The organism is Moraxella sp. CTOTU47618, from assembly GCF_032017425.1.
Lineage (GTDB): Bacteria > Pseudomonadota > Gammaproteobacteria > Pseudomonadales > Moraxellaceae > Faucicola > Faucicola tetraodonis.
The window spans coordinates 1-57,671 of record NZ_DALZPW010000011.1; the positions used below are offsets into that span (position 1 = coordinate 1).

The 57,671-nt window shown below is 43.8% G+C and carries 54 protein-coding genes and 1 pseudogene (1 of these 55 running past the window's edge); 28 read left to right on the forward strand and 27 right to left on the reverse strand.

The features are described 5' to 3' along the window. Positions 1–207 precede the first annotated feature (207 nt). Positions 208–858, reverse strand: a complete 651-nt coding sequence (locus RTS09_RS08890; RefSeq protein ID WP_099833422.1) for an OmpA family protein — start codon at positions 856–858, stop codon at positions 208–210. A 554-nt stretch (positions 859–1,412) separates the two neighbouring features. Here RTS09_RS08890 and RTS09_RS08895 point away from each other — a divergent pair. From RTS09_RS08895 to minE, 5 genes are all read left to right on the forward strand, one after another. Further along, positions 1,413–2,381 carry an acyltransferase gene (locus RTS09_RS08895; RefSeq protein WP_312536244.1) on the forward strand — a complete coding sequence of 323 codons (969 nt, stop codon included), beginning with the start codon at positions 1,413–1,415 and terminating at the stop codon, positions 2,379–2,381. A 134-nt stretch (positions 2,382–2,515) separates the two neighbouring features. Further along, the gene (locus RTS09_RS08900) at positions 2,516–3,577 is read left to right on the forward strand and encodes a hypothetical protein (protein ID WP_312536247.1); all 1,062 of its coding nucleotides are present in this window, start codon (positions 2,516–2,518) and stop codon (positions 3,575–3,577) included. Positions 3,578–3,756: 179 nt separating this feature from the next. Further along, positions 3,757–4,761 (forward strand): septum site-determining protein MinC, encoded by a 1,005-nt coding sequence (gene minC / locus RTS09_RS08905; RefSeq protein ID WP_312383739.1) that lies wholly within the window; start codon positions 3,757–3,759, stop codon positions 4,759–4,761. 255 nt (positions 4,762–5,016) lie between these two features. After that, positions 5,017–5,829: a septum site-determining protein MinD gene (minD, locus tag RTS09_RS08910; protein WP_036592750.1), complete on the forward strand. Its 813-nt coding sequence runs from the start codon at positions 5,017–5,019 to the stop codon at positions 5,827–5,829. 3 nt (positions 5,830–5,832) lie between these two features. After that, positions 5,833–6,108, forward strand: coding sequence for a cell division topological specificity factor MinE (gene minE / locus RTS09_RS08915; protein WP_007115412.1), 276 nt, complete (start codon positions 5,833–5,835; stop codon positions 6,106–6,108). Between the two features lie 88 nt (positions 6,109–6,196). Here the strand turns inward: minE and RTS09_RS08920 are convergent, their stop codons facing one another. The 8 genes and pseudogenes from RTS09_RS08920 to pilG form a co-directional block, all read right to left on the reverse strand. Further along, entirely contained in the window at positions 6,197–6,754 is a 558-nt protein-coding gene (locus RTS09_RS08920) for a cytochrome b (RefSeq protein WP_062332532.1), read from the reverse strand. Positions 6,755–6,858: 104 nt separating this feature from the next. Continuing rightward, positions 6,859–7,422, reverse strand: a complete 564-nt coding sequence (locus RTS09_RS08925; protein WP_065254125.1) for a hypothetical protein — start codon at positions 7,420–7,422, stop codon at positions 6,859–6,861. Between the two features lie 56 nt (positions 7,423–7,478). Continuing rightward, the gene (locus RTS09_RS08930) at positions 7,479–8,429 is read right to left on the reverse strand and encodes a chemotaxis protein CheB (protein WP_282850408.1); all 951 of its coding nucleotides are present in this window, start codon (positions 8,427–8,429) and stop codon (positions 7,479–7,481) included. 42 nt (positions 8,430–8,471) lie between these two features. Next, on the reverse strand, positions 8,472–15,137 hold the full coding sequence (locus tag RTS09_RS08935) for an Hpt domain-containing protein (RefSeq protein ID WP_312536251.1): 6,666 nt from the start codon (positions 15,135–15,137) through the stop codon (positions 8,472–8,474). 573 nt (positions 15,138–15,710) lie between these two features. After that, a pseudogene (locus RTS09_RS08940) lies at positions 15,711–16,745 on the reverse strand (methyl-accepting chemotaxis protein); the annotation flags it as partial. 419 nt (positions 16,746–17,164) lie between these two features. Then, complete coding sequence (locus tag RTS09_RS08945; protein ID WP_076775058.1) at positions 17,165–17,701, reverse strand: chemotaxis protein CheW; 537 nt, start codon at positions 17,699–17,701, stop codon at positions 17,165–17,167. Positions 17,702–17,706: 5 nt separating this feature from the next. Next, positions 17,707–18,069 carry a response regulator gene (locus RTS09_RS08950; RefSeq protein WP_312536254.1) on the reverse strand — a complete coding sequence of 121 codons (363 nt, stop codon included), beginning with the start codon at positions 18,067–18,069 and terminating at the stop codon, positions 17,707–17,709. A gap of 246 nt (positions 18,070–18,315) precedes the next feature. Then, the gene (pilG, locus tag RTS09_RS08955) at positions 18,316–18,702 is read right to left on the reverse strand and encodes a twitching motility response regulator PilG (RefSeq protein WP_007115403.1); all 387 of its coding nucleotides are present in this window, start codon (positions 18,700–18,702) and stop codon (positions 18,316–18,318) included. 489 nt (positions 18,703–19,191) lie between these two features. Between pilG and RTS09_RS08960 the strand changes: the two genes are divergently transcribed. The 7 genes from RTS09_RS08960 to RTS09_RS08990 all read left to right on the forward strand — a co-directional run bounded on the left by RTS09_RS08960 (position 19,192) and on the right by RTS09_RS08990 (position 29,317). Then, complete coding sequence (locus tag RTS09_RS08960) at positions 19,192–20,412, forward strand: efflux RND transporter periplasmic adaptor subunit (RefSeq protein WP_284034534.1); 1,221 nt, start codon at positions 19,192–19,194, stop codon at positions 20,410–20,412. 79 nt (positions 20,413–20,491) lie between these two features. After that, positions 20,492–23,674 (forward strand): efflux RND transporter permease subunit, encoded by a 3,183-nt coding sequence (locus RTS09_RS08965; RefSeq protein WP_312536257.1) that lies wholly within the window; start codon positions 20,492–20,494, stop codon positions 23,672–23,674. Positions 23,675–23,954: 280 nt separating this feature from the next. Continuing rightward, entirely contained in the window at positions 23,955–24,692 is a 738-nt protein-coding gene (locus RTS09_RS08970; protein WP_312536260.1) for a response regulator transcription factor, read from the forward strand. Positions 24,693–24,861: 169 nt separating this feature from the next. Continuing rightward, positions 24,862–26,514, forward strand: a complete 1,653-nt coding sequence (locus tag RTS09_RS08975; protein WP_312536262.1) for a sensor histidine kinase — start codon at positions 24,862–24,864, stop codon at positions 26,512–26,514. 168 nt (positions 26,515–26,682) lie between these two features. Continuing rightward, complete coding sequence (locus tag RTS09_RS08980; RefSeq protein WP_239741432.1) at positions 26,683–27,420, forward strand: methionine ABC transporter ATP-binding protein; 738 nt, start codon at positions 26,683–26,685, stop codon at positions 27,418–27,420. Between the two features lie 67 nt (positions 27,421–27,487). Beyond that, on the forward strand, positions 27,488–28,177 hold the full coding sequence (locus RTS09_RS08985) for a methionine ABC transporter permease (RefSeq protein WP_007115396.1): 690 nt from the start codon (positions 27,488–27,490) through the stop codon (positions 28,175–28,177). 162 nt (positions 28,178–28,339) lie between these two features. Continuing rightward, positions 28,340–29,317: a MetQ/NlpA family ABC transporter substrate-binding protein gene (locus RTS09_RS08990; RefSeq protein ID WP_312536267.1), complete on the forward strand. Its 978-nt coding sequence runs from the start codon at positions 28,340–28,342 to the stop codon at positions 29,315–29,317. Between the two features lie 149 nt (positions 29,318–29,466). Here the strand turns inward: RTS09_RS08990 and RTS09_RS08995 are convergent, their stop codons facing one another. The 6 genes from RTS09_RS08995 to rpmI form a co-directional block, all read right to left on the reverse strand. Next, complete coding sequence (locus tag RTS09_RS08995; protein ID WP_409418386.1) at positions 29,467–29,784, reverse strand: integration host factor subunit alpha; 318 nt, start codon at positions 29,782–29,784, stop codon at positions 29,467–29,469. 123 nt (positions 29,785–29,907) lie between these two features. Continuing rightward, a complete protein-coding gene (pheT, locus tag RTS09_RS09000; RefSeq protein WP_312536269.1) occupies positions 29,908–32,322 on the reverse strand; it encodes a phenylalanine--tRNA ligase subunit beta in 2,415 nt (804 codons plus the stop codon). Between the two features lie 104 nt (positions 32,323–32,426). Next, complete coding sequence (locus RTS09_RS09005; protein ID WP_312536271.1) at positions 32,427–32,891, reverse strand: hypothetical protein; 465 nt, start codon at positions 32,889–32,891, stop codon at positions 32,427–32,429. A 30-nt stretch (positions 32,892–32,921) separates the two neighbouring features. Continuing rightward, positions 32,922–33,992 (reverse strand): phenylalanine--tRNA ligase subunit alpha, encoded by a 1,071-nt coding sequence (pheS, locus tag RTS09_RS09010; RefSeq protein ID WP_312536274.1) that lies wholly within the window; start codon positions 33,990–33,992, stop codon positions 32,922–32,924. A gap of 114 nt (positions 33,993–34,106) precedes the next feature. After that, a complete protein-coding gene (gene rplT / locus RTS09_RS09015; RefSeq protein ID WP_007117209.1) occupies positions 34,107–34,466 on the reverse strand; it encodes a 50S ribosomal protein L20 in 360 nt (119 codons plus the stop codon). Positions 34,467–34,514: 48 nt separating this feature from the next. Then, the gene (gene rpmI / locus RTS09_RS09020; protein ID WP_036604595.1) at positions 34,515–34,709 is read right to left on the reverse strand and encodes a 50S ribosomal protein L35; all 195 of its coding nucleotides are present in this window, start codon (positions 34,707–34,709) and stop codon (positions 34,515–34,517) included. A gap of 498 nt (positions 34,710–35,207) precedes the next feature. Here rpmI and RTS09_RS09025 point away from each other — a divergent pair, with 498 nt between their 5' ends. From RTS09_RS09025 to RTS09_RS09055, 7 genes are all read left to right on the forward strand, one after another. After that, positions 35,208–35,651, forward strand: a complete 444-nt coding sequence (locus RTS09_RS09025) for an acyl-CoA thioesterase (protein WP_312536277.1) — start codon at positions 35,208–35,210, stop codon at positions 35,649–35,651. An 87-nt stretch (positions 35,652–35,738) separates the two neighbouring features. After that, positions 35,739–36,596, forward strand: coding sequence for a bifunctional phosphoribosyl-AMP cyclohydrolase/phosphoribosyl-ATP diphosphatase HisIE (gene hisIE, locus RTS09_RS09030; RefSeq protein ID WP_312536279.1), 858 nt, complete (start codon positions 35,739–35,741; stop codon positions 36,594–36,596). Positions 36,597–36,798: 202 nt separating this feature from the next. Then, positions 36,799–37,029 (forward strand): Sec-independent protein translocase subunit TatA, encoded by a 231-nt coding sequence (gene tatA / locus RTS09_RS09035; protein ID WP_007117213.1) that lies wholly within the window; start codon positions 36,799–36,801, stop codon positions 37,027–37,029. 54 nt (positions 37,030–37,083) lie between these two features. After that, positions 37,084–37,830, forward strand: a complete 747-nt coding sequence (gene tatB, locus RTS09_RS09040; RefSeq protein WP_312536281.1) for a Sec-independent protein translocase protein TatB — start codon at positions 37,084–37,086, stop codon at positions 37,828–37,830. Between the two features lie 92 nt (positions 37,831–37,922). After that, the gene (gene tatC / locus RTS09_RS09045) at positions 37,923–38,648 is read left to right on the forward strand and encodes a twin-arginine translocase subunit TatC (RefSeq protein ID WP_312536390.1); all 726 of its coding nucleotides are present in this window, start codon (positions 37,923–37,925) and stop codon (positions 38,646–38,648) included. A gap of 168 nt (positions 38,649–38,816) precedes the next feature. Further along, the gene (locus tag RTS09_RS09050) at positions 38,817–40,331 is read left to right on the forward strand and encodes a UvrD-helicase domain-containing protein (RefSeq protein WP_312536283.1); all 1,515 of its coding nucleotides are present in this window, start codon (positions 38,817–38,819) and stop codon (positions 40,329–40,331) included. Continuing rightward, positions 40,324–41,337, forward strand: a complete 1,014-nt coding sequence (locus RTS09_RS09055; protein WP_312536286.1) for a tRNA dihydrouridine synthase — start codon at positions 40,324–40,326, stop codon at positions 41,335–41,337. The genes RTS09_RS09050 and RTS09_RS09055 overlap by 8 nt, the downstream gene beginning before the upstream one ends. 4 nt (positions 41,338–41,341) lie before the next feature. On the opposite strand, the gene RTS09_RS09060 is transcribed toward RTS09_RS09055, so the two are convergent. Both RTS09_RS09060 and RTS09_RS09065 read right to left on the reverse strand, forming a co-directional pair. Then, positions 41,342–41,764: an MAPEG family protein gene (locus RTS09_RS09060; protein WP_007117218.1), complete on the reverse strand. Its 423-nt coding sequence runs from the start codon at positions 41,762–41,764 to the stop codon at positions 41,342–41,344. A gap of 11 nt (positions 41,765–41,775) precedes the next feature. Beyond that, the gene (locus RTS09_RS09065; protein WP_312536289.1) at positions 41,776–42,222 is read right to left on the reverse strand and encodes an OsmC family protein; all 447 of its coding nucleotides are present in this window, start codon (positions 42,220–42,222) and stop codon (positions 41,776–41,778) included. A gap of 344 nt (positions 42,223–42,566) precedes the next feature. Between RTS09_RS09065 and RTS09_RS09070 the strand changes: the two genes are divergently transcribed. After that, a complete protein-coding gene (locus RTS09_RS09070) occupies positions 42,567–43,085 on the forward strand; it encodes an RNA pyrophosphohydrolase (protein ID WP_036596083.1) in 519 nt (172 codons plus the stop codon). Between the two features lie 143 nt (positions 43,086–43,228). On the opposite strand, the gene RTS09_RS09075 is transcribed toward RTS09_RS09070, so the two are convergent. From RTS09_RS09075 to RTS09_RS09090, 4 genes are all read right to left on the reverse strand, one after another. Further along, entirely contained in the window at positions 43,229–43,489 is a 261-nt protein-coding gene (locus RTS09_RS09075) for a type B 50S ribosomal protein L31 (RefSeq protein ID WP_007117222.1), read from the reverse strand. Positions 43,490–43,658: 169 nt separating this feature from the next. Next, positions 43,659–45,455, reverse strand: a complete 1,797-nt coding sequence (locus RTS09_RS09080) for a M61 family metallopeptidase (RefSeq protein WP_312536292.1) — start codon at positions 45,453–45,455, stop codon at positions 43,659–43,661. 170 nt (positions 45,456–45,625) lie between these two features. Further along, complete coding sequence (locus tag RTS09_RS09085) at positions 45,626–46,342, reverse strand: M48 family metallopeptidase (RefSeq protein WP_312536295.1); 717 nt, start codon at positions 46,340–46,342, stop codon at positions 45,626–45,628. 12 nt (positions 46,343–46,354) lie between these two features. Continuing rightward, the gene (locus RTS09_RS09090; protein WP_312116584.1) at positions 46,355–46,978 is read right to left on the reverse strand and encodes a PH domain-containing protein; all 624 of its coding nucleotides are present in this window, start codon (positions 46,976–46,978) and stop codon (positions 46,355–46,357) included. A gap of 173 nt (positions 46,979–47,151) precedes the next feature. Here RTS09_RS09090 and RTS09_RS09095 point away from each other — a divergent pair, with 173 nt between their 5' ends. Further along, entirely contained in the window at positions 47,152–47,406 is a 255-nt protein-coding gene (locus tag RTS09_RS09095) for a hypothetical protein (RefSeq protein ID WP_188875149.1), read from the forward strand. 170 nt (positions 47,407–47,576) lie between these two features. On the opposite strand, the gene hemH is transcribed toward RTS09_RS09095, so the two are convergent. Together hemH and RTS09_RS09105 are read right to left on the reverse strand one after the other, a co-directional pair. Beyond that, the gene (gene hemH / locus RTS09_RS09100) at positions 47,577–48,596 is read right to left on the reverse strand and encodes a ferrochelatase (RefSeq protein WP_312536300.1); all 1,020 of its coding nucleotides are present in this window, start codon (positions 48,594–48,596) and stop codon (positions 47,577–47,579) included. A gap of 82 nt (positions 48,597–48,678) precedes the next feature. Continuing rightward, on the reverse strand, positions 48,679–49,098 hold the full coding sequence (locus tag RTS09_RS09105) for a hypothetical protein (protein ID WP_312536303.1): 420 nt from the start codon (positions 49,096–49,098) through the stop codon (positions 48,679–48,681). Positions 49,099–49,273: 175 nt separating this feature from the next. Between RTS09_RS09105 and metX the strand changes: the two genes are divergently transcribed. The 4 genes from metX (at position 49,274) to RTS09_RS09125 (ending at position 53,389) form a co-directional block, all read left to right on the forward strand. Beyond that, positions 49,274–50,440: a homoserine O-succinyltransferase MetX gene (metX, locus tag RTS09_RS09110; RefSeq protein WP_312536393.1), complete on the forward strand. Its 1,167-nt coding sequence runs from the start codon at positions 49,274–49,276 to the stop codon at positions 50,438–50,440. 45 nt (positions 50,441–50,485) lie between these two features. Then, complete coding sequence (metW, locus tag RTS09_RS09115) at positions 50,486–51,094, forward strand: methionine biosynthesis protein MetW (protein ID WP_312536306.1); 609 nt, start codon at positions 50,486–50,488, stop codon at positions 51,092–51,094. Between the two features lie 359 nt (positions 51,095–51,453). After that, positions 51,454–52,035 (forward strand): tetratricopeptide repeat protein, encoded by a 582-nt coding sequence (locus tag RTS09_RS09120; protein WP_062332625.1) that lies wholly within the window; start codon positions 51,454–51,456, stop codon positions 52,033–52,035. A 247-nt stretch (positions 52,036–52,282) separates the two neighbouring features. Continuing rightward, entirely contained in the window at positions 52,283–53,389 is a 1,107-nt protein-coding gene (locus RTS09_RS09125) for an RNA-guided endonuclease InsQ/TnpB family protein (protein ID WP_312536309.1), read from the forward strand. A gap of 102 nt (positions 53,390–53,491) precedes the next feature. Here the strand turns inward: RTS09_RS09125 and RTS09_RS09130 are convergent, their stop codons facing one another. Together RTS09_RS09130 and RTS09_RS09135 are read right to left on the reverse strand one after the other, a co-directional pair. Beyond that, positions 53,492–54,301, reverse strand: a complete 810-nt coding sequence (locus tag RTS09_RS09130) for a DNA-methyltransferase (RefSeq protein WP_312536311.1) — start codon at positions 54,299–54,301, stop codon at positions 53,492–53,494. After that, positions 54,298–54,513 carry a hypothetical protein gene (locus RTS09_RS09135; RefSeq protein WP_060994456.1) on the reverse strand — a complete coding sequence of 72 codons (216 nt, stop codon included), beginning with the start codon at positions 54,511–54,513 and terminating at the stop codon, positions 54,298–54,300. Before RTS09_RS09135 ends, RTS09_RS09130 begins: the two co-directional genes overlap by 4 nt. A gap of 66 nt (positions 54,514–54,579) precedes the next feature. Between RTS09_RS09135 and RTS09_RS09140 the strand changes: the two genes are divergently transcribed. Together RTS09_RS09140 and RTS09_RS09145 are read left to right on the forward strand one after the other, a co-directional pair. Beyond that, entirely contained in the window at positions 54,580–54,792 is a 213-nt protein-coding gene (locus RTS09_RS09140; protein ID WP_007117238.1) for a helix-turn-helix domain-containing protein, read from the forward strand. An 8-nt stretch (positions 54,793–54,800) separates the two neighbouring features. Further along, the gene (locus RTS09_RS09145; protein WP_007117239.1) at positions 54,801–55,325 is read left to right on the forward strand and encodes a hypothetical protein; all 525 of its coding nucleotides are present in this window, start codon (positions 54,801–54,803) and stop codon (positions 55,323–55,325) included. Here the strand turns inward: RTS09_RS09145 and RTS09_RS09150 are convergent. Further along, complete coding sequence (locus RTS09_RS09150) at positions 55,299–56,201, reverse strand: type II restriction endonuclease (protein WP_007117240.1); 903 nt, start codon at positions 56,199–56,201, stop codon at positions 55,299–55,301. The two genes, RTS09_RS09145 and RTS09_RS09150, sit on opposite strands and share 27 nt — an antisense overlap. 2 nt (positions 56,202–56,203) lie before the next feature. Beyond that, positions 56,204–57,094: a DNA adenine methylase gene (locus tag RTS09_RS09155; RefSeq protein WP_050324937.1), complete on the reverse strand. Its 891-nt coding sequence runs from the start codon at positions 57,092–57,094 to the stop codon at positions 56,204–56,206. A gap of 129 nt (positions 57,095–57,223) precedes the next feature. On the opposite strand from RTS09_RS09155, the gene ispE reads away from it, so the two are divergent. Then, positions 57,224–57,671: the beginning of a 4-(cytidine 5'-diphospho)-2-C-methyl-D-erythritol kinase gene (gene ispE, locus RTS09_RS09160; RefSeq protein ID WP_076775009.1), read on the forward strand. The gene runs 458 nt beyond the window's last position; only the first 448 of its 906 coding nucleotides appear in the window; the start codon lies at positions 57,224–57,226; its stop codon lies beyond the right edge, outside the window.

Genomic DNA, 57,671 nt, shown 5'->3' on the forward strand with positions numbered 1-57,671 from the left:
AGTTGCCTTATATCCACCGCCTGAAGTCGGTGGTTTTACGGCAACAGAGGATAAAGCCGATATAGTACCTTTTTTATTTTTTGAACCGATAACAAGCACCTAAAATAAAAAGTTCCTTAAACAAAAAGCACCTTATAAAAGGTGCTTTTTTTATCAATTCGCGGATGAAAATATCAGCTAGCTTGACTTGATTAGTTAACTGACTGATTAGTTAACTGACTGGGGTGCAAGAATAGTCATCTCTACACGGCGGTTTGGTTCATAGCTTGAGCCAAATTGTGTTGTCGCACCGCGACCAATAGCGCTGATACGGTTACCAGAGATGCCACGATTGACTAAGTAATTAGCGACTGCTGATGCACGGCGTTGTGATAACTCTTGGTTTCTATTTGCATCACCTTCCACTGAGGCGTAACCATTTACTTGAATGTTAGTTTGGTTATAGTCACGTAGTGTGGTAGCTACTTTGTCTAACGTATTATAGAAGTTAGGTAGAATAGTAGAATCACCAACGCGGAAAGTTATCGCTTCTGGGATAGACAAGTTAATGTTATTAGTCACTGGGTCACGCGTTACCGTCACGCCAGAACCTGCGGTTTCTGCACGAAGTTTTGCTTCTTGTTGCTGCATGTAGTAACCCACGCCTGCACCTAGTACACCACCGATTGCCGCATCACGACCGGTTTTTTCACCGCCCGTTGCTTTTGAAATACCCGCGCCTGCGGCTGCCCCTAATAGACCCCCCATAAGCGCTTTATTGTCGGTAATGCCTGTTGTTGTCGTACCAGTTGGCGTTGTTGCACAACCTGTTAAGATAACACCTGATGCTAAAGTAGCTGCTAATAATTTAGTACGCATGAGTAATCTCCTTTGAATTCCTCTAGTTATAATTACTTAGTTATAATTGTCACGCACCAACTTGTTGTTTTTATCTCATTTGCCAGATAAACCTGACAACACTCAGTTGCTTTGTGATTGAGCTCATTATGCAATAAACTTTTCCTTTATATGTAATGATTTGTCTTAAGGATGTTGTAGGATGGCATAATTTGTTACAAAATATTTTCAAGTATTCATTATCTATATTATTTATTTTTATATATTAAATGCTTCGTGATTTTGTTGAAAACTATGCTGCATAGTCAACCTATCATCTACAGATTATTCAATAACTTGTTAATTTTTAATAAAAATTTTTGACAATTAACTTTACTGGGGTGTATAGCACAGCACCAATAAACCTGCAAGATTTGTGCTTGCCAGTGTATAAAAATTTATTAGTGAACATTTTTGACGTTTGCTAAACTAACACTTATTTTTACAATTAACGAAGCCAAATTAATGAAGCCAAGTATTTTTTCTTATGTCTCATTCAAATAAGCTTTTTTGAATAAGCTTTGTGGGAGCCAAATATGACAAATAACAATAAACCATCATTGCTCAAAAACACGTTCAACAAACTGCGTAAAACATCATTACCTTTGGCGCAAAACGCCAGCTTAGCGGTGGCGGCAGGCACCATTACCGGCAATTCAGTGCTGTTTAGTCTACCGCTTTGGGCGATGGGCGCGGTAAAAACATTAACGGGTCATACATTGGCAGATAAATCCGTGTTAAAAATAGCCAATCACTGGATCAATACCAACAATCGTTTGATTGACAACATCCTGCCCGATATTGATTTTCGCGTCAACCTGCCTGATGACTTATCGGTCGATGGCAAATATATTTTGCTGAGTAATCACCAATCTTGGGTCGATACCACTGTCATTCAATATATCAGTGAAAACCGACTGCCATTAACGCGATTTTTTGCCAAATACGAGCTACTGTATATCCCAATTGTGGGACAAGCGTTTTATTTTTTAGACTTTCCGATGATGAAACGCTACTCGAAGGCAGCGATTGCTAAAAATCCAGCGCTAGAAGACCGCGATATCATCGAAGCCAAACGCGCTTGTCAAAACTTACTCGACAAGCCTTTTACCTTACTTAACTTTATCGAAGGCACGCGGTTTACCCAAAAAAAACATGACTTGCAACAATCACCGTATCAACATTTGCTAAAACCCAAAGCGGGCGGCATTGCGCTTGCATTGGGTGCGTTAGGTGACGATTTAGACGCGGTGCTCGACATGACGATTGTGTATCCTGACGGTGTTCCTACCTATCAAGATTTATGGAAAGGTAATATCAAACGCATCGGGGTGGATATTCAAAAAATTGCATTGCCAGATGACTTGCTGCAGCGGCTCATGGATGGCAAATACCAACAGGATGAACAAACCAAAATAGATATGTACCGTTGGCTTGATGGCTTGTGGCAGCAAAAAGACCAACGTATCCAAGCCATGCTCGATGATTTTACCCGTCATCCCTAACGGCACATGACTAGTAACATATCACTAGTGACCCTACTAGTTAAAATCTCAGGTAAGCCATGCAAGGTATGACTTGCCTGCCTTGTCCTCACTCACATTTTTTGCGGTATTGACCCCATTTTGAGCACTTTTTTATGCCAACTGCTAATTTAGACCCAAAGCCCAATCCAATGCCAAGCTCGAATATTAGCCAACCGCTCGCTGCCCACCCTGCCAAACCCAGTCGTTGGCAGTTAGCCTACGATACCATCATGATGGTTGCCATCGTGTTGGACTTGCTGCTCATGGGGTTTGACGCTTTGATGCTAAGTAGCTTTATGGCAAAAATAGCAAATTGGCTAGGGTTTTTTGACAGTATCATCACTTATCAGCAAGGATGGCACGAGCCAATCAAAGTAGCTGGGGGTCTGTTTACCATCTTTTTGGTAGCAGAGCTTGTGGTTCGCTGGTTGATTGCCATCGTCCAAAAACGCCATTACCGCTGGTTTTTCTTTCCATTCGTGCATTGGTATGAAGTGTTGGGCTGTGCACCGCAGCTGCGCGCATTGCGACTGCTGCGCGTTGGCGTGATTGGTTATCGTCTGCATGAACTGGGCTACAAAGTTTTGCCCGCCAGTTGGCTTGCCACGATCAAATTTTATTACCAAATGATTATGGAAGAGATTTCTGATCGGGTGATTTTAACTGCGATTGACAATATCCGCACCGAAATAAGCAACACCGATGGGCATTTGGTCAAAAACATCATCGACAAGCATCGGGATGACATCCAAAAGGTCATTGTCGATGTGCTGCAGCAAGAGGCCACACCGTTATTACAATCCACGCCCGCCCATCCTGCCATCTTTGCCAAACCATTGGCAGAACAAGTGGGCATCGCTATTCAGCAAGCGCTAACCGCTACGCCCGAGCTGCACCGCATATTACGATTGATACCGATTGCTGGTAATCTGATAGAAAACCAAATGCACAGCATCGGGCAACACATTGGAGAAAATCTGACATTAAGCTTGACTACGAACCTTACCAAACCGCAAACGCTCACGCTGATGTATGAAGAAATCGCCAAAAGCTTGGTGCAAATTGACGTCACTAGCCCTGCGCTAGAAAAATTAGTTAGCGATATTATTGATGATAGTTTGACGTCACTTGCCAACCAAGTTCGCATTCAACAATGGAAGCACCAAATACGCTGATTGAATCCACCGATCTGGCGCCGATAACCGCTATTCAACGCTTTTTTTATCGCCCTATTATGGCTTTGGTTGCCAAACAATAAATAGCGCGGTGAATGGTTGTTGTTTTAAATAATACTTGCTAATATGCGGTATGAATCGATTTTGATGTATAAAAAGTTATTATAAAAAGGTTTTTCATGACACAGCCCGCTGCCCTTGACTTGACCCAAGATAGTTCCTCACAAAACTTACAAAGCGTATCTAACCTATCAGAGCAGGATTCACCGCAAAGTCAGCAGCTAGCCAACCCATTACCCACCGACCCTGTAGCCACTAGCGTGAAACTTACGGGCAGACTACTGAACTTTACCCGCCTACATATTGAAGGCAATGATATCAAAGTAATTTTGACAAAGATTGCACAAAAGCTAGGCCGTCAACGTCAGTCTAACTTACCGGTGATTGTCAGTTGTCAACAGCCATTAAATTTAGCGCAGCTTTGGGGCGGCTTATGGGTGCTAGGGTTACAGCCGATTGGGTTGGTCACAGGCGCCAATGATACCCAAGCCAATGAGCTTCGCATTGCCATTTTTCCAACGGATGGGCAGCGTATTGACGGCAAAGCACCAAAAAATTTGGCGACGGGTAGTGAGCAAAAATCAAACAGCACAGCCAATACTCCATCCTCTCAGCACGTTGCGCAGTCCCCTAACCAATCACCCGCATCCGACAGTCAAGCGACTCAGCGACAAAGCCAAACCGCCAGTGATATCGTAACCAATAAAACCGCAAGCAATGAGACCACAAGTAATGATACTGGAGCTGCACCTGAAAAATTTGTCGCCTCACCGCATCACCAATCGCAGCTTGAAGGCGATTTGGTGCATAATCAAATGTTGCGCTCAGGTCAAAGTATCAACCACGTTGGTGGCGACGTGATTTTGACCAAAGGCATTAATGCCGGCGCGGAAGCGATTACCGATTATAGCCTACACGTGTATGGCAAAGCCGAAGGGCGATTGGTGGCAGGGGCGACGGGCGATACCAATGCCAAAATATTCTGTTTGCGTTTTAACCCCTCACTGGTGTCAGTTGCGGGGACTTATTGCCTAAAAGAAAATATTCCTACTGAGTATTTGGATAAAGCGGTACAAGTCAGCTACTTGGATGGACAAGGCTTGGTGTTTGAGTTGATGGAATAACAATCACCTAAACAACCACTTATACCATAATCTATGCAAAAATCGTCAATCTCTCGATTAACTTCGAAAAGTTTTTTATGCTAAACTAGTCCAATTAACCAAATTTAGGCTAACTAAAATTTAAGTCTTAATTTTTAACGATTTACGTTAATTTATATCCGTATTTTTCAAACCAGTTTAGCGTGAATGTGTGTATGGCTTGAATGATTCAATACTGCCTCACTGACACCGTGCTATGAATAGGAGTATGCCAAAGTGGCAAAAATCGTTGTTGTAACTTCAGGAAAAGGCGGGGTAGGTAAAACCACCACCAGTGCCTCTTTCGCTACAGGTCTAGCCCTTCGCGGCTTTAAAACTGTGGTGATTGACTTTGACGTGGGTCTTAGAAATCTTGACCTCATTATGGGCTGCGAAAACCGTATCGTGTATGACTTTGTTGATGTTATCTCAGGGAACGCGCGCCTGTCACAAGCGTTGGTAAAAGACAAACAGCTCAATAACTTGTTTATCTTACCTGCCAGCCAAACACGCGACAAAGATGCCTTGACAGACGAAGGAGTCGCCGAAGTCATTAATGAGTTAGCCAAACAATTTGACTACATCGTGTGTGACTCGCCCGCTGGTATCGAGCGCGGTGCCCAGCTAGCTATGTACCATGCCGATGAAGCCATCATCGTGACCAACCCAGAAATCTCGTCGGTGCGTGACTCAGACCGTATCATCGGTATTTTGCAAAGCCGTACTAAAAAAGTTGAAGAAGGTACAGGCGTGGTACGTGAGCACTTGGTTATCAACCGCTACAACGCTGAGCGTGCTGAGCGCGGCGAGATGATGGATATCAACAGCATCTCTAATGACATCCTAAAAGTGCCACTACTTGGCGTGATTCCTGAAAGCAATAGCGTACTTGAGGCATCAAACCAAGGTGTGCCTGTGGTGCTAGATCAAAATTCAAAAGCCGGTCAAACTTATGATGACATGGTCGCTCGTTTCTTGGGGGAAGAACGTCCCTATCGCCATATCGAGGTGAAGAAGAAAAGTTTCCTACAACGCTGGTTTGGAGGTTAGGCTATGGGATTTTGGAGTAATTTATTTGGCGGTGAGCAAAAGTCAAACAGTGCCAATACTGCCGCAGAGCGCCTAAAGGTCATCGTTGCCAGCGAAAACCGCTTGCACAATCGGTTAACCCCAGAGCGTATTGAAAAAATGAAACGTGAGATTTTGGCAGTGGTCAATACCTACGTATCAGGTGTCAACATTGATGACGTCAATATTCAACATCACAATGAAGCAAACATGGAAGTGCTGGAGATGAATATCAGCTTGCCTGATAGTACACGCCAATAATTCATGTTGCGCTTAATCTAGGCTGCATTTAAAAAATTGTGACTAAAAAGCCCATGATGACATGGGCTTTTTTATACTATGGGCTGACTTAGCGCATACGGCGAATCAAATGGTCTTTTTGGATAAATTGGTGATACAGCGCGCCGATGATGTGCAAGGCCGTGAACACCAGCAGCAACGTCCACAACAGATTTTTATGAATTTTTTCTAACGTGCCTGACAAATCACTGTTTTCACTGACAAAGGCTGGGATATCAAACAGCCCAAACATACTCACCCCTTCCCCATCAAACATAACAGAAAACCAGCCCGCCAAAGGCATGGCAAGTAAAATCAAGTACAGTGCCAAATGCGTTAAATGCGATAGTTTATTTTGCCATTTTGGCATCGGCACATCGGCAGGTGCTTTGGTGACAAAACGATTGATAATCCGACCTACTGTCCAAAATAACACACTGAGTCCAAACGCTTTATGCAAATCAAAATAGGTAAAGTCAGTTGCATCTTCATTCAGCTCAATCATTGCCCAAGTCGCAATCAACAATACCACGCTAATCCAATGGAAAATACGTGACGATAGCGACCATTTGTTGATACCGTGTGGGGCAATCGGCTGTGGCGCTTCATTTGCAGGAAATAATGCCATAATGAATTTTACCTTATCATGATTTGTTTTGGGTTATTCTAGCAATGTTTGGGCAAAATAAAAGTAACAGACTGTTGGCAAAATAGCACAAAGGCGGACTGCGTCTAACTATCTAAATCCACCAAGAAATGCGAGAGCTTGTCCAAATCTGGCACCACACATAGCTCACCTGCCAACATGACTGGCTGAAAAATATAGTCCTGCTGTAAGCTATAGTCTGCCAAATTCGGTGCGCGTGAGCGCTCGACGACCTCATCATCTGGCGCGTTTAAGGCGGCTAATAAGTCAGGGTAGTGAGTCGCTAATTCAGCTTGGTAAGTCGCGTCATCAGCGTCTTTGAGATCAGCAATACGCACAGAATGAAAAGTCACTTCGCCATGAATCTGCAAGGCAATCCGATGGATATCGGTGACGCTTTCTAACACCACTAAGTGGGTGGGCTTATCATCTTTTGGCAACAAGTGATACACCGGCACTTCTTGACCGCGCCAAATATAATTCCAGATGCGCTCATCATAGTTATCAATGCTCAAAATCAAAGCTTGCGGCACAATCCAGTCAGGCGAACTGCTAGAAGGAATTCGAGCAATGGTTAATTGACCTGTGGTGATACTTAGGACGCCTACATCCTCATCTTGCTTAAAATAACGGTTTAAATCGTTTGCCATAGCCTGCTCATTTACTGATTAATAAGAAGTTTAGGGGTCGCTGCTAGCCTGCCGTATTAGCCACACAAGGCGATTAGCTGCTGAGCTAACTGCTTAGGGGTGCCAACAAAAGTGACTTGGTTGCTTTCAATCATGCTTTGTGGCTGGCTCGCGCAGGTGCTACTGTCAGGGGATTGCGCCCAAATAATACTGCCATTTTTTTTGACCGTCGCTGCCGCATCACTACCATCATCGCCCATACCAGAGAACACAATAGTGATTAAATTATTGCCAAACGCTTCGCTGCAGTTACGCATGACCTCACTGATTGGCGGTTTGTAACTGCCTTGCCAAGGTTTACGCTGCAAAATTACCCGTCCATTGGAATCACACACTACGCTGTATTCAATCGGTAAAATCAAACAACGTCCTGTCAATAATTGCTGGGTATTGGTCACTATGTCACAGCGCCACTCATTGTGACGATTTAAAATTCTTGGCAAGGTGTTTAGCGTATTTTGGTTAAAGTGCTGCGCTAGTAACAGCGCCACTGGTAAATCTTCGGGCAAATTATCTAAAAATTCCTTAATAGCGAGCGGTCCGCCCATCGAGGCTGCGAGCAACACCACATATTTCCACGGTTTGATTTCGCTCTTGGCAGCATCATAGGGCTCTAACAAATCGCTACGTTCTAGCATGTTGGCAATTTTTCGCTTGAGTTGGCGTTGCCATTTGGCATATAACAGACTTTCATTGATATAAGGCGCAGTGACAAAGCCCAGTAGCACAACCTTAGTCAAATTGACATTCTGTTGTTTTTCAACATTTTGAATGACGGCGTAATCGTCTGGGGTATCGATTAGCCACACATCAACTTTTTGCTGAAAATGTTTTTCGAACAACTGTGACGCTGCCAAGCATGCCACGATTTCAAATCCCCAAGAACGAATGGTATCGCTAAAGGCGAGCCGTTGCTGATTTTCCTCAGCAACGATAAAAAATCGCAGCGGTGGGTACTTTGACAGCATGAATGATTGTATCCTTTACCTGGCCAGTCGGCTTAGTCAGTTTTAGTCAGTTTTTGCTTGTTGGGTAAAGCGCGCTAACGTGTCTAACAGCATTTGTTCTTGGAATGGTTTACCCATGTATTCATTCACCCCGATATCAAACGCGCGTTCACGGTGTTTTTCGCCGGTACGCGATGTAATCATGACAATAGGAATATGCTGGAGCCGTGAATTATGGCGAATATGGTTGGCCACTTCAAAGCCGTCCATACGTGGCATCTCAATGTCCAATACAATGACTTCAGGTAGCATTTCTTGCAGTTTTTCTAGCGCATCAATACCATCTGTTGCCACTTGGGCCTCATAGCCGTGACGTTCTAGTAAGCGCGAGGTGACTTTGCGCACGGTTACTGAGTCATCCACAATCAATACCAGCGGTTTGTGCGCTCGTTTGGCCGCTTTATTGGCTTTTTGCAGCTCGACTTTGGTAATGTTGCTGACATTACGCATCAATGCCACCAAGTCAAGAATGAGCATGACCGAGCCATCACCCATGATGGTGGCAGAAGAAATTCCATCGATATGGGAGAGCTGACGACCGAGCGGTTTGACGACCACTTCAATACGAGAGCCTGCAATCATATCCACTTGTAGCGCCATGCGCTGACCTAAGTCAGTACGAATAATAATCACTGGCACACTGCTTGACTGGTGCGCTAGTGCATCCACCGGGTCGCTGCCATACAAAATCTGATTAAGATAGCGCAAACGATAGGCTTGTCCATCGATATTGATAATATCGGCATTCGTGGTATAAAAATTAGCAATCGCATCGATATTAACACGCATCACACGTTCAATTTGCACCAATGGTACAGCAAAGTATTTATCCCCTGCCCTCACCATCAAGGCATCAGACACCGCAACTGTCAATGGTAGACGCATGGTAAAGCGTGAGCCTCTGCCAGGCTCAGAGTCGACGGTTACTACACCACCCAGCTGCTTGACTTCGCTTTGTACCACGTCCATACCGACACCACGACCCGAGATTTGTGATACGGATTTGGCGGTGGATAGACCCGCGTTAAAGATATATTGCATGATATCCAGTGTCTTTAGACTGGTATCTTTGGCAGAAATCAAGCCTTGCTCAATCGCTTTTTCGCGTACGGCATTGACATTAATACCGCGTCCATCATCGGTTAAGTTGATAACGATTTCACCGCCTTCACGCAGCACTTCAAGCGTGATTAAGCCTGTTCTTGATTTACCACTTTCAATACGTTCTTGCGATTTTTCAATACCATGGTCAACGGCGTTACGTAGCATATGCTCAAGCGGCGAGGTAATACGCTCAAGGATATTACGGTCAATTTCACCTTCATCGTTTAGGATTCGCAGTTCAACAGATTTACCCAGTTCGGTTGCTATTTGACGGACGACCCGTTGCAGACGTGGCGTGATACGCGAGAATGGCACAGTACGTGAATCCATCAACCCCTCTTGCAAATCGGACTGGGTGCGTGATAACTGCAGTAGCAAGTTTTCGGTTTCACGGGTTTTATCGAGCATGGTCGTTTTGATGTCTAACAAGTCCGATGCTGATTCCGAGAGCGATTTTGACAATTGGTTGAGCGATGAATATTGGTCCATCTCTAACGGGTCAAAGTCACTTTCTAACGCATGCTCATCACCAATTTGTGACAAGATTTGAATCTCAAGCTCTGTTTCCATACGGCGTAGCTGATCTGCTAGACGCTGTACAGTTGCGCCCATCTCTTCGATATTGTTCGATAGACTTGATATACCCATCTCGATTCGCGAGCGGTTAATCGCGGACTCACCTGATAGGTTAATCATGCGCTCCATAGCACTTGCAGAAATCCTAAGTGTCTCAGCATGAAGGTTCGATTGATCTTGCTCAGATTCAAAGTTACCCGTCATCAGCGGCATGACGCTTAGGTCGCGCTGTTTGACTTCTAACGTGTTTTGTCCCAAACTACTGCGATAGATATCAATTTGCTCAATTTGGCTGGCTAGGTTAGCATTGGGGATTTCTTTTAAGCTATCAGGTTTTCGCGAGAATTGTTGCAGCGCAGCAACCAACGCCACAGGCGTTTGTGGGTTAAATTTATTCTCTAATACATAAATCGCATTTGCTAACCAGTCATGACACACCGCCAATAGGTTGCCAATCATACGCGTCGCAGGTTTGCGGCGGCTGCCTAGCTCTTCGTAGATGGTTTCCATTTCGTGAGCCAACGTGGCAATCCCTTCAGCTCCGACCATTCTTGCGCCCCCTTTGATGGTGTGCAATTCACGTTGCAAGGCTTGTAAGGCTGCAAGATCACTGTTATTACTACGGAATTCTTGTAGATGCTGGCTGCTGCTATCGATCAGCTCTTTGGCTTCTTCAAGATAAATTTTTAAGATATCTTCGTCAGGCTCTTGACCTTTCCAAGTCTCTAAACGACGCCCTTCAAAGTTGTTAATAATTTCTTCGATGTAGAGTGGGTCATTTTTTGCAATCGCGCTATCATCCTCTTGGGCAAGTTGTTTTTGCTCCATCAACTCTTCAGGATTGGCTTCAACAATCATCGGCACTGCAAATACCAAGTCTCGACTTTGCACTGTACCAGCGATAACCTCATCAATTTGCTGGGCAAAATCGCTGGCGTTGAAGGAGCGACTAAATTGTCGAACTTGCTTGAGCTGCGAGGCAATGGTTTCATGCAGCTTTTGCACCAATGAAGCGGTATCGGCATCACTCGCTAAAATACCTTTATCAATGGCATCATACACTTGCTCACCACGTAGCGCCATCTCGGCAATACTCGTTACCCCGAGTAGCTCTGCACCCCCTTTTAACATGTGCATATAATTAGCTAGTTCTTTGGTGACCGCTAAATTGCTAAGGTTATTGAGCCATTGGTCGTAGTAATTTTGCACGTCGGGCTGAATGGTTTGCACTTCATCCAAGAAAATTTGCAATAGTTCATCATCTGTAGCAACTGGTTGGTACTCGATAGCATCCATCTCGGCTTGGTACTGATTTTTTGCCAATAATTTTCTTAAGGTTTCAATCGCCTCTTCATCGATATTGACGCGCAGGCCTGCTGCAATGGCGTCAAACATATTGATGAGCTGATTATGTAAGCCCATTAAGGCATCATAAATATCTTCGTTTTTGGCAAATTGCGGATAATCAGTCAGTTTTTTATAGGCAAACTGTAAGGTGCTTGGAATGATAAAATAGCTCAAACCTTCAGACGCCTGCGCAAGCCTTGCTGCCTGTTGTTCAAGCTGCTGGGCATAGGCAATAACTTGTTCATTCTCGCCAGCAAACTTAGCTTGCGCTTGCTGATCGGCAGCGAGTAAGTCATCAATCCCAAGCGCCATCAGGTCTTTGACTGTCAGTTTGCTGCTTTCATGAGGCTCAGCATTGGCATCGGTTAGACGCTCAATCAAGTCGGCAACAATGTCATTGTTATCTTCTATAACCGTTACATCATGATGGATTTTATGCTCATCAATGTAGGTTCGCAGTAGATCTGTGGCCTCTTGCAGGGTCAATAACTGGCTGGCGGTGAGCGGCATTTCATTATGTAATAAGTCGCCCAGTGCTTCTTCTACCGCTGCGCTTAAGTGATAGACATTGTTAAGTTCAATCAGCGCTGCGCCACCACGCAAGGTATGGAATGCGCGTAATATGGCATCAGGCACATGCGTTGCAGGCTCACCCAAATGCTGGGTGATAAAGTTATCAATATTGACCAATAACTCGTCTGCTTCTTCAATAAATACGTCATCAGCGACATCCATTTCACTACTGATGTCACTAATGCCACTGACATCCTGGAGCGCTTGCGTTTGTGCGGTGGCGTGACTAGACGAAAGCGCCGCATCTGTGTGTAGCGCACTCGGCGAGGCGGCCCCCTGCCCCATAAAGGCGGACAAGACTTGAGGGTAGCTAAAGCTGTCGCCATGTTTTTTGGCATAGCTATTAGCGACAGCTTGCCACAGTTTAATCACTGCGGGATAGTCTGTACGATTTTGGGCAAAAATCGTGATGAGTCCAGCAAATGCGTCAATGACATCAGCAACTAGGTGTAAAACCCCCTCGTCTACTGTTATGGTATGATCAAGCACGCGATTGAGCATGTTTTCAATTGACCAAGCAAGCTCCCCTAGCTGATTGGCGCCAACCATACGACCCGAGCCTTTTAAGGTATGAAAACCTCGGCGGATTTCTTTTAAGGTATCAAAATCATTGGGCTTGGCTTGCCAAGCTTGGTTAAGCGGTGCAATTGTCTCGATAACTTCATTGGCTTCTTCAATATAGATTTCTTGAATATCGGGATCGCTGACCGCATCTGTGACCGTCGTTAGCTGCTCATATTCGCGAGCCACCACCTCAGGTAGGGCATGAATATCCCCTGTAGTTGATGGCGCAACGTCGCTCGCAGCTTCATTGCCTTGAGCCACCTTATCACTGTCTTTAGCCACACTAGCACTGACTGATACAAGGTTATCTAAGCCATTGGTTTCTGGCAGGCCTGTGTTAATCGGCTGCTGCTGTAATAGATTAGTCGCTTGCAACACGGTAACCGCAGGGTCAATACTTGGCGCCCGCTGCTGCTGGAAATCTTCAACCAGTGTCGGCAGTTTGCGATGGGTATCTTTGATAAAGCCCACTAACGCATCACTAATCGCTAAAGTGCCATCTAGCACACGGTTGAGCATGTTTTCTACCGCCCAACACATCTCACCAATTTGATGAGCGCCGACCATACGACCTGAGCCTTTTAAGGTATGAAAACCTCGGCGGATATCTTTGAGCGCGACTAATTCATGGGTATCCACTTCCCATACGGGAATCTTCTCACCCAACTCAGCGAGGACTTCTTGCGCCTCTTCAATGAAAATATCTCGGATATCTTCATCCATACTATAGTCATCATCTTTGAGGGCTTGCCTTGCAGCCGCCAGCGCTTGCGATTCTTGCACGCCAGTCGTTTGCGTGATAGCCGTTTGCGTGTTAGGCGCTTCTCTAGCAGTAGCTAGTGCTTGCATTGGTGATTCAATATCACTGGCAATACGTTCGCCTTCATCATCGTAAATCACCGTATCTCTACCAAAGTGCTTGGTGGGTGCTACCACTTCAGCGGCGGTTAATGGCGTTTCGATTAAACGATTAAGCAATAAATTAGCGCGGTTAAGCTGTGTTTGGGTTTGATCCAAAAATTCTTCATTGACAGACTGATTGGATAAATAATCCAAAAATAGCTCAAAGCGGGCAATCATGTCGGCGATGGCATCACTGGCTTCCCAGCTTAAGACGTGTACCGAATTTTTATGAATACGACTAAATAATAAGCGAATTTGTTCGACCAATTCTTTGGGACGTGTTAAGCCTAATGCCCCAAAAACTTGAATGGTGGCAATTAATTCGTCATTGACTGTTAACTTATTTAAATCACGGGTTTGGATATATTGATTAAACGACCGCTTGATATTTTCAACATGCACGCGCGTTTGGCGCACCGCTTCATTTTGCGGATTGCTAGCATAGGCAAAATGCTGTAAGCCAATTTGGCTATCAAGGGTTTCAACCGTTGACAGCAACTGGCTGTAAAAATCTTGCAGCTGGCGTTCTACCTGCCAACTGAGAGATGACGCCATAAAGGTATCTTGCGTCATCAAGCGCACGTCATCGATAATTTGCGCCATTTGGTTTTCATAAAACACCCAACCGCGATTTGCCAAACTATTTTTGACCGATTCAAGCAGCGGCAAAATGGTGAGCGGCTCATGCACTTGATAAATAATTTTTTCAAGTTTTTCTAATACTTGACTAAATAAATTATCAAGCGTGTCACTACTATTGATATCCAAGCTTGATAGCAGAGCTTTAGCGTCATGCGATTTGTGCGTTAACGCATTGAGCGCTAATAACACATCAACTGCTAAACGAGACGCCGTAATATCAGGAGTGAGAGTCAAATCATGCGTCAGCACCAATGACAGACTGTTTAATAGCGAAGCATAAGCGGTTGGCACAGGCTGCTCATTGAGGGTTAGGTTATTGCACCACACTGCGACCAACTGCCAAAATTGACGCCAAGCAGGATTGATGGCAGCCTGGGACAAATAGCCAGCAACCTTAGTCAGCGCATCTAAATGTTTGCTATCGTTGGTCGCGTTTTGTAGTAGTTGCAAACTGTTATAACGCCAGACTTTAAGTAACTCATCGGCTTGGGCACTGTCCCATGGGTGTTTGATGTCTGGTGTGGCTAATTGGCTTAAAAATAATAAAGCATTGTCTGTGACAGGTGGGATGGGCTCATAAGTTGATGCTATGCCAAGCAGCTGCTCAAAATAAGCGATTCGGTCATTGACCCAATCGGTATGAATCTGCTGTTTAGCTTGTACTTGTTCAATGTCAAATTGCAACAACCTCACCGCATGGCTGATTTGACTAAAATACTGCGGGGATAAAGTCTCTTGCTGAATGGCGATAGTGGTTTTATCAAGCGTTTTCGCCAGTTTTGATAAGGCAGGCTGGTTGGCAAGCGCGAGCGCACCGGTGATTTGGTGCAAATGTTGACCGATTAACTGCCACGCTGGCTGCGCGTCATGTCGTTGTAGCAACTGGTTAAGCTCACCAAATACGTCTTTTAAAACAGGCATCAACCAGTCTAAGGCGATCAAATTACGTTGTTTACTCATACCATATTCCTAGGACAACGACTGTCAAAAACGATGACGATTTTTATCGATTTTAAGGTAGCTGTAACGCAGTCGTTTATTAATTTCTTATATCACTTAAAATAACTTACCCGCTGTCTGGCGTCAACTCAGGTTGATACCTTTTATAAGTTATAATGTTCACCCATTCGCGCTGCGATATTTGCCAATGCTTTGAGCCAATCTAGGACAACCGTTTTGCAATCAAATAACGGGCTAAATAACGCACGATATCGCGCTACTCAAATTGCCGAAAATCATCAATTAACACATTGTTGCGGGCAACCAGTTGGCATTGACCTGCCTCTAAAGGCATCGGTTGCTGCGCATCTACCAAATTTTTGCTAAAAAACTGCCATTGCGATTTTATTGTTGGTATTAGCGAAAATTTATCCCTGCCAACGTCTTTAAGGTAGTGATTAAAACCACAGCGTGCAACCCCTGATCTAACACACATAAGAGCTAACACGCATAAAAAGAAAGGTGGTTAAAACCACCCCTTACTTTTAGCTAACTGTTGAGTACTAAGCCTAATTAGCCATCAATCATTACCCATTAAGCATGTGCTAAAGCATTATCTGGCAATTTAAAGCCCGATACTGATTCTTGCAGCGCTGCTGCCATTTCATTAAGCTGACCGATTGAACGAGCGGTTGCCATGGTACCTGATGTGGTTTGCGAGGTAATATCTTGAATGATGTTCATGGTATTTGAAATATGACCCGCTGAGGCTGCCTGCAGACGCGCCGCATTTGAGATACTCTGAATCAATGATGCCAAGTTGTTAGATACAGTTTGTACTTCTTCAAGCGCCTCACCCGCATCTTTTGCAAGTTTCGCACCGCGTACAACTTCTGCCGTGGTTGATTCCATCGACATCACGGCTTCGTTCGTATCTGCCTGAATGGTTTTAACCAGTGTTTCAATCTGTTTGGTCGCTGTGGCTGAACGTTCTGCTAGGCGCTGTACCTCGTCAGCAACAACCGCAAAACCACGCCCTGCTTCACCCGCCATTGATGCCTGAATCGCTGCATTCAACGCAAGGATGTTGGTTTGGTCAGCAATGTCATTAATCAGTCCAACGATATCGCCGATCTCTTGCGATGATTCACCGAGGCGCTTAATACGTTTTGAAGTTTCTTGAATCTGGTCACGAATGGTATTCATACCATCGATAGTACGTTGTACCACTTCTGCCCCGTTATAGGCAATCGCAACCGAACGGTCCGCAACCGCAGCAGATTCGGCGGCATTTGAAGATACTTGGTCAATAGACACCGCCATCTCATTAATCGCTGCAGAGGCTCCCGCAATTTCTTGCGCTTGGCTTTCAGAGGCTTGGGCTAGTTCAACTGCCGTTGCCTGGGTTTGGTCAGAGGCGCGCGCGACTCGCTCTGCAGTGACGTTAATCGCAGAAACCAGTTGACGCAATTGGTCAATTGCAAAGTTGACCGAGTCTGCAATCGCCCCTGTAAAGTCTTCTGAGACTGTCGCGTTCACGGTCAAGTCACCTTCCGCTAAATCGCCTAACTCATCAAGCAAACGCAAAATCGCCATTTGGTTACGTTCGTTTTCTTCTTGGATTCTGCGGGCACGCTCAGATTCAACTTCCATCTCATGACGTTGACGCAGCGTTTCACGCTCACCTTCTGCCTTCTCTCGAGAGGTTTTAGCATTAATCTGGCGGGTCAAAAAGTAAATTGCCCCAATGACGCCTAATACAATCAAAATAGAGGGCAACCAAATCGTCAAAAAATTATGGGCAACACTATTCTGTTGACGTACCAAAATCATCAATTGGTAGAGTCGATAAATAAATGCCAAACTAGCAACACCACCACAAATACTTGCCCAAATAATCCAGTTGATTGAGTCCCCTTTATTCAAACGATAATTACTCTTGCCAGGCCCGACCGCGACAGGGGAGTTGGTATTGGTACTTAGGGTCGAAGTTTTAGTATCCATGATATGGTAAACCCTCAATTGTTTTAATGAGTTAGAAAATTAGGTTATAACGCTGCTTCTAAATAACGCGTGTCTTGCGCCAATAAGCTTGGCATAAACACATACCAAATCTGCTCGTTTTGTCTAAAACGACCATGCGTATACTGCGCGAGCGGCGAATCGTTCGGCATCTCGATAGGCTGATATTGCCCACGACTAAAGGTTTGGATACCCAATACCTCATCAACTTGTAAGCCACTAAATAGCTTGGGTTGATCAATCACCAAAATCTTTTGATTGCCTGATTGGTAATTTGAGCCTGATGGATGTAAACCTAAGAAGTTCGACAAATTGGTAATCGGTAATAACCGTCCCCGAACATTGGCAATCCCTAGCAGCCAAGGTTTTGACAAAGGCACCGAGGTATAGGCAGGCAAAGATAGTACCTCAGCCACATCACCGAGTGGGGCTACCAAGTGGTGGCCACCGAGCGAAAACGCGACCCCTAGCCACTGATGTCTTTGGTCAAAGTGAGTACCTTTTTGTCGTTTGATACCGCGGTTAGCGAGTCGTAAAAGCTCAATAAAGCCATTTGAAGACACGAAACCTACTCCATCACGGAACGGATTACAGTGATTAAGGCTTCTTCTGTAATCGGCTTACTTAGATAATCTCGTGCGCCTTGGCGCTTGCCCCATACACGGTCAGTTTCTTGATTTTTAGTACTGATGATGACGACAGGGATATGACTGGTTTTTGGGTCACGGGTAAGTTTGCGGGTTGCTTGAAAGCCGTTCATCTCTGGCATGACCACATCCATCAAAATCACATCTGGGAAAAACTCATTGGCTTTTTGAATTCCATCCTCGCCTGTATGCGCTTCAATGACTTCGTGCTGATGACGAGTCAAAATATCTCGAAATTTTGCCATTTCTGATGGTGAATCATCAACTACTAAGATTTTGGCCATACACTTACCCTTTTACCTAATTATTGATTGCATTAATATTTTACTGTTTTGTATGTCGGTGGGAATAAAAACCCAACAGCACAACGGTTAAACTAAACACGCATCCCAAATCTACGTCTAGCTAGGTTGCAATCTGGGCTTATATTTCAGTCATATCGAGTGATTGCAGATTTTAGGGGTTAACAACAGTTGCAAGCAATGGCATGCTGTTTAGCTTCAACCCAGCGCATGAAGAAGCACAGCGCATTAAGACGCAGGACGATGACGTTCAATGGTATCAAATAGCTCTTCTTTACTAAATGGTTTGGTCAAGTACTCATCTGAGCCGACGATACGACCGCGCGCTTTATCAAACAAGCCATCTTTTGATGACAGCATAATCACGGGCGTGGCAGCAAAATCTGCGTTGTTTTTGATTAGTGAACAAGTCTGATAACCGTCGAGGCGTGGCATCATGATATCGACAAAAATCAAATCTGGGTTGGTATCCGCAATTTTTGCCAACGCGTCAAAGCCATCAACAGCCGTAATCACCTCACAGCCTGCTTTGGCAAGTAACGTCTCTGCGGTACGACGAATGGTTTTTGAATCGTCAATAATCATGACTTTTAGGCCTTCAAAATTTGCATCCATAATATTTTCCTAATGGTTGTTTCGCTACGATTTTGCTACCCATTGTCCTATAGCGATTGCTCAAAACTTTAAGTTATAGGCGTTGGGGCAACTATCAAATGATGCCTCAACCCTCAAAAGCAACTGGTACAATTTTTGACAATTAAACAAAGCTATTCTAAATAATTTTTATAAGATATAACAAATATTTCATACAGTATAGTTACAAACCAACTGTATGGTGATATTTTTAAAATACTACCATACTTTTTTGCTGCAAAGTATGCTTAAATCGATGCACTTACCGTTCATTTTTAACATCCTATGATGATTCAGGTTTGATCTATTGACTGCTTTGTAGATTGCCCATACACCCATGTTAATATACACGGATTCCATGATGCTAGTGACACATCTTGAGATAAGCTTAGAAAAGTTTATTGCACTGGCTATTTCTACATCGTTTTATATTTTTTTAAGTTGATTGTTTGCGCTGAGGACATCTCTTTCATGATAACACCGAAGTTTATCACCAAAGTTTTACCATTAAGCCTAGCTATGGCTAGCGCTGTTATGAGTTTGAGCGGTTGCCAAAAACAGCAAAACGATAGCAAAAGCCCGTTGTCAACCCAAAAGACCCAAATCACCACCGCGTCAGCCACCACGCAAATCGCCAATAACGAAATTCAGCTATTAGCCGCTGATGTCATCACTGCCAAAGCAGACCGATTTGAACCGAGTGTCACCGTGACAGGGACACTGCAGCCTTCAGACCACACAGTGGTGCAATCAACCGTAAATGCGCAAGTGCAGCAAGTGCTCGCTGATGTGGGTAAAACGGTGGCAAAAGGTGAGCCACTGGTGCGACTTGATATCAGTGATAGTAAAAACCAACTCGCTCAAGCGCAAGCCGATGTTGCTGCCGCCCAAGCACAGGCCATCGTCGCCAATAAACTTGCTGAGCGCAACAAAATTTTGCTCGAGCAAGGCTTTGTCTCACAAATAGAGTATGAGCGTAGTGTGGCAGACAGCATTGCCCAGCGTGAAGCCATCAAAGCCAAACAAGCCCAATTAAGTAGTGCACAAAAAATGTTTGGTGATACCACGATTTATGCCCCTACCACGGGGATTGTCAGCAGCCGCAGCGTCAATGTCGGACAGGTAGTCACGCAAAACCAAGCCTTGATGGAAATCATTGACCCCAATAAACTTGAGTTTGCCGCCAATGTCCCTAGCGAAGCACAAACACAGCTACAACTTGGTCAACAAGTGCCTTTTACTATTAGTAATCAAACCAATCAGTACATCGGACAAATTAGCCGCATTTCGCCCCAAGTCGATGCCGCCACTCGCCAACTGACCATTTATATCGCGGTTAAGCCTTCTCAGCGTAATCTTGGACTTCGCCCGGGCATGTATGCCACAGGCAAGCTTAATTATGGGGTTGCACAAGTTGGGGTATTGGTGCCTATGTCAGCGGTGGTTCTAGAATCTAGAGCAAAAGGCGCAGCCAATAAACCCACCGACCAATCCGCCACAAATCCAACCTTAGAAGCTGGCACGATTTTGGTGGTCAGTAAAGACAATGTGATTACCAAACAGCCTATCAAGGTACTCAAACACCTTGACGATACCAGTCAGTATTTAATTGCTGGCATCGAGCCTAACACCACAGTGATTGTGGCAAATCTCAATGCCAATGATGTGGGTAAAAAAGTCGTGCTCAAATAACCTACTGATAGTGTTTCATTCAATCATTCAATATTGTTAAAAATTTCACTGTTAAAAATTTTGGTATTAGGAATTTGCTATGTGGCTCACCCGCGTCAGTATCAACAATCCTGTGTTTGCTGCCATGATCATGCTCGCGCTGATGGTCATTGGATTGCTGGCAACATTTCGCATGAAAGTTGAGGAATTTCCTAATATTGAATTCCCTTTTGTGGTGGTCAATACCGTTTATAGTGGTGCTTCGCCTGAAGTCATCGAAACCGACATTACCAAAAAAATTGAAGACCAAGTCAATACCATCGCCGGTGTCAAAGAAGTGACCTCCGTCACCCAACAAGGCTTGTCACAAGTTATCGTGCAGTTTGATTTAAATATCCCGTCCGATGTTGCCGCGCAAAACGTGCGTGATAAATTGGCACTGGTGACCCCCACCTTTCGGGATGAAGTCACCACACCTATCGTTGCGCAGTACAATCCTGCCGATGCGCCTGTGGTGTCCGTCACGTTTCGCTCTGACAAAATGTCGCTTCGGGAGTTATCCACTTACTTAGACAACACGGTCAAAAAACAGCTACAAACAGTCACAGGTGTGGGTCGTGTTGATATATTGGGGGGTCGGCAGCGTCAAATCCGTGTGCTGCTCAATCCCACCCAAATGAATGCCTATAAAGTCTCAGTCAATCAAATTAGCAATGCACTACGCTCAGAGAACGTCGAATTACCTGTCGGTACCATCAACAATCAAAACCAAGAAATGGTGATTCAAGTTAACGGGTTGGTCAAAACACCCAATGAGTTTAACCAAATCATTGTCGCCCAAAATCGCTCAAGTACGGGTGCTACCGTGCCTGTGTACTTATCGCAAGTTGCCGAAGTCATTGATGGGCAAGCCGAGGCTGAGTCAGCGTCGCTACAAAATGGTCAACCTGCGGTGGCCATGGATATTATCAAAATGTCGGATGCCAATGTGATTGATGTGGTTGATAAAACCCAACAGCGTCTGGCAGAAATCCAAGCGACCCTACCCCCAGGTGTCACCATGACGGTGGTGGCTGATAGCTCAAAAAGTATTCGCGGCTCGTTAAATAATGTGGTGCGTACCTTGATTGAAGGAGCGATATTGGCGGTGTTTATTGTTTGGTTGTTTTTAGGGTCGTGGCGCTCGACCATTATCACAGGATTGACGCTGCCCATTTCGCTGCTTGGTACTTTAGCGGCGATTTGGACGTTTGGTTTTTCCATCAACATGATGACCCTACTAGCGCTGGCATTATGTATCGGACTGCTGATTGATGATGCGATTGTGGTGCGGGAAAACATCGTGCGCCATGTGGGTATGGGCAAACATCACCGCCAAGCGGCGCTTGATGGCACCCAAGAAATCGGGCTTGCCGTGCTAGCGACGACGCTGGTGATTGTGGCGGTATTTTTACCCGTGGCTTTTATGGGCGGGATTATCGGACGCTTTTTTTATCAGTTTGGTGTGACTGTTTCTACCGCTGTATTGCTGTCGTTATTTGTTAGTTTCACGCTTGACCCGATGTTGTCTTCGATTTGGCCAGACCCAGATGCCGCGCACCAACATGACCGCGTCAATGAACGGGTTTCATTTCGCAAGCGACCGATTGCTTGGCTATTAGATGGGTTTCAGCGCCTGTTAGATCGGCTGACCAATCTATACAGCCATATTCTTGCATGGAGTTTACGCCATCGTTTGATAACTGTGCTCATCGCAATTGGCTCACTGGTTGCAGCGTTTTTTGCCGTGGGGTTGGTGGGCAAAGAATTTGTCCCGCAAGCGGATATGAATGAAATCAAAGTCAAATTTGAAACACCTGTCAATGCCAATCTTGACTACACCCAACAAAAAGCAGCACAAGTCAACGCGGTATTACAAAGTTTTCCTGAAGTTACCAATACTTATGCCACGGTTAATGCCATGTCCTATAGCGGTAACAATCGGGTACAAGTGAATGTATCGTTAGTACCCAAAGATGAGCGCACGCGCGGACTAGATGCCTTAAACCGTGCCATGCGTGAGCAATTGCAGCAGGTAGGCGGTATTAAAGTTACCTCAGTGGCAGCCGCTGCCATGGCGGTCAGCGGTGGTCTTAAGCCGATTATGATATCCATCAAAGGCAATGATTTAAATGAGCTGCAACGCTTATCCAATGAGTTTATGCAAAAACTCTCAAACGTCAATGGCTTGGTAGATTTGGAAAGCACCCTTAAACAGCCCAAATCAATGGTCAATGTCACCATTAACCGGGAAGCAGCAAATGATGCCGGTCTTTCGATTGGACAAATCGGACAAGCATTACGCCCACTGCTGGCCGGTGATAATGTGAGCACCTTTAAAGATGACAACGGCAACAATATCGATGTCAACGTGCGCTTAAATGACGACAACCGCCAGACCATCTCGCAGCTACAATCCATGTACTTGTCATCAAGCCGTACGGATCAAAATGGTCAGCCAGTGCTAGTGCCGCTATCGCAAGTGGCGAATTTTAGTGAAACCTTGGGTGCACCACAAATCAACCGTCGTTCGCTGTTTCGTGAGGTGGTAGTTCAAGCCAACACGGACGGCAGACCGGCAGGTGATATCGGCGCGGATATCACGAAAATCCAAAACGAGATGAAACTGCCACCCGGTTACAGCTTTGCAGTACAAGGCTCTAATAAGGACATGGCCGAATCCATCGGCTACGCCACAACCGCACTTGGGCTGGCAATCGTGTTTATTTATATGTTGTTAGGGTCACAGTTTAATAGCTTTTTATACCCTGTGGCGATTATGGCATCGCTGCCGTTATCACTAATTGGTGTGTTCTTTGCGTTATTTTTATTCGGCTCTAGTCTTAATATGTTTTCTATCATCGGCATTATTATGCTGATGGGATTGGTGTGTAAAAATGCAATTTTGCTCATTGATTTTATTAAAGAATCCTTATCAAACGGTTTGAGCCGTACTGAATCTATTATGCTGGCAGGGCAAACGCGCCTGCGCCCCATTTTGATGACTACCGCTGCCATGGTGATGGGGATGATACCGCTGGCACTGGGTATTGGTGAAGGGTCAGAGCAGCAAGCACCGATGGCACACGCCATTATTGGCGGGGTGATTACTTCAACCTTATTGACCTTGATTGTGGTGCCTGTGATTTATACCTATTTAGATGACGGCAAACAGCGGTTTTTTCGATTATTAGCTAAAAAGAAAGCAGAAACCCCTGCGATAGAGCGCCACGACTCACTTTAAGCAATAATTCATTACAATTTTATACAGTGTAAAGAAACTTAAGAATGAGTAGCCCGGTACAATTTTAAATTGGGCTATGTATTAATTGGGCTGTGTGATTGGCAGCTAAGAAGTTTTATAAATCTGTGTAAGACACTATCATATTGGCAGTCTCTTGCTTTATGATAATAGCATCTTGCTTTATGATAATAGGCTCTTGATTAATGATAGAAATCTGGCTTTGATGAGCAAAAGCAATAATAACAACTGATTTATTTTTAGAGAATTTTTGGAGTTGGTGATGGAAGATAATAATAGTGGTACTAAAACCGTACTATTGATTGAGGATGACCCAGATTTAGCCGAATTGATTAGCGAATATTTGGGCATGAATTATTATGAGGTTCAGCATGCCCCAACGGCAACAGAAGGGCTAGAGATGCTATTTAACCCTTCAAAATCCATTGATTTGGTGATTTTAGATTTGATGTTGCCGGATATGGATGGTATGCAAGTGTGTCAACGTATTCGTCAGCACAAGGATAGCCGTCTGGCGCAAACGGCGATTATCATGCTCACCGCCAAAGGTGACACCACTGACCGTGTGTTGGGTCTTGAAATGGGCGCGGATGATTATGTCTCAAAACCATTTGAACCGCGTGAACTATTGGCGCGTATCCGTGCGGTGATGCGCCGTCACGACCTGCCGCTTCACCAGCAAAAAGAAGATAACTTAGTATTTGGTCGCTTAAAGGTTTATCCAGATAGCCATGAAGTGACGATTGATGATGAGCCGGTGCGTTTGACCACCCACCAGTTTCAATTATTGCATTACTTTGCTACCCACTCAGGTAAAGTACTGAGCCGTGAACAGCTGTGGCATGCGATGCCAAACGATGACAGCAGTGATAATATTGACCGTGCCATTGATGTGCATATTTCACGTCTGCGCGCGCTGATTGAAGACAATCCTCGCCAGCCAAAACGCATTATCACAGTGCGTGGTGTCGGCTATCAGTTTGCCACTGACCAAGTGTAAGAGTGTAAGATTGCTTGACAAATTTAACACGCAAAAGGTCATCATACTTGGTTATTTATGCTAGCAAAGCTATTATAATAGCGTGTGATGACCCACGATTTTTGGATTCTGTGTGCGATTGAGCGGCATAAAATTTAACAGTGTATTTAGCAAGTTATTTGCCAGCGTTATGCTGGCATTGGTCATTTTTGCTGGGGCAATGGTAGTTTTAAGCCATTTGGTACACGATACTTCTGCCAACACCCGCCACCAAGTCATTGCCAGCCAAGTCACCCAGCAGCTAGACCCGTTACTAGTTGAACTGCGTACCGCTCAAGACCAACAAAAAAATCTCGAAACCCGCTATCTACTTGCCCTCGTACGCCGTAGTTTTAATATCTATAGCGATTCACTCAACGCCAAATTTGGTCTATACGATGGCAAAAGTGGCGAAGCGATTATGATCATGCGTGGGCTGCCTGCCACCTTACCGCCAAACCCGCCATTTTTTTTATCCTTGTTTCCTAGAGATGATCCAAAACACCCGACCGAAATTCAAGTCAATAGCCAATCAGGTTATGTGCTGTTATACCAATCAAAACTTAGTAACCGCCGTGCGATTTCGCCCGCGATTAATTTACTGACAGGCACCTTGCTATTACTGCTCATTATGTCGGGCATGTTATGGATGATTGCGCGCACCATGACATGGCGTATCAATCAGCTAAGTCGGCAAATCACCCAACTGGGTGATGGCGATTTCTCTGCCCGTGTCACGCCTGTGGGCAACGATGAAATTACCATTTTGGCACGCGGTTTTAACCAAACCGCTGAACGTATCGAAACCTTGATGAATGCCAATAAACTGCTGTTAGCCCATGCCTCGCATGAGATTCGCACACCAATTACCCGTATTCGTCTACAAGTTGAAATGATGACGATGCTGGCAAGTCAGTTTGACAAAACAATACAAGATAAGGTACAAAAACGTGCTGATGCCATCAACCGTGATTTGACGGGTCTTAATGATTTGGTGGAAAGTATTTTGCTCGTCAGTCGTATGGATGCCGGTCATGCGATAGAAAAAGTAGAAGACGTCGATTTATATGAGTTAATTAAAAACGAGATTCAGCACTACCCACAAGCTACATTTGCGGGTGGTCACGTTATCATTCAAGGACAAGCCAAACTTCTCACCCACCTCGTGCGTAATTTGCTCGACAATGCCCATCTTCATGGCGTCCCACCTGTAAGCGTACAGCTGTATGCCATTAATGATGCGGGTAATCAACTGGCAATTGATGCCCTACCAGCGATGCAAGAGAGTACAAAAGATACCGATAATCAAAAACATACCGATACCGGAAAAGATACCGATGCTCAAAAAGATGAAATAGCTTTCCCCGCCCCTATAAAAGATGCCACCAGTGCCCCTACAAACGGCGATGACATCACCTTTGATACTACGATGTCAGCGACCACTATACCCCCAGTAACAAACACAGCAACGGACACAGCAGCTAGCGAAGCAAATTCGAGCAAACTGACTAATAAACCAAAAAATAAATCGTCTATTTTTTCACGTAAAAAATCTGACGTTGTACACCTGCCAGAATTTCATCAGGTGTGTATTGCGGTTATCGACCAAGGTACAGGCATTCCTGAAGACAAACGTACCGATATTTTCAGTCCATTTGTACGGCTACAACAAGAGAAAAAAGGCTCAGGGCTCGGGCTATCTTTGGTCGCGCAGATTGTCAAAGCCCATGGCGGTAGTATTATCACCGACACAGTGCATGGTCATACCCGCTTTTTGGTCACATTACCTATCACCCAATCGTAACCGCTTTTATCTCTGCCTATAGTTTTATCACAATTTTTTCGGTTTTCTACTCTATTATTCATATAAACCCACCATTCGGCATTTATTTATTCGTTAAAGCGACTAAACGCTGACGACGAGCTGTGCTAAAATTACCCTCTTTTAGCCACTGCAAAATTTTTTATTATCATGATTACCATTGATAACGTTACCAAACGCTTCCAAACCCAAGATGGCAACTGGTTTACCGCGGTAGAGCCGACATCGCTCTCAATCCAACAAGGCGAGATTTTTGGCTTGATGGGTTATTCGGGCGCAGGCAAATCTACTTTGCTACGCTTGATTAATTTACTTGAACGCCCAGATAGCGGCACTGTCACCATTGATGGCAAGGAGCTGACCTCGCTATCCACCCACGATTTGCGCCATGCCCGTCAAAATATCGGTATGATTTTTCAGCAGTTTAATCTGATGGCAAATCGCACGGTGGCACAAAACATTGCCTTTGCCCTAGAGATTGCCGGGTGGGAAAAAGCGACCATCATGCCGCGGGTGATGGAATGTCTTGAAATTGTTGATTTGGTCAATCGCGCCAACCACTATCCCGCCCAGCTCTCTGGCGGTCAAAAACAGCGGGCAGGTATCGCACGGGCGTTAGCGCCCAAACCTCATGTAATGCTCGCCGATGAGCCTACCTCTGCGCTCGACCCTGCAACAACAAAATCGGTGTTAGCCTGTCTCAAGGATATTAATGACAAATTTAACGTCACTATCGTGATTGTGACTCATGAAATGTCCGTGATTCGCAAGCTGTGTAACCGCGTTGCTCTGCTTGATAAAGGCAGATTGCTAGAAGTCGCTGACGTACATTCGGGGCAAATTCATGCCACCACGCCGATTGGGCAACTGCTAATCAGTGATGATTAACGGCGCACAAACATGGTCGATGACTGGATAATTTTTTAAGTTTTAAATTGAATCGTTGGGTAATTTCATGGCAAATACATTAACTTGGCAAAGCGCGGTTGATAATCTTTTGGGGATGAAGGCAGAAATTTGGCAAGCGTTTTGGGAAACACTGATTATGGTGGGTATCTCAACGGTTGCGTCAGTCATCTTTGGTACATTGCTCGGCGTTGCGCTCTTTTTGACCAGTAAAAATCAGCTCGCCGACAACAAATCGCTGTATGCAGGACTTGGCAACTTTACCAATATCATGCGTGCTTTTCCGTTTGTGATTTTGATGATTGTGATTATTCCTGTCACTCGCCTCATTGTCGGTACCACCATTGGCCCAATCGCGGCATCGCTTGCTTTGAGTGTCGCCGGTATCTTCTACTTTGCTAGGCTCGTTGAGCAAAATCTGCGTGATGTGCCAAAAGGTATCATCGAAGCAGCGTTATCAATGGGTGCAAGTACAGGGACGATTATTCGCAACGTGTTATTGGTCGAGTCACGCTCAAGTTTGATTTTGAGTATTACTACCTTGATGATTAGTTTACTCTCTTACAGTGCGGCAGCGGGTATGATTGGGGGTGGCGGTCTCGGTGACTTGGCGATTCGCTATGGTTATAACCGCTACCAAAATGACGTGATGATTTTTATGGTGATTTTATTGGTGGTGATGGTGATTATTATCCAATCGGTTGGTAATATTTTGGCGCACCGTCTGGATAAACGTTAATTTTAGCTGATGGCTGTTTAAAAAATTGTTATTGATGGTTTTTCTAGGAATTATGAAAAAATTTCATATCCATAGGTTAACTCTCAATAACATTTTTTTTATAGGTATGTTAAGGTAAGCTGATTGTTTTATCCGTTTATTTTTTCATTTTTGGAGGAAGGTATGAAATTAACGCATTTATCAAGCCATATCGCGCAGCTATTAGCAACCGTAGGGGTGGCAGGGATTGCCCTAGTCGGTTGTAGCAAACCTGAAAGCAAAACCGAAACCACAGCACAAGCCAGCACCACCACAACTACAACCACGACTACCGCAAGCTCAACGACTACCACAACAGCGGCAAGCACAGGTATCGACCCGAATAAATCTGAAATTGTGATTGGTACTACCGTGGGCGACTTTGGTGACATGGTCAAAAACTCTGTCAAACCCCAGTTAGAAAAACAAGGCTATAAAGTCAGATTGGTTGAATTCTCTGACTATGTGCGCCCGAATAAAGCCTTAGCCGATGGCGATATTGATATCAACGTGTTCCAACACAAACCTTATCTCGACACCTTCAAAAAAGACAACAACTTAGATATCGTTGAAGCCTTCCAAGTGCCTACTGCACCGCTTGGCATCTATCCAGGTAAATTAAATGACCTAAAACAAGTCAAAGACGGTACCACCGTGGCTGCACCCAACGATCCAAGCAACTTTGCACGCGCGCTGGTAATGCTCAACGAACTGGGCTGGGTAAAACTTAAAGCCAATATCGACCCACTCACTGCATCAAAAAATGATATCGCAGAAAACCCAAAAAATATCAAATTGGTAGAGCTAGAAGCCGCACAATTGCCACGTGCGCGCTCAGACGTTGACTTTGCAGTCATCAATGGTAACTATGCGACCAGCTCAGGTATCAAATTGACTGAAGCGCTGTTCCAAGAACCCAGCTATGCGTATGTCAACTGGTCAGCGATTCGCACCAAAGACAAAGACACACAATGGGTAAAAGACGTGACCAATGCGTATAATTCAGAAGAATTTAAACAATACGCCCACAAAACTTTCCCAGGTTATAAATACCCAGCTATCTGGGGTGAGAACCCTGCAACACCAGCCGCTGCCAGTGCAACCGCCTCTGCTGCCAAATAATGGGTAATTACTAGCATAAAAAAAGAAGCATTAAGCTTCTTTTTTTTTATGGTTAAACTTTATGGACAGAATGTTTTATGGTCAAAATTTGCTAACTGATTTTAAAACGCCTAAATTAACTAGAAATAATCTAAAAATAATAAAGCGCGTTATTCTGTGAACAGTTTATCTTCAATACTACGACGCATTTTTTGCCCTGCTTTAAAGGTAACAACGCGGCGCGCTGTGACATGAACCATCTCGCCAGTCTTTGGGTTGCGACCTGGACGTTGGCTTTTATCCTTGATTTCAAAGTTACCAAAACCCGATAGCTTGACTTGGTGACCTTTGGTTAACGTCTGTGACAACTCTGAAAAAAAATTCTCCACAAATGCGCGGCTGTCTTGGCGCGTCATGCCCAAATTTTCCATCAAATGATTGATCATTTCTAATTTGGTTAAGGTTTTGCCTTCAACTTGCATATTCATTATCATACCCACCCTACTAAATGTTCCTATTCTAGCGATTCTAGCAAAGGCAGTCGATAGTTATTTTTACTTTAAAATCAAAGAAAAACATTGTCTCGACTGTCATAATTTGCTAGTCCAAGATTACATACGTAGCGTTGCGTGATACTGCTCATGTAGCGCAGCGATGACAGCTTCCATTTGCACATTGATACGCTCGTCAGAAAGCGTGGCATCGAGGTCTTGCCACACCAGTGCAAAAGCAAGCGATTGTTGGTTTTCAGGCAAATTACTGCCGGCATATACATCAAACAACCACATATCTTTTAATAGCTCGCCCCCGACTTGTTTGATAGTATCCTTCATGGATTGCATAGCAATCGACTGATCTACCACCACGGCGATATCACGGCGTACTTGAGGGAACTTACTTGGCGTCAGAATGGTCAATGCCTGTTGGTGCATGTCAATCACCATCTGTAAGTTTAGCTGCGCCACCCAAGTGGTCGGCAAATCCAAGGCTTTGGCAATCTGTGGGTGCAACTGACCCAACCAGCCAATCACCTTGCCTTGATAGTGTACATCGGCACTTTGACCGGGGTGTAAAAACGGCTGCTGGCTATGTTGATAACTGATAGCCGACTGGGCAAACCGCGGAAAAACCGATTCGACGTCATTTTTTAAGTCGTAAAAATCCATCACACGATTGTCATGATGCTGTTCTGGGTGGGTACTGCCGACTGCCACCATCGCCAAAGTGTCAACTTGGTTTAAGCTTGCGATATCACTGCCATCAAAACGCAGACCCGTCTCAAACAGACGCACGCGGTTTTGTTGACGGTTTAAGTTATATTGCACACAAGGCAACAAACTAGACAGCAGGGTACGACGCATGACCGCTAAGTCACTTGAGATTGGATTGGCAAGCGCGAGTGGTGCAGCAAAATGCGCCCCATCAAACAAAGCTTCGACTTTGGCATCACTAAAACTAAAACTCACCGCTTCAAAATAACCTTGATTGACCAAGCTCATTTTTAAGTTATGCAGATCATTTTGGCGTTTATTGTCAAACAAGTTACTGGTAAACGCCGGCAGTTTGTTGGCAATATTGTTATAGCCATAAATACGAGCGATTTCTTCAATCAAATCTTCGGGCAAGGCGATATCAAAACGATGACTTGGCGGCGTGGCAACCAGATTTTCGCCTTGTAACTCGGTGCTGATTTGTAGACTATTTAAAATCTCTATGGCTTTGTCGGTGGCGATATCCGCGCCTAACAATTTGTTGATACTGACAATCGGTAGCGTCACTGGCGTACGTTTTGGCAGTTCAGCGGTGTTTTCAACTAGCGTGATTTGACCGACCCTAACCTCACTTGAGCCATTACCAAATGTTGCCAATAAATTGACCGCGCGGTCGAGTGCCAATTTTGGCAATTCAAAATCAACACCCCGCTCAAAACGCTGTGACGCATCGGTATGTAAGCCAAAACGGCGTGCTTTACCTGCAATCGCCAACTGTTTGAAAAATGCACTTTCGATTACCACTCGAGTAGTGCTTTCGGTCACTGCGGTGCGAAGTCCACCCATGATTCCCGCTAACGCAATGACACCTTGTTCATCGGCAATCACCAGCTCATCACCTTGTAAGGTAATGGTTTGCTCATTTAATAGCTCAAGGGTTTCGCCTTTTTGGGCATGGCGCACGATAATTGCGCCTACCAGCTTGTCGGCATCAAACGCATGCAGCGGCTGACCGAGCTCAAGTAGTACGTAATTGGTGACATCCACCAGTAGATTACGTGGCTTGACGCCTGAGGCATTCAGGGCTTGTTTCATCCAATCAGGTGATGGCGTGGTGCCTGTCAGTCCACTGACCAGTTGCGCGTAATAACGTGGGCAGTCCGTAGTCTCTACACTAACCGCTTGGCTAGCGTTGTCGGTCACAGCTGCGGTGATGTTGTCAAAGGGTAGTTGAAATGTTAAATGATTGAGCACTGCAAGCTCACGGGCGATACCGCGCACACTAAAACAATCCCCCCGGTTTGGGGTAATTGAAATATCTAGCACATGATTGTCTAGGCCAAGATACGCTCGGATATCCATGCCAATCGGGGCGTCTTGTGGCAAAATTAACAAGCCATCAACACCATCATCACAGTCAATCTCACTACCACCGCACAGCATACCGTGCGATTCTACGCCGCGCAGTTTGCCTTTTTTAATGTTAAAGGGTTCATCCCCTTGTGCAGGTGGTAGTTTGGCGCCCACCAGTGCCACAGGTACACGCACGCCAGCGGCCACATTGGGCGCACCGCAAACGATTTGTAGGGGTGCTTCGCTATGCTCACCGACATTCACTTTGGCAACGCGCAGTTTATCAGCATCGGGGTGTTGGGTAACATCAATCACTTCACCGACAACTACCCCGCTAAAGTCTTTGGCGACTTTATCCAAGCTATCAAGCTCTAAGCCTGCCATCGTCAGTTGTTCGCCAATTTGCTCAGCGCTTAAGTTTGGGTTTGCCCATTGGCGTAACCAGTTTTCGCTAATTTTCATGTTTAAGTCTCAAAATTTGCTTCATAGGGTGCGTAAAGTGCACCTTTAAACGTCATATTATCAATCGGTGCGTAAAACGCACCCTACTTTTCAATCTATAATTTTTAATCTAAAGGTAAGAGTTCTTTCTCGTCTTGAATGATATTTGCGAGTTTTAAACGTGCAAATGTATTACCATTTTCAAAGCTCCATCCCTTAGGCATCGAATGCTTAAGACAAATACCTTTTTTGGTATCCAAAAAGGTTGCTTGCTCTTTAGTGATATAAACAATTTTCCAATGCTTCGTAAGCAAAGATGCAATTTCTTCCTTAGTCATATCAGATTCAAGTAAACGAGTACATTCGCTAATCAAAACAGTACATGGAACAACGTGTTCTGGATGAATTAAAGATGAGTTTAAAGTTTCTTTTGTCTTACCATAGCCAACAAAAGATATCTCTGGGTGCAATGCATACTGAAAAATTCTCGAATGTCGACCAGTCGATTTCAGACCATTTTTCTTACGATTAGCATTTATTTCAAATAAATTCACTAATAGCAATGCTGTTTTATAAACTTCTTCTTCCAAAATAATCTCATCTCAGAACAAATTTAATTATTACGTAAACTGCTTTAAAAATCTGACATCATTTTGATAGAACAAGCGCAAATCATTCACCCCATAATACAACATGGCAAAGCGTTCAATCCCCATCCCAAATGCAAAGCCTTGGTATTTGGTCGGGTCAATACCGCTATCGGACAATACCTTTGGATGCACCATACCGCAGCCCATCACTTCTAGCCACTTGCCCCCACCTGCATAAGTATCGGCAAGGATATCCACTTCTGCAGACGGCTCAGTAAATGGAAAATACGACGGGCGAAAACGCACCGTAAGTTTGCGACCAAAAAACGCCTGCAAAAACTCATGAATCAAGCCTTTTAACTCAGCAAAATTGGTCGATTCGCTGACATATAAACCTTCAAGCTGATGAAACATCGGTGAGTGGGTTTGGTCGCTGTCGTTGCGATACACACGTCCTGGACAGATGATACGAATCGGCAGGTTGCCTTTTTCCATCGTGCGAATTTGCACCGAACTGGTATGGGTACGTAGCACATAATTGGCATTAAAATGCTGTTTTTCAAAATAAAAGGTATCGTGCATGGCGCGCGCTGGGTGATGGCTTGGAATATTTAGCGCTTCAAAGTTGTAGTAGTCGCTCTCAACTTCAGGACCTGTTGCGACTTCAAAACCTGCTTGACGGAAAAACCCTTGCATACGCTCAGCAGTCATGGTGACAGGGTGCAAATTACCCGCTTGTTGTCCACGCGCTGGCAGGGTGATGTCAATGGATTCACTGGCAAGCTTGGCAGCCAAGGCTTTGGCTTCTAAATCGCTTTGCACTTGTTGTAGGCTGTCATTGATTTGGGTACGTACTTGATGCAGCATACCGCCGATGGTCTTTTTGCCGTCGGCATCGAGTCCGCCTAGCTGTTTTGACCAGGTGGTCAAATGGCTTTTTTTGCCGGTTAAAGTCACGCGGATGTTTTGTAGATCTTGGGGGTTTTGTGCGGTGCTGATTAAGGCTTTGGCATCGTTGATAAATTGGGTGAATTGGTCTTGGGTGATATCGGTTAAATTTTCAGAATATTGGATAAGTTTGTCAGTCGTTATTTCTGTCATGAGCGTTGCAATCTTGGTTATCAATAGTGATAGGCATTTTAACTAAAATATGGCGATAAAAAAAGCCATTAAGCTTGCACTTAATGGCTTTTTGAAAAATCGCTTTAAAACAAATTAAGCAGCCAGTGCTTGTTTTGCTTTTTCTGCCAATGCCGTAAAACCTTGCGCATCATGCATAGCGATGTCTGCTAATACACGGCGGTCGATTTCGATGCTGGCTTTTTTCAGACCGTTGATCATACGGCTGTAGCTTAAGCCATTTAGGCGCGCACCCGCGTTGATACGTGCAATCCATAAACGGCGGAATGAACGTTTTTTGTTACGACGGTCACGATACGCATATTGACCTGCTTTGGTAACTGCTTGTACAGCAACACGGAAAACACGAGAACGCGCACCGTAATAACCTTTTGCACGAGCCAATACTTTTTTATGACGGCGATTTGCCTGTACACCACGTTTTACACGAGCCATAATTTACTCCTAAAGTTTTGTAATATCAGTTGATTGAATACCTATAAATTATAGGTAAGGACACATACGGTAAACACGTTTCTCATCAGACACGTGTACCAATTTGCATCCACGTAATTGACGGATACGCTTAGGAGATTTTTTGGTCAAAATGTGGCGTTTGAATGCTTGTTTGCGTTTGATACCGTTACCAGTTTTTTTGAAACGCTTGGCAGCACCACGGCGAGTTTTTAATTTCATGATAGCCTCTTGTTCGTTTTTGACAAGGATTAAACATCTTTATCAAGTGAAGTTAACCTGTTTGTCAAAAAATCCTCATCACACTGGATTTTTTGCCTTGAGGTGGGAGGCGGTATTTTATCAAAAATCATTGGTGAATGCACGCTATTGTTATCACTAATTTTTCTTTGACATCCATTTTATTGATGTTACTTTAATATTTCTCTACTATAATAGATAAATTATTATTAAGGGCTGTTTGTAGGATTTTTAAAAAATCAATGATATCAATTACTTAACATAAAGACTTGGTAAATCTATCACGGAATTACATTAATTAAGTTAACAACTGAGTTTATGAAAACTGCGGTTAAATTGGCTAAAAGTGATAAGTAAGCCCTATTTTGGACACAGTTCGCGTTAGTTTGTTTAGCCTTAAGGTATTTATCGGGCTCTTAAGCTTCTGAAAAGTTTAATGTGTAATACTCTTTCATCTTTATCAACATCATGAGGTTAGAATTCTTGTCAACGTTAAGCACAAATATTGAAGTTGCCCATTTCGTGTTTGAGACCGTCATGCGCGTGCGCAATACCGAAATTGGATTAGCACAACATTTAACGGTTGAAAATTTGGTGGCATTGCTGACCGAAGCCCGTTTTCGTTTTTTATATTCAAAAGGCATTAAAGAGGTTAATACTGAGTACCAAGGCTTGGTCATTAATCATATCGAGACCCAAATCTTTGATCGGGTACGAGCGCGTGAAGAACTGTTATTTGAGGTTGGCGTGCAGCATTTAACCGATTTGGGTGGGGATTTTGTGTTTAAAGTCTCGCGGATGTTTGATGACTCCTTGGTGGCGTATGCCAAAATGGGCTTTGTGGCGTATGACTATCGTCAAAGCCAAGAAATCCCGTTATCAGCTACTATCAAAGAAGCCTTAGATGTGAAACCCTTTGAGATTTAGGGCTTGATGAATTATGATAAATGCCCGCATCGATTGGTGGGTGCTTTTTTTGGTTAGGGCTTGCATAGTATGATACAGGGCGTGAATATGGATTGGTTAGATACACTAAAATTCGATGACAATGGGCTCATGCCTGCAGTCGCTCAAGATTTTCATACAGGGCGCATTTTGATGATGGCATGGATGAATCGCGAGTCATTACGTCTGACTGCCGAAAAAATGCAAGCGGTGTATTGGTCACGCTCTCGCGGTAAATTATGGCACAAAGGCGAAAGCTCTGGGCATTTTCAGCAAGTCCATGAAATCCGCTTAGACTGCGATGCTGATGTGATTGTGTTGTCAGTCACCCAAGTGGGTGGGATTGCTTGCCACACGGGTCGGCATTCCTGTTTTTATCGTCTGCTTGCCGATGACCGCGGACAGCTACAATGGCAAACTACTGATGCAGTTATCAAAGACCCTGATGCGATTTATGGTGACAACGCCAAACCGACTCATGAACACTCGCCGCTTGCAAGCAATTCGACACAAACAAGTAATCCAACCCAAACAAGCAATGCGATACAAACGCCTACGACGACAGCGGATATTTTGACCGCGTTAGATGAAGTATTGATTGGGCGTAAAGATGCCAATCCTGATAGCTCATACGTGGCAAGCTTATACCATAAAGGTATCAACAAAATCTTAGAAAAAGTCGGTGAAGAAGCCACCGAAGCCATTATCGCTGCCAAAGATATCAACATTGCCAACGATACCCCTTATGAAGCCGTCGCCGATGACACGGCGGTGAAAGATTTGGTGTATGAAATTGCTGATGTTTGGTTTCACACAATGGTCACATTGGCATGGTTTAATATACCGTCTTGGGCTGTCACCAATGAATTGGCAAGACGTTTTGGCTTATCGGGTATCGACGAAAAAGCCGCACGTCAAATCTCTTAAGTAATAGCCCTTAAGTGAGCGCCCTTAAGTAAACGCCACTAAACAGTCGATAAGTCCTGAATATTGCTGGCTAAAAGTGCGAAAAATTCGCCGTGTTTCACACCGTTTTTTGCACAGTTATGCCAACGCAATGGTTATGTGTTACACTGCAAATTCATATTGTCCTCACCCCTATTGTCAAGGTTAATCAAAGGATATTCTCATGGGTAGTTTCTCAATCACACATTGGTTAATTTTACTGGTTGTTGTTGTGGTCATTTTTGGCACTTCAAAACTGAAAAATGCCGGTAAAGATTTGGGTGGTGCTGTTAAAGGCTTTAAAGATGCGGTCAAAGATGAAAACGAACAGCATCTGAACAAAAACCGTGTCCTTGAACACGAAAAAGCTGAGCTCAATACCACGCAGACCCAACAAGATAAACATAACGTTTAAACCCTAGTCGTTACTTTTTTCTTTGGTTTTTAATCCCTAGCTGCCACGGTTGTTATGTTTGATATAGGTTTCTCCGAACTACTGTTATTTGGGGCGATTGCACTGATTGTGCTGGGCCCTGAAAAACTCCCCCAAGCGGCGCGTACTGCAGGTCAGTGGTATGCCAAATTCCGCCGTACGGTTGCAACATTGCAATCAGAAATTGAAGCTGAGCTTGACCTTGCCGAAACGCGCAAGCAAATGCAGCTTGAGCTGGAAAAAATCCGCCAAGCTGAAGTTGATATGAAGCGTGAGATGGAAGCCCTTCGCAGCAGTGTGAGCGAACTACAGCAACATGGCAAAGTGCCTTCGATGCAAGCTCACAATACCCAGTCGGCTGATACAACCCCTAATCTTGGTCATGATACTAACGCAGTTAGCCTACCTACTGAACAAACCAGTCATGAACCTCCCAGTCATGAACCAACCAATCATTTAGCTGAACCAACAACAGATACCACCGCGCTGTTACCAGACAAGCCACTAAACCATTCACTAGACAAGCCATCTGACGAATCTTCTCTGGTAGAAATCAAAGCAGATGATTATTTGCTGGGTCTAGAAGCTGATATCGAAGCCGATGCAGTGGCTAAAGACTTACATGAAGCCTTATTCGCTGCCACCGAGCCAATGTATTATCGTTGGTTTTTGCTCAGTGATTATGACCGTGTCAGACGTCTTCCCAATCCACCGTTTTTACCCAATTATCAAGCCGATCCGCTACTGCACAAGTTGCCAAGTTTGGGTGGAGTTGCCCAGTGATTAAGCTTATCAAAACCAAAAAAACGCCTGAGCAATTAGCCATTGAACAAGCTAAGGATGATAAACCATCGCAAGACAACACTTTGGTAGATATGCCTATCACTGAGCATTTGATTGAACTGCGTCGTCATTTGATTCACGGTTTTGCGGCGGTTTTGGTGATTTTTTTGGCATTGGCAGGCTTTTCGCGGGAAATCTACGATATTTTTTCCGCCCCGTTAACGGCGTTGTTGCCAGTCAATTCTTCTATGATTGCAACCGATATCACCTCGTCATTTTTGGCACCGATTAAATTGACGCTGTATCTGGCTGTTATCTTGGCGATGCCGTATATTTTGTACCAGATTTGGTCATTTATCGCCCCAGGGCTGTATAAGCATGAAAAACGTATCGCCCTACCCGTGCTGTTGTCATCGGTGATTTTGTTTTATCTGGGGATTGCGTTTGCCTATTATGTCGTGCTCAAAAGCGTGCTGGCTTTTTTTATCAAATTCTCCCCCGACAACGTGCTACCGATGACCGATATCGAAAGCTATCTAAATTTTGTACTCAAGCTATTTTTGGTGTTTGGGGCAACCTTTGAGATTCCTGTGTTGACGCTGCTACTGGTGTTGGCTGGGGTGGTGACGGTGGATAGCTTGGCGCAAAAACGCCGTTACATCATCGTGGGTTGTTTTGCTATTGCGGCATTGGTGACACCGCCAGATGGCTTGTCGATGGTGATGCTGGCTATCCCGATGTGGTTATTGTTTGAACTCGGTCTGGTCATGGCGCGAGTACTGGTTAAAGAAAAAGCGTTATTACAGAACAACAGCTAATCTGGCTGGATAAAGCTAAAACCCAGTCAACCTCTCATTCATCCCCGCTTAGTAAATAAAGGCTAGTAAATAAAGGTTTAGTAAATACAGGTTTAGTAAATAAAGGAAACTGAGCAAAACTTGCCAAATTTTGCTAAAATAGCTCACTTTTCTGTTAGCAATGGCCTTATGTCAAACCCCAGCGTTATCCCTACCCAATCCCCTGTCCACAGCCCGACCCAACGCCCAACAGGGGAGCAGCAGCAGGCTGTCGATATGGCACTCACACGCCAGTCGTTTAAGGTGGTAGCGTATGCCGGCGCTGGCAAAACCACCACGCTTAATCTGATTGGCAATCAGCTACGTGGTCGCGGGATTTATTTGGCATTTAACAAAGCGATTGCTTCAGAAGCCCAGCGTAAATTTCCCCACCATGTCGACTGTCGCACTTTTCACTCATTGGCATTTCGTCATACTGCCCGCGATATCACCGCAAAGCTACAACTACCGCGTTTTTCTCCCAGTCGCCTCGCCTCAGATTTGGGGTTGACCCCTGTGCAAGTCAAACGCCAAATTGAAGGCAAAAGCCAGTTTGTAACCTTAACGCCAGAGCGACAAGCGCGCTTTGTGTCCGATGCGGTGAGCACGTTTTGTAGTACCCATGCCAGTTACCCCGCGCCGCGCCATTTGCAGTTTCCTGACTGGTTGGTTGCCAGTGAAGCTGAGCAGCTGCGCGATACCTTATACCCGTATGTAGAGCGCCGCTGGCAACAGTCAATTGACCCGCGCCACCCTGCGGGGATTGGGCATGATATTTATCTCAAACTCTGGGCGCTATCTAAACCGGTGATTCCTGCGGATTTTATCTTATTTGATGAAGCGCAAGATGCCGACCCCTTGATGATGGGGATTTTGTCCAATCAGCCCAACCAAGTTATCTATGTGGGTGACGCGCATCAGCAAATTTATGAATGGCGCGGCGCTGTCAATGCCATGAAGCGCCTGCCGCTACCCCAAACCTTGCTTACCCAATCGTTTCGGTTTGGCGAACAAATTGCCGATGTGGCGAATGGGTTTTTAAAAGCGCTACAAGAAGAGGTGCCCCTGCGCGGTAATCCTGCGATGGCGTCCACCTTAGGCAAAAGTATGGTGCATGGTCAAAAAGATGCCATTCTCTGCCGTACCAATGCCAGTGCGATGGTCAATCTGTTATCTGGGCTTAAAATGGGACATAAAGTTGCGCTACAAGCCGATACAGAGCGTTTGCTCAAATTTAGTCAATCTGCCGAACGCCTAAAAAAAGGACAAGCGGCATATGGCGTGCCTGAGCTTGCCTACTTTAACAATTGGCGCGACGTGCAGGATTATAGCGAGACGAACGAAGGCAGCGATTTAAAAACTCTGGTCAAATTGGTCGATGAACATGGCACCGAAACGCTAAACCAAGCAATTAACAGCTTGACCACACTGGATAAAGCCGACTATATCATCTCTACCGCACATAAAGCCAAAGGGTTGGAATGGTCACGGGTGCAAATTGACAATGATTTTTATTATGATGTGACTTCTCAGGCGGTAAAAATCTCCCCCGAAGAGTTGCGACTGCTGTATGTTGCCTGTACGCGCGCCAAGGTAAATTTGGATATTTTTAATATTCAAGATTTGATTCACGGACTCAAAGATAAAAAGGTGATTTATGGCTAGTCACTTATCGCAGTTTAGCCCCGATTTTACCCAGCCGCAAATTGTCCTTGCGCCGATGGAAGGACTGACCGACCCATTGATGCGGGATATTTTAACCAGTATCGGACATTACGACTGGACGGTGAGTGAGTTTATTCGCGTCACCCAGCACGTCCTACCCGCGCATGTGTTTTATAAATTCGTACCCGAACTTTTGCATGAGGATGGTTTAAAAGGCAAAACCATTCACGGCACGCCAGTACATGTACAGTTACTGGGCAGTGAGCCCGACCTGATGGCAGGTAATGCCGTCAGGGCGGTCGAGCTTGGTGCGTTAGCCATTGATATTAACTTTGGTTGCCCTGCTAAAACTGTCAATAGTCACCGCGGTGGCTCGGTGTTGCTCACCGAACCTGAAACCTTGTATCAAATCATCCATGCAGTACGCCAAGCCGTGCCATCGGATACGCCTGTATCAGCAAAAATCCGACTCGGCTATGAAGATACCTCTCTAACCCAAGAAATCGGCGATGCGGTGCAATCAGCCAATGCCAGTTGGCTGACTATCCACGCCCGTACCAAAACCCAAGGCTATAAACCCCCTGCCTATTGGGAGTTAATCGCACCCCTGACGCAGCGGCTGGGCTTACCGATTATTGCTAATGGCGAAATTTGGCAGACTGAACAAGCCATGCGTTGCCGCAAACAAGCAAACACCCCACATATCATGCTCGGACGTGGTGCAGTTACTCGTCCTGACTTAGTCAATCAAATCAAAGCGATGGATAAAAATGACACGGTAAAAAACATGGCTTGGCAAGCGCTACTTAAGCTACAAATTGCGTTTTTGCAAGGACATGCCCGTAGCGACAATATGCTGGTGGGACGTTACAAACAGTGGCTGGGAATGTTGACCCAAGGCTATGAAGAAGCCAGCGAGCTTTGGCAAAACGTAAAAAGACAAAAACAGCTTGAGACCATTGTTGCGATGTTGCAAGCACAATCCCAAGCTGGCGATTGCTCATAGCAAATTAGCTCAACCGTATCGCTAAATAAAATAACATCAGCGGACAGGCTAGGCTAAGCGACCAAATAATTGAGCGAAAAGTTGCCCAATTGGCAATATACGCCAACCCATAAATAATCCGTAATATCACATACAACCACGCCAACTGTGTCACCACTGACAGCGGTACAAAAAATAGCAACGCCACAATCACCGCTGCCAAGAATACCGGCAAGGTTTCATAGCTATTTTGCTGCGCGGCATTGGCACGCGCTGCTGCGCCCGTTTGTTTACCCAAAAACTCGCGCGGATTGGCATTGTCTTTGCTTTTAAATCCGCCAAAGACCTTTGCCAATATCGCAAACACCAAGGGCAATAAACTGGCAACCATCATTGCCAGCACCACGCTGCTATTGGTGGCAGGGACAGCACTTAGATAGGGAAACATGCCGTTATTCCCTACCCTTTAACCGTTTTATCAGTCATTTCATTAGAGGTATCATCAATGATTTCATAGTCATGGGTGATTTTGACACCGCCATTTTCTAGCATACGACTGGCTGAGCAGTATTTTTCTGCCGATAACTCGATGGCTTTTTTAACCTGCGCTTCTTTGATAGCATTACCTTTGACTACAAAATGTAAATGAATATCAGTAAATACTGCAGGAATCGTGTCGGCACGCTTAGCCGATAACTGACACTCAACATCGCTCACCGCTTGACGGGCTTTTTGCAGGATACTGACCACATCATAACTGGCACAGCCGCCAAGACCCATCAAAACCATTTCCATGGGTTTGGCACCCAATTTTTCGGTTGAATCCATGATGATTTTATTGCCGTTTTCGGTCACAGCTTCAAAATTAATGTCTTCGTTTTTTAACCAATTTACCGTTGCTTTCATACTGCCCCCAGATGCTTATAATTTTTAAAAAAATATTTTGTATAAAATCAAGCGATATTATGCGCTTTTTATGTCCGTGAAACAATTTATAGCAAATAAACATTACACTTTTGACATAAAAACTGGTTTAATAGTGGGTAATAAAGGCAGTGATTACATTGTCCATGTTTTTTAGCAAAAATAATAAAATAAGCGTCTGTTGGTAGAGATGGGTTTATTCCCGATGATTTGATTGACCAAAACTTTAATAATGGTCTGCAAGGATGTGTGTAAACCTTGTGACCCAAAAAACTTGATAATGTGATTGCCTGCCAATTTTAACCATTAAATTGAAGGTAATCGTCATGATTGATGCAGACGGCTTTCGAGCCAACGTAGGTATCATCTTGGCAAATACACACGGACAAGTACTGTGGGCAAAACGCGTGGGTCACGATGCTTGGCAGTTTCCACAAGGCGGCATTGATTTTGGTGAAACGCCGCTTGATGCAATGTATCGAGAATTGTGGGAAGAAGTCGGACTGTATCCTCAGCATGTCAAAGTGTTGTCACAAACCCAAAATTGGCTTCGTTATCGGTTGCCAAAACGTTTTGTACGACAAGGACAATATCCTTTGTGTATTGGACAAAAACAAAAATGGTTTTTGCTCCAGCTAGATGAGAACAATGTAGAACATATCCGTTTTGATACGGCAAAACCTGAATTTGACCGATGGGAATGGGTCAGTTACTGGTATCCACTTAACCAAGTGGTGGCATTTAAACGTAATGTATATCGCCGCGCCTTGTTTGAGTTATCACCGCAGTTGCCACTCAAAAAAGAATTGTTACTACCCAAAAACGTAAAAATTCATTCCTATTAAACCTAAACAAATAAATCCAAAAAAAGCTCACTTCGGTGAGCTTTTTTACGGCGTATTGTTAGGGATTAGCCAGTATTGCCCCATTCCAGCCAATAAAAAACCCTTCGCAATCGCAAAGGGTTTTTGATAATAAGCGATTAAACTTATTTTTTGTTACGACCTGCAAATGCGCCGAAACGTTTGTTGAAGCTTGCCACACGACCTTCGTTTTGGGTTTTACGTTGTTCGCCGGTATAGAATGGGTGTGAGGCACTTGAAATATCGAGTGCGACGTATGGGTATTCTTTACCTTCGTATTCGCGAGTTACTTTTGATTTGATAGTAGAGCGAGTTAAAAAGTAAACGTCAGCGTTGGTGTCGTGGAATAGAACTTCTTGATAAGCTGGATGGATATCTGCGCGCATGGTTAGGTCTCTAGTCATTATCCTGCCCTTTGGTCTGCAGTTAGTATGCTTGGCGTGAATGTTTATTTTGTTAAAAATTCACCCAAACACCCAACCGATTAAAGCCAACACAGGATGGATTGATAAAATTGGAAGCCGAATTTTAAAGGTTTTCTATTGTTTTTGCAAGTTATTTCCATTCAAGCCAATGGTCTAATTTTATCGTATCGCCTGCTATCAGCGTCCATGTTTGCGGTTGTTTAACATGCGCGTCACTCACAGGTGGCACTTCAAGCACCAGCAGCTCATCACGGCGAAAGACATGACACACGGCAGGGTCTTCACTAATTGTTTGGGTTTTAGCAGTGGCTTTGAGCCATTTTTCGCTCGCCTTTAACCCATCAATTGCCACGATGACATCATTAGCAGAAATCCCTGCAGCGGCGGCTTGGCTATTTCGCACAACACGTTGCACTTTTAACCCAGTAGGCTCGCTCATATATTTCATGCCCCAAGTAATATCATCGTCTTTTTGTTCAATACTCACACCCTGTTCTGACAACAGTTCAAATAGCGGTAATTCTGTCGTGCCATCGATATAATTGGCTCTAAAATCTTGCCAAACCTCTTTGGGTAAGCATTCATTCATGACGTCATCTAGATTGGCGTCCGTCATACCAAAACGGCGATTATCTTGGGCTCTGGCTTTGTCATAAAAAACTTTTATCACATCAAAAATACGTTTGCCATGGTTTATCAAAGTCAAGTCTAAACATAACGCCACCAGCGCGCCTTTGTTGTAGTAGCTAATCCCGGCATTGGCGGTGTTCTCGTCGCTACGATATAGTTTTATCCACGCATCAAAGCTTGACTCTGCCACGCTTTGCAAGGCGCGTCCGTGGGTTTGATAGTAGCGATTGATTTGTTCAGCAAGTAGCTTTAGATAGCTATGTTGCGAAATAACCCCGCTTTTTTGTAGCATAAAATCATCCACATAACTGGTAAAGCCTTCAAACACCCATAGCAAGGTGGTGTAAGTCTCTTGGTTAAAATTGGCGGTTAAAAAAACTTCGGGACGCACGGTTTTAACCCACCACGCATGAAAATATTCATGGCTACACAAGCCCAAAAAGCGTTGATAACTCTCGCTTGGCTCAGCTTGTTCAAAAAATGTGGGTAGGTCATCTCGTGGGGTAATCAAGCTGGTACTGGCAAGGTGCTCAAGTCCGCCATAGTCGCTTGAAGTTGCCATGGTCATAAACAGATAATCATCAAACGGCGTATCACCCAGCCAATCGACATAGCTTTGACAAATTTTGCTAAGGTCAGTTTCTAGCCGTTCAAGGTCGCTGTGGTGTACGCCAGAAATCACAAATCGGTGGGGAATGGTGTTTTCACCACTTTCTACATCGAACCAAAATTCATCTTGCTCAGCGATTTCAAACGGGCTGTCGGTGAGTTGCTCATAATTGTCGGCAGTTAGCTGATAGATGGTTTGTTTGGCTTGTTGGTGCATTTTTTCGGGTAAAGCGGTGGCTAGGCTGACTTCCACGCCGTTTACCTCATAAAAGTCTTGCGGGCAAATGAGTTCGGCTTTAATCGCTTGGTTTTCTTGCCCTTGTACCGCTAATGCTAGGGAGGTGAAGTTGCCGTACAGGCGAGTTTCATCGACATACGCCCCACGCACCGATAAGTCATACGCATAGACTTCATAAGTGACACTAATGCGGTCGCCTTGTTTGGCGTGGATTTGCCAGTGGTTTTTATCCAGTTTTTTAAGCCGTTGATTGTTCTTGGCGTTGGGGTCATGAATGGTGGCAGTGACTGCCGTAATGTGTTTGCTAAATTCTCGAATCATATAACTACCCGCAATCCAAGCAGGTAGCCAAATAACGGGGTTGTCGTGGTCTGCGGTAAAGGTCAATGTGACATCGACAAGATGTTCACGAAATTTTTTAAAATCGAATTGGTAATGAATTTGGGACATTTTTTAGCTGCTTTTTTAGTGATTATATTTAAATATTGAAATAGGGTTATATTTTAGCAGATAGATTTTAAGAATTTGCAACTTTTACGGCTACCAAAAAGCTATCTCATAGCGAGATGGCTTTTTTTTGGCTTTAATAATTAAAGCTTGAATCGTGACCGCTTGAATAATTACAGCTCGCCAAATTTTAATTGCTGATGCCACAGTTGATAATCTGGCATGACTCGTGCCACTTGCGCCCAAAACCGTGCCGAATGATTGGGCTCAATCAGATGACAAAGCTCATGCACCAACACATAATCCGCGCAGTCTGGCGGGAATTGCGCCAGCCAAACGGACAAGCGAATGGTTTTGGCTTGGGTGCTACAACTGCCCCAGCGCGTTTTCATGGTGTAGGGCGTGATTCTGCTGGCGGATTTACCCACTTTGTCTTGCCAAAACGCTTGGCGGTTTTGGATAAATTGACCAAGCCAAGCTTTATAAAGACTCGTTAAGGTGCGTGGAATATCCGTTTTTGAAAAATCCGAGTTTTCAAAGTGGCGTTCAAATAAGGCTTGCACTGTCATTTTTTGCCCTTCAAAATAAATGTTGCTTTCAAGGGTCAAATTTGCCAAATCTTTAACATCATTGATATAGGCAGGTTTTTTGGCTTTAAGTTCTTTGAGTTTTCGTTGTTTTTGCTGACAGTCGATTGCCCATGCAAGGCGATGTTCAAGCGATTGCATCAGCAGGTGTTGTGGCATACGCATGGGATAAGACACGCTGAGCAAGCTGGTAAACGGTGCTTCATCAATCGATTTGATACGAAAGTTGATATGTTTGACCCGTTTGCTTTCAATCGCAAGTTTGATACCTTGCTCAGCGTAGGCGGTGAGTACAGTTTGCATAAATTTTAGCAATTATTGACGCAAATAATGCTCAAAAATCGCCCCAAAGTCATAATTACGAATGGTCTTTAAACGCTCGCCATAGGCATTTTCTACTTGTGCCACAGTTTGGTTGATGACATCAGGCAAATTAAGCACCACGTTTTCTGACAGTTCGCGTAAGCTAAACATATTGGTGACGGTATTAAAGGATTTTTCTAGCACCGTTTCTTCATGGGCAATGCGTTTGCACTGCTCGCTAATCGCAGTCAGCACCTTATAGATGTCACGGATTTGCTCGATTTGATTTTTGTCGATATCAATCGAAAATGCCATACCGCCCAAGCTAAATTTTAGCTCAGCGTCCATATCCATCGTGCCTGCCGTCTCAATCATGATATTGGCGGGCTGAAAATTGCGGTACGGATAGCGTTTTAGCAGGCGTTTTTTACTGGTCGCCGACTGCCCATCAAGGTGGATAAAGGCGACATTGGTAAAGCAATATTCGTCCATTTTTGACTTAATCACAAAATAAATGCGCTCGTTATCTTCGTGAAAAATATAGTCATCAATATCGGTTTGGTTAAACTGGCTCGGTGGGATGATTTTACCGATGTCACTCAAACCCAATGCATCTGAGGCAAGATTTTTAAACATAGCCACTTCCTGTTTTATCCATAAAAATTGTTAAAAACGCTGTCTGTGCGCAAAACTGTTTTCGATAACATAACACAAATATCACATTGGCAACATAGATGTCATGCTGATTACTGGCTATGATAGCGACATAACACTGATAATAAACAATAAATGAAAATTAAGGAACAAAAATGAAAGCCAAACCAACATCTAGCAATTTGACCGATATTGATTCGGATAGTTTTACTGTGCAATTGGATGATGAATCTTTGTCATCAAGCCATATTGAAGCGGGTGAAAGTGGTTTGACCGCGATTCATCGCCAAAATATTGATGAGCAGCGGATTGATGAATTATTGGTTGAAGATAGCTTTAGCGAAGAGCATTATCCGACCATTAGTGATATCGCTGACCCTGATGCCGCAGATGAAAGTTATAAAGACTGATTTTCTGTACTAAAATTTTTTGTATTTAAATGTCAAAAAGAAACGCCAAAAAGGTTGGTAACTTACCAACCTTTTTTATTGGCTTGTTGTTAATAAGGCTCGCTATTAATGCGCTTAATAACCCGATTTACTTCATAATCCACTTTAAGCCCAAGCTTTAACAATAAGTCTTAATACCATCCTTGCAGATTTTGTTGCCACGCTTGCACGTGTGGCAATGCCAGTGATTCAAATAAGTCAATATGCGCAGCATCCACATTGAGTGCAGGGATATAATGATAGTCCCCACCGCCATTGGACTGGAATGTCTGTCGATTTTCGACTGCCAACTCTTCTAGCGTCTCTAAGCAATCTGCCGAAAATGCCGGACTCAGCACCTGTACTGACTTGATGCCCTGCTTGCCCCACTCGGTTAAGGTGGCATCGGTATAAGGTTTGACCCATTCTTGCTTACCAAAACGTGATTGAAAACTACATTCCCACTCATGACGCTCAAGCCCCAACACTTGCGCCAAATGCGCTGCGGTACAGCGACAACGTCTGGCATACGGATCGCCTTTTTGCTCATATGGCTCTGGAATCCCGTGAAAACTCAATAGCAGTTTTTCAGGTTTGCCATGTTCATCTTGGAAGCGTTTGACGCTCTCAGCCAAGGCTTGGATGTATTGCGGATGGGCAAAATAATCTTTGACAAAGCTGATGCTGGGTAAATTACGCTGCTTAAGCCCCCATTTGGCGACGACATCAAACACCGCGCCAGTGGTGGAACCGGAATACTGTGGATAAGCTGGCAACATCACGATTTGTTCTATTTTTTTGGCAGTTAGTGCCGATAGCACATCTGTTAACGCAGGTTTGCCATAGGTCATGGCTGCATGGACGCTTACTTTGCAAGGCAGTTGCTGTTGGTCAAAACGCTGCTGCAACAAGTCCACTTGGGCAAGCGTGATTTTACGCAAGGGGGAGTCGCCATCCCACACGCTAGCATAGGCGTGGGCAACCCGTTTGGGGCGACTGCGTAGCACAAACAAGTTTAAGATGATTTGCCAGATAAACTGCGGGATTTCAATCACGCGCGGATCGGACAAAAATTGTTTGAGATAGCGGCGCACCGCTGCTTCAGTTGGTGCATCGGGTGTTCCCAAATTCACAAGGACAACGGCAATTTCAGGTGGATTGCTTGGCTTCATAATTTGTGTTTAATCCAAAAAATCATAAAAAAGTGGGGTTAAGATTAGCATATTTACTAGGGTGCGCGTACCGGATAATCACCTAAAATTGCTCAATTGTTACATTTTTTAAGCTATATTTGAATCCATGACAACCTAGCCCACCCATCACCAATAGCGCATCCACTAGGCGGGAATTTTGTTCAGAGGGTATGGGACTTTTAGCAGGACTTTTACTTTTAAAGATTGCGTTTTGTGAGGGGCTGCTAGCTGATTCACCGTTTGCTTGGTGGCTGGGTTGTTGGTTTTGGTGGCTGTTTGGATGGCTGAGGGGGTGATGGCTGTGATGATAGCTGACCATCGTGTCGCTTGTGGCTTTACTACCATTGGCAGCCAAAACCGCTGTTGCCTGATAAAACATCGGCTGATGAAACGCCAAATACGTCAATGCCAAAAATCCCGTGAGCGCCAATCCCGTGAGCGATAGGAGTGTATGGTGGGGTGATGATGCTAAATTTGGCATTTGAATTCCAAGTTGTGATAACCCATATAAACCCTTACAATAGCTATACTTTTAATGCGTTATCAATCAAAAATTAGTGAGAAAGCGGGTGAGCACACAGCAACACAAACCACATGCCAAGATTTTACCTGAAGCTGAATTGACTGTCCCCAAAAATTTTGACGACGATCATCCTATTAGTTTTGCCAAATCTGGTGGCAAATCTGTGGGTATCGTCACACCGCAAAAAATTCATTTTGATACCCCATTGACGTTAGAATGCAATCGCACGCTGCCGTTTTTTGATTTAATGGTGGAAACTTATGGCGAACTCAACGCCGATAAATCCAATGCGATATTGATTTGTCATGCGCTATCGGGCAGTCATCATGCGGCTGGCTATCATAGTAGCGATGATAAAAAAGCAGGCTGGTGGGATACTTTTATCGGTCCTGGCAAAGCGATTGATACCACACATTTTTTTGTGGTGTGTCTTAACAACATTGGTAGCTGCTACGGCTCGACGGGTCCAACCAGTACCAACCCCGAAACCGGCAAGCCGTATGGTCCTGATTTTCCCTTAGTCACCATCAAAGACTGGGTAAAAACCCAAGTCATGCTCTCTGACTATTTGGGCATTGACATCTGGCATGCCATTGTTGGTGGCTCAATGGGCGGCATGCAAGCCATGCAGTGGTCAATTGACTATCCGAGTCGGCTAAAAAAATGCGTGATTATTGCCAGCACGCCCAAGCTGTCTGCGCAAAATATTGCCTTTAACGAGGTGGCACGCCAATCGATTTTATCCGATCCTGATTTTTGTGAAGGACGCTACATCGAGCAAGGCAAAATCCCCAAACGCGGCTTGATTTTGGCGCGTATGGTCGGTCATATCACTTATCTCACTGATGAAGCGATGCGGGTGAAATTTGGACGGGATTTGAAAGCCGGCAAGCTGATGTTCAACTACGATGTAGAATTTCAAGTGGAAAGTTATTTACGCTACCAAGGTGAGCAGTTTAGTGAACGTTTTGATGCCAATACCTATTTGCTGATGACCAAAGCCCTAGATTATTTTGACCCAGCGCGTGGCGCGATTGAGGATGACGGTATCAATGATAGTTTGACTGATACCGATGCGCTACGGTTGGCATTGGCAAACACCCAATGTAAGTTTTTAATTATATCCTTTACCACCGATTGGCGGTTTAGCCCAGAGCGCTCGCAAGAAATTGTAGATGCGCTAATTGCCAATGGTAAACCCGTAAGCTATATCAATGTCGATGCCGCGTATGGGCATGATTCGTTTTTGTTTGATATTCCAACCTATCGTCACTCGGTATTTAATTTTTTAACCGCCTAACTTATATTTAATTTTGGATTTAACTTTAGATTTAACGAGAATTGAATGAAAATCGACCATCAACTTGCGGAACGCTGGATCAAACCCAATGCCAAAGTCTTGGATTTAGGCTGTGGCAACGGTGATTTACTCGCGCATTTGCAAAACAAATTGGGCGTGTTTGGCTATGGTATCGAAATCGACCAAACTAAAATCAATGACTGTGTTACCAAAGGCGTCAACGTCATTGAGCAAGACTTAAATGATGGGTTGGCGCGGTTTGCCGACGCAAGCTTTGACACGGTGGTGATGGCGCGCGCCCTACAAGCGGTTAAAGAGCCCGACCAACTACTCCTCGACATGGTACGGGTTGGCAAAGAAGTGATTGTCACTTTCCCTAATTTTGCGCATTGGCAAAACCGTATTCACTTAGGTATCAAAGGCATGATGCCAATGTCTGAGGCGTTACCGTTTGCTTGGTACAACACGCCCAATATTCACTTGTGTACCTTTAAAGACTTTGAAAAACTTTGTCATGACAATGAAATCCGTATCATCGATCGTTTTGCGGTACAAGAAAGTGAAAAGCCCTACCCTTGGCTACTTGCACAAATTATCCGTAAAAACCCCAACTTACTTGCCGATGTGGCAATCTATCGGGTTACCAAAAACTAAGCTATTTTATCGCTGATTCTATGCCTATGAAGATTTGGTGAGCCGATAAATTATCGTCTAATCTAACAATATCTCACAAAAGTAAAGCCCTACGCGACACCAAGTGTCGCAAGTCTTTGTTTCCCCTGTGAAATATTGTAACAACTGTTTACATTTTCACTTAAATATTTGAAACGCAAAGCAAACAGTGTTAACCTAAAACAATCAAAAGATTGCGTTATCCTATTAAAATATAACGAATGGCTAAATCATTGTAAAATTTAAGATTTTCTGTTAATTCGTTTACCTATTTATTAAGTTTATTTTATCTAAACCTAGGCAAGCTTGCGATGGCTGCAGCTTGATACTCGGAGTTGGTTATGAAATTATTAAAAGTCACCGTATTAACTGCATTTTTAAGCTTATCAGGCGTTGCAAGCGCTGAACTGGTTGCCAATATTCCACTCAATGGCTCACGCTATGACAGCATGGAACCGATGGCATTACTAAGCCAAGCTAAATCTGGCAACCAACAAGCCCAATTCTTCCTAGCCAAACGCTACCAAAAAGGTCTCGGCATTCAGCAAAACTTCCAACAAGCCATCCAGTGGTACACCACCGCCGCCAAACAAGACATTGCACCTGCACAATTAAATCTTGCCATGATGTATATTCGTGGCGAAGGCGTGCAGCCTAATGCTGGGCAAGCGCGTTATTGGTTAGAAAAAGCGGCAAAACTGGGTGATAACCGTGCCAGCTATACCCTAGCCATGCTAGATGAAAAAGAAAAGAAATTGGTCGATGCCTACAAATGGTATGACCTAGCAGCTCGTGACGGTATGCTATCAGACCAAGTACGTACCCGCGCGCAAAGCAAAATCGGTCAATTGGCATTAAACTTGTCATCACAAGACATCGCCACTGCACGTAGCCGTGCGGATTCTTGGTTCCAAAGCAAGTAAATTTAATACAACGAATGTTTGGTTAAATGTTAAGCTCGCCATTAAATTCTCTGAGACCCTAGTATTTACTAGGGTTTTTTGTTTTCATGAGTTAAATTAATCAAGATTGCTTGGCACATATTGATTGTACGAAATCGCGCATTTATCCTGTGTTGCCGTAAAACCACCGACTTCAGGCGGTGGATATAAGGCAACTCCGTAACCATGCTTACGCACAAAATTTTGCTAAATGTGTTAAAATAAACCCATGAAAACACTCAAGTTACGCATACGAGATAAATACGCAGACCAATTAAACCGCCTAAGCGGTTCAGTCAATTTCGTGTGGAATTATGTCAATGATTTGAGTTACAGACACCTACAAAAAACTGGCAAGTTCTTTAGTGCTTATGACCTAAACGACTACACCAAAGGTAGCGGTGAACTACTTGGCTTACACAGTCAGACCATCCAAGCCATCAACGAAACCCACGCCAAAAGCCGTAAACAATTTAAAAAGGCTAAATTATCATGGCGAACCAACAACCCAACATCAAAGCGTAAAAGCTTGGGTTGGCTACCATTTAAACAATCTGCCATTAAGCATATTGCCACCCATGTCACAGGTAAAAAAGGCTTAAAATCCACCTTACAACTAAGCCTAGCCAAAGGGCAAAAGCTAGTCATTGATCTATGGGACAGCTACAACCTTAGCCTATATCAAATCAACACGCTGGAAATTGTCCAAGACAGCCGTAACCGTTGGTATGCGTGTATCACTGTTAAAGAATACCCTAAAACCACTTGTGGTACAGGTAGCGTAGGTATTGATTTAGGTTTAAAGGAAAGTGCCACCACCTCAAACGGTGACAAACTCACTATCAAGCAAACGCTCAAATATGCCAAAGATTTAGCGATTGCTCAAAGAGCCAACAACAAGCAACGTGTCAAGGCAATCCATGCCAAAATCAAACATACACGCCAAGACCTAATTCACAAATTCACCACCCAATTAGTCAAAGACAACGCCCTAATTGTAGTTGGTGACGTTAAAACCAATCAATTTAACAGTAAAAAAGGCAAGCTAGCCAAATCGGTTTACGATGCAGGTTGGTTTGAACTGAAACGACAACTGACCTACAAATGCGAGAACGCAGGTTGCCGTTTTGAAATCGTGAATGAACGATACACGACCCAGCGGTGTTCGTGTTGCGGTGACATCACCGCCAACAGTCCGAAAGGTAGAACATCGCTTGGAATAAGGGAATGGACTTGTGCATCGTGTGGCACATGGCATGATAGAGATATCAACGCCAGTAAAAACATTCTTGCGGTCGGGCTTGACCGTCTTGTAGAAGGAATCCCCGAACGATAGGGAGGGGAGGAAGTCAACAGTATATGTGGTATGCCGATATGGCGCTGGCTGCCTTGGCTGCTGTGCTCAATCTGCCGATTCAAGAGCCGAAAATAATGAAAGCTACAAGCTAATCTGTTGTTTTACTCTCTCTTTAAAATATTGGCGTGATTTTTCATCCAACCCAAGATAGCGATTTTTGCTTAAGGTTAAAAAATTACTATCTTGGTCAACTCCGATAAATCTTCTACCAAATAAATTGGCAGCAATACCTGTTGTCGATGAGCCTGTAAATGGGTCAAGCACGAGATCATTAGCTTTGGTAGACGCCAAAACAATCCTTGACAATAATCCTAACGGTTTTTGCGTAGGATGTTTGCCAAATTGCTTTTCCCAACTTGATACCGCAGGCAGTCGCCAAACGTCTTTCATTTGTTTGTCACCATTGAGCGACTTCATTAATTCATAATCAAAGTAATGTGGAATTTTTGGGGTTTTTCTTGCCCAGATTATCCATTCAGTTGAATAGGTGAAATAGCGACAAGAAAAATTTGGCGGTGGATTGGGTTTTTCCCAAGTTATCATGTTTAAGATTTTAAAATTGAGTTGTGATAATACTCGCCCTAGCGTAAAAATATTGTGGTGGGTTCCACTCATCCAAATCGTGCCATTATCTGCCAACATTCGCTTTGCTTGGCTTAGCCAATCATAAGTAAAAATATAGACTTCATTATCATCACTAAATTTATCCCACTCACCCTTATTGACCGATTGCACCATGCCATTTTTTACCGTTAATCCGTCATTGGATAAAAAATAAGGCGGATCGGCAAAAATCATATTGATAGATTTATCATTGATTGTCGGCAAAATGTGTAAGCAATCACCTTGCAACAGCGTGAAGTCCTGTAGTTCTGATTGATAAAAAATCATTCCATCATATCCGCAATAAAGTGCAACATTGACGCGATATCATAACTCCCTTCTAAGAATCCCATGTCTTCACAACCATCAGGAATGAAAACCGTCTGGTTTTCTAACCGACTATCCAAGCTAAGCATTCGCAAGGTATTCACAATTTTGCCTTTGATACCTTCATCCGCTAGCCATTCACAATCATCATTGAACTTGTAAGCAACATGCATGTCAATAATTCCAAAATAACACTTATTGTGTGTAGTTAATTTTAATCAATCAGTGAGAATAACGCAATGGAAAATGACATTTTAATCAAGTTTGGGCAAAAAATTCGCCAACTGCGCAAAGCTAAAAATCTCAGTCAAGAGCAGTTAGCAGAACTGACAGGGTTTCATCGTAACTATATTGGCATGGTCGAACGTGGCGAGCGAAATCCTGCGTTAGTCAATATTGAGATTTTTGCTAACGCGTTTGATTTGTCGTTAAGTGAATTATTTGATTTTTAGGATAAATAATGGCAAGACAGCCTAATAGTTTTGGCGGTGGGGCACAAACCAATATTAATGGTCTAACCTTTGAAAGAAACATGGATCTTTTGACAGTGATTGATGCTCTACCTAATTTTCATACGGTAAATAATAAAATTTATTTGAAAAATATTTTGGTCGCTGAACATTTTTCTAAGTATGGCTTGTACAAAAATTACTTATTGCTTAATCAAATAAATTGGCAAGATTTTATTAGCTCTCAATTATTGCCTGATGATGTATTAATTACCCAAAAGTCATGTTATATCATAGAGAAAAAGTTTCAAAATACAGGCGGGTCAGTTGATGAGAAACTGACAACTTTTCCTTTTAAAACCCAGCAATATCAGAAAATGTTTACCCCTTTAGAAAAACAAGTTCATTTTTATTACTTACTAAGCGAATGGTTTGATAAGCCTAAATATAAAGACCCATTACAATATATTCGAGATAATCAATCGGACTACTTTTTTAATGTTGCTGACTTACTTAATAAGATTGTTTGGGAATAAAATTTTACCCAAATAATCATCTTTTAACATTTCAATATTGAGCAAAATATTGTTGCGTTCAAAATAGTCTTGTAATGGATTTTTAGTTGTCAGCCAACCTTTCCCATCGGTCACCCAAATAAAAGTAACCTCCTGAGCCTCCCAAAATCGGCTCATTTCGATATATTCAGTTGCGGTGGATTTTAACTTTGAGCCACCACCGCCATAAAAATTGCACTCGATAAAAAATAACTGCCCATCTTTTTTGATTACAAAATCGATGATTCTCGAAGATTTGTCGACAGCAATATCCATGTCCCAAACGTCTTTAATTTTCTTAGCATTGGCTTGAGCCAAATAAGCTAAATTGTGTTCATGACAAAATATGGCGACAAAGGATTCAACGAGTTTTTCCATCGATGTACCACCACGATTTTTTCGACCGTTGGAATCAAGTCCAACTTCTACACCAATACAATAGTCAGGGATACTTTTAATTTGCTTGGTTTTGATCAATTCCGCAAAACCACTTTCGACCAAGAGATTTACCACATCGTGAATTTTTTCATCTGTGACTTCTTTTAAATTAAAATCAAAATTTTTATAAATAAAAGCCGTGCTATCAATCAAAACTTCAATTGATTTGTCTCGAATTGCCAAAAGAGTGGGTACTGTCTTAATTGTCTTCGGATAAGTCTTAAGAATATCGAACAATGCCGCTTCGATATCTTCTTTACCAATGGCAGTGTTTAACAAATTCAGCTCTTTTTCGATTGGGGTAATATTTTTAAACACCTTTCCCCAGTTCACAAAATAATCAAACTGAGTGATACCTTTTAAATTTAGTGTCTCAATGAACTTTTTAAAATGTTCATCTGCAAACAATTGACTATCCATAACTAATAATTCCGTATTAATAATTCATTGACGGCTTGGCGACTGGTTGATTTTGCCCCAATAGCACGATTAGCCGTTACTCGCTCGATATTAAAATCTTGATAGAGTATGTCGAAGAAATCATCATACTCGCTGTGCGTCGTTGGGTCAGAATTACTTAATAAAAACTGATGCCCCAATTTATCAATTTTTTGGCAAAATTCATGTAGCCGACGTTGCTCACTATCATCAAAAACTTGATGAGAATACGCAGTAAAACTTGCTGTTTCGCTAATCGGGCGATAAGGTGGATCAAGATAAAACCAGCAAGGTAAGTTGTTTGGTAGCGCTTTAATCGTTTGCTCGTAGTCACCCTGTAAAATCACGACTTTTTGCAACGCGTCAGAGACTGCAAGTAATAATGCTTTATCCAAAAAAATCGGTCTTTTATAACTACCTATTGGCACATTAAACTGATTTTTTTTATTAACTCGATATAGCCCATTAAAACTGGCTTTATTCAAAAATATAAATAAACTGGCTTGCTTCACTGGATCAAGATTTCTTTGATTGAAACTTGCACGTTTAGCATAAAAATAAGGCGTTTTTGCATCTTTATCTAACAACCTATCATACTCTTTTTGCAAGTTATCTAACTCAATCATTAACTGTTGAACATCTGCCTTGATAACCTGATAGACATTTATTAGATCTTCATTAAAGTCATTAATAATAAGTTTTTTTAGATACTTTAAGTTAGATAATGCCCAAAAACTGACCGCACCCCCGCCCAAAAATGGCTCAATCATACAGAAATCTTGATTGGCTGTATAATTTGGCAAACGTGCTTGTATATCACCGATGAGTTGTGATTTACCACCAGCCCATTTTAGAAAAGGTTTAAGTTGAGGCATTTTTTAAATTTGAACATCGAATCAAAAAGGAAAGGCATTATAACACAGCCGATTTTTATCCTTTCAATGAACTTCAATGCAAATTGATATGTTAAAATTTCAAGCCAACCTGTCATTCATTATAAAAATATGCCGACCCTTACCCAACAATCCCCTGCCAAAATCAATCTATTTTTACATATTACCGGTAAACGTCCCGACGGCTATCACAATCTACAAACCGTTTTTCGGCTGATAGATTTGTACGATACGCTCACTTTTAGTCATACGGATACAACCATTGGCGACAACTTGCCCGTCACCCTGTCCAATGCCGAGCACGTCACCGACAACCCTGCCGACAATCTGATTATTAAAGCGGCCATTGCCTTATTAGCTTTTGCCAAGAATCATCAAATCTTGAATGACTCGCAAATCGCCCAATTACCGATTGTTGATATTCACCTCGATAAACACATTCCGATGGGGGCAGGCTTGGGCGGGGGTTCGTCTAATTGTGCGACAGCCCTGATGACGCTAAATACCCTATGGCAGCTGGGATTGAGCAATGAGCAGCTACGCCTCATTGGCGCAAAAC

Excerpts from the sequence above, each read along its gene's own strand:
- RTS09_RS09070 (WP_036596083.1), top strand. The coding sequence starts at position 42,567 with ATGATTGATGCAGACGGCTTTCGAGCCAACGTAGGTATCATCTTGGCA.
- RTS09_RS08900 (WP_312536247.1), top strand. The coding sequence starts at position 2,516 with ATGCCAACTGCTAATTTAGACCCAAAGCCCAATCCAATGCCAAGCTCG.
- RTS09_RS09130 (WP_312536311.1), bottom strand. The coding sequence starts at position 54,301 with ATGATTTTTTATCAATCAGAACTACAGGACTTCACGCTGTTGCAAGGT.
- RTS09_RS09075 (WP_007117222.1), bottom strand. The coding sequence starts at position 43,489 with ATGCGCGCAGATATCCATCCAGCTTATCAAGAAGTTCTATTCCACGAC.
- RTS09_RS08970 (WP_312536260.1), top strand. The coding sequence starts at position 23,955 with ATGGAAGATAATAATAGTGGTACTAAAACCGTACTATTGATTGAGGAT.
- RTS09_RS09095 (WP_188875149.1), top strand. The coding sequence starts at position 47,152 with ATGAAAGCCAAACCAACATCTAGCAATTTGACCGATATTGATTCGGAT.
- RTS09_RS09060 (WP_007117218.1), bottom strand. The coding sequence starts at position 41,764 with ATGTTTCCCTATCTAAGTGCTGTCCCTGCCACCAATAGCAGCGTGGTG.
- RTS09_RS08975 (WP_312536262.1), top strand. The coding sequence starts at position 24,862 with ATGCTGGCATTGGTCATTTTTGCTGGGGCAATGGTAGTTTTAAGCCAT.
- RTS09_RS08960 (WP_284034534.1), top strand. The coding sequence starts at position 19,192 with ATGATAACACCGAAGTTTATCACCAAAGTTTTACCATTAAGCCTAGCT.
- RTS09_RS09145 (WP_007117239.1), top strand. The coding sequence starts at position 54,801 with ATGGCAAGACAGCCTAATAGTTTTGGCGGTGGGGCACAAACCAATATT.
- tatB (WP_312536281.1), top strand. The coding sequence starts at position 37,084 with ATGTTTGATATAGGTTTCTCCGAACTACTGTTATTTGGGGCGATTGCA.
- RTS09_RS08920 (WP_062332532.1), bottom strand. The coding sequence starts at position 6,754 with ATGGCATTATTTCCTGCAAATGAAGCGCCACAGCCGATTGCCCCACAC.
- RTS09_RS09120 (WP_062332625.1), top strand. The coding sequence starts at position 51,454 with ATGAAATTATTAAAAGTCACCGTATTAACTGCATTTTTAAGCTTATCA.
- RTS09_RS08980 (WP_239741432.1), top strand. The coding sequence starts at position 26,683 with ATGATTACCATTGATAACGTTACCAAACGCTTCCAAACCCAAGATGGC.
- RTS09_RS08995 (WP_409418386.1), bottom strand. The coding sequence starts at position 29,784 with ATGAATATGCAAGTTGAAGGCAAAACCTTAACCAAATTAGAAATGATC.
- RTS09_RS08965 (WP_312536257.1), top strand. The coding sequence starts at position 20,492 with ATGTGGCTCACCCGCGTCAGTATCAACAATCCTGTGTTTGCTGCCATG.
- RTS09_RS08890 (WP_099833422.1), bottom strand. The coding sequence starts at position 858 with ATGCGTACTAAATTATTAGCAGCTACTTTAGCATCAGGTGTTATCTTA.
- RTS09_RS09105 (WP_312536303.1), bottom strand. The coding sequence starts at position 49,098 with ATGCCAAATTTAGCATCATCACCCCACCATACACTCCTATCGCTCACG.
- RTS09_RS08925 (WP_065254125.1), bottom strand. The coding sequence starts at position 7,422 with ATGGCAAACGATTTAAACCGTTATTTTAAGCAAGATGAGGATGTAGGC.
- metW (WP_312536306.1), top strand. The coding sequence starts at position 50,486 with ATGAAAATCGACCATCAACTTGCGGAACGCTGGATCAAACCCAATGCC.
- RTS09_RS08930 (WP_282850408.1), bottom strand. The coding sequence starts at position 8,429 with ATGCTGTCAAAGTACCCACCGCTGCGATTTTTTATCGTTGCTGAGGAA.
- RTS09_RS09135 (WP_060994456.1), bottom strand. The coding sequence starts at position 54,513 with ATGCATGTTGCTTACAAGTTCAATGATGATTGTGAATGGCTAGCGGAT.
- RTS09_RS09080 (WP_312536292.1), bottom strand. The coding sequence starts at position 45,455 with ATGTCCCAAATTCATTACCAATTCGATTTTAAAAAATTTCGTGAACAT.
- RTS09_RS09065 (WP_312536289.1), bottom strand. The coding sequence starts at position 42,222 with ATGAAAGCAACGGTAAATTGGTTAAAAAACGAAGACATTAATTTTGAA.
- RTS09_RS08950 (WP_312536254.1), bottom strand. The coding sequence starts at position 18,069 with ATGGCCAAAATCTTAGTAGTTGATGATTCACCATCAGAAATGGCAAAA.
- hisIE (WP_312536279.1), top strand. The coding sequence starts at position 35,739 with ATGGATTGGTTAGATACACTAAAATTCGATGACAATGGGCTCATGCCT.
- RTS09_RS08935 (WP_312536251.1), bottom strand. The coding sequence starts at position 15,137 with ATGAGTAAACAACGTAATTTGATCGCCTTAGACTGGTTGATGCCTGTT.
- pheT (WP_312536269.1), bottom strand. The coding sequence starts at position 32,322 with ATGAAAATTAGCGAAAACTGGTTACGCCAATGGGCAAACCCAAACTTA.
- RTS09_RS09085 (WP_312536295.1), bottom strand. The coding sequence starts at position 46,342 with ATGCAAACTGTACTCACCGCCTACGCTGAGCAAGGTATCAAACTTGCG.
- tatC (WP_312536390.1), top strand. The coding sequence starts at position 37,923 with ATGCCTATCACTGAGCATTTGATTGAACTGCGTCGTCATTTGATTCAC.
- RTS09_RS09055 (WP_312536286.1), top strand. The coding sequence starts at position 40,324 with ATGGCTAGTCACTTATCGCAGTTTAGCCCCGATTTTACCCAGCCGCAA.
- minE (WP_007115412.1), top strand. The coding sequence starts at position 5,833 with ATGGGATTTTGGAGTAATTTATTTGGCGGTGAGCAAAAGTCAAACAGT.
- RTS09_RS09140 (WP_007117238.1), top strand. The coding sequence starts at position 54,580 with ATGGAAAATGACATTTTAATCAAGTTTGGGCAAAAAATTCGCCAACTG.
- pheS (WP_312536274.1), bottom strand. The coding sequence starts at position 33,992 with ATGACAGAAATAACGACTGACAAACTTATCCAATATTCTGAAAATTTA.
- RTS09_RS08990 (WP_312536267.1), top strand. The coding sequence starts at position 28,340 with ATGAAATTAACGCATTTATCAAGCCATATCGCGCAGCTATTAGCAACC.
- RTS09_RS09155 (WP_050324937.1), bottom strand. The coding sequence starts at position 57,094 with ATGCCTCAACTTAAACCTTTTCTAAAATGGGCTGGTGGTAAATCACAA.
- tatA (WP_007117213.1), top strand. The coding sequence starts at position 36,799 with ATGGGTAGTTTCTCAATCACACATTGGTTAATTTTACTGGTTGTTGTT.
- minC (WP_312383739.1), top strand. The coding sequence starts at position 3,757 with ATGACACAGCCCGCTGCCCTTGACTTGACCCAAGATAGTTCCTCACAA.
- hemH (WP_312536300.1), bottom strand. The coding sequence starts at position 48,596 with ATGAAGCCAAGCAATCCACCTGAAATTGCCGTTGTCCTTGTGAATTTG.
- RTS09_RS08895 (WP_312536244.1), top strand. The coding sequence starts at position 1,413 with ATGACAAATAACAATAAACCATCATTGCTCAAAAACACGTTCAACAAA.
- RTS09_RS09150 (WP_007117240.1), bottom strand. The coding sequence starts at position 56,201 with ATGGATAGTCAATTGTTTGCAGATGAACATTTTAAAAAGTTCATTGAG.
- rplT (WP_007117209.1), bottom strand. The coding sequence starts at position 34,466 with ATGGCTCGTGTAAAACGTGGTGTACAGGCAAATCGCCGTCATAAAAAA.
- RTS09_RS09050 (WP_312536283.1), top strand. The coding sequence starts at position 38,817 with ATGTCAAACCCCAGCGTTATCCCTACCCAATCCCCTGTCCACAGCCCG.
- RTS09_RS09125 (WP_312536309.1), top strand. The coding sequence starts at position 52,283 with ATGAAAACACTCAAGTTACGCATACGAGATAAATACGCAGACCAATTA.
- RTS09_RS08985 (WP_007115396.1), top strand. The coding sequence starts at position 27,488 with ATGGCAAATACATTAACTTGGCAAAGCGCGGTTGATAATCTTTTGGGG.
- RTS09_RS09090 (WP_312116584.1), bottom strand. The coding sequence starts at position 46,978 with ATGTTTAAAAATCTTGCCTCAGATGCATTGGGTTTGAGTGACATCGGT.
- pilG (WP_007115403.1), bottom strand. The coding sequence starts at position 18,702 with ATGGATGCAAATTTTGAAGGCCTAAAAGTCATGATTATTGACGATTCA.